Genomic DNA, 40873 nt, shown 5'->3' on the forward strand with positions numbered 1-40873 from the left:
CCGTCCCGCCACGTCGCTTCCAGCGGGTGGCCAACACGCTGCGCGAACGCTTCAACTGGTCGTAACTCCAACAGTTTGGTTTGTGCAGTTCACACTGTTATTCTTTCGGGGTTGTTCGCATCCGGCGCTCAATAGGGTGTGCGGTGCTACGCGGACAGGACCTTGGGTTCGCGTTTGATACCCAAAGCACTGCACGCAATGCCCTGCCAGATGCCGCGACATGTACATGTTCGATTGAGAAACCAAGAGGTATTTCACGATGGCAAACATCAAGCAGCAGAAGAAGCGCGTTCTCACCAACGAGAAGCGTCGTCAGCGCAACAAGTCCTTCCGTTCCGCTACCCGCACGGAGATCCGTAAGTTCCGTGAGGCTGTGGAGTCCGGCGACAAGGCTGCCGCTGAGGCACAGCTGCGCGTTGCTTCCCGCAAGCTGGATAAGGCTGTGACCAAGGGCGTCTTCCACCGCAACTCTGCGGCGAACAAGAAGTCCAACATGGCTCGCGCCCTGAACAAGATGGACTAATTGCCGTTGTTCACAGGTTGATCCCGCCCAGGTTTATTCGGGGCGGGATTTACTTGTTTCTAACGCCGCGTGCGGCCCGACAAAAGAGGAACTTCCGTGAAAATTAAAAAGCGTGCGGTTGCGGCCGCGCTGACGTTTAGCCTGATGGCATCCCCTGCAATCGCTCCAGAGGCGAAGGCTGCAGACCCGTCCGTTTCGGCGTCCGTGGATGCAGCTGAGCTCGTTTCGGCATTGTCGAAACTCCTTCCGATGAATAACCCGCAGGTCAAGCAGGCGCTTGGCGTGTTGACGTTGATCATCGCCGGTATTTTGGTTGCGGTGCCGATGGCGGAAGCGGGGTCGTCGATACGCAATGGCGCCGTGGGCGACAAGGCTCCGGGCAAGCACACGCGCCGCATCGTGGTGGATGGCACCTCGCGCTCCTACGATGTGGTCCTGCCGTCGAACTACTCCGAGGGCGTTGCTTACCCGGTGATTCTTGGTTTTGGTGGCTGGCAGCACACCGCGAGCCAGACGCGTGACTACCAGAAGTTCGAGACCGCAATCGACAACACGATTGTGATCTACGCGCAGGGTGTTGACAACGCGTGGGCTGGCGCGCCGTATGCCCGCACGTCGCTGAATGAGGACATCGCCTACACGCGCGCCATTATCGACGACGCCGCCACCCAGTACGGCGCCGACCCGAACCGTGTCGTCGCAGCCGGCCTGTCCAACGGCGGCGGATTTGCGGCCGCACTTGCCTGCCACGCCCCCGACACCGTCAAGGCGGTCGCCTCCGTCGCTGGTGCGTTTTACAACCCGACCGTGACCGGCTGTACCTCCGGATCGGTGCCCACGCTAATCATGCACGGCACCAACGACAACGTTGTGGGATACAACGGCGGTATCCGGCACGGTGCGTTCTACGAGTCGGTGGATAGCGTCATGCGCACCATGGCCTCGAAGAACAAGTGCTTGGGCACGACCACCCGTTCGCGCTCCGACAACGTGACCACGTTTGAGGCGCAGGGCTGCGACGCGGCCACGCGCGTGGAGCGCATCGAGGGTGGCATCCACACCTGGTTCACCGACCCGAGCGCAACCGCCCACACGGTGCGCTTCCTCCTGCCCTACCTGTAAACGGCGAGCCGTTTACAGGGCGGTTAGAGCGCCAGCGCCCCGCGCACGATCAAGGTCAGGCCGACGATAACGAAGAACGCGCCTGCACCGATGTCGATGTAGGGGCCGGCGCTCAGGAACTTGCGCCGCACCCGCTGGGTAGAGATCACCTGGACGAAGACGGCGAACAGGACGAAGGAGCTCAGCCACAGCGCAAACGTCACGATGAGGGCGGTGCTCAGGCTGGGGCTGGGCGGCAGCAGTGGGGCGATCATGGCGGACAGCGCGATGACGATCTTGGGGTTGGCGAGGTTCGTTGCTAAGCCACGCATGTATGCAGAGCGCACCGTGCCGAGCCGCTGCTCCGCCTCTTCGAGGGTCATTGGTGGGTTGTGCCGATCCGCGAGACCACCACGAACGTTGCTCGCACCCATCGCGATCAGCACTGCACCACCCACCAGTTGGACGTAGGTCAGCGCGTCTGGGAACGCGTTGAGCAGCGCCGCAGCGCCAAAGACAGTGAGCGCGCACCACATGAGCACGCCAGTTTGGATGCCGATGGCGGTTGCCCACCCGTGGCGGCGCGAGCGCGTCGCTGTGCGGGTAATCAGCACCACGTCGGGACCTGGCGCGGCGGCACCGATGACGTTGAGGCCGATGATGACGGCGAGATCTCCCGGCGCGATCATACAAGCTCCGCGATGCGTCGCACGGCGTTTTCCAGGGCGAACTCGGCGTCGCCGCCTTGGCCTTTCACCTCTGCGTCGAGGTCAGCCACGATGATCACCGCTTCGGACACCGCTCGGCCGGACCAGTGGCGCGCCACCTGCATGGTTTTCTTGGCCACGTACGGGTGCATGCCTACGGTGCGTGCGATCTGGTCGGGGTTGCCGCGCACGCCGTAAAGTTTCGCGATGTCGCCGACTTTGTGGGCGAGCGCTGCGGCGATGGTGGCCGGTTTGACGCCCAGTTGAAGTGCTCGGCGCGTCGATGCGAGTGCACGGTCGGCGCGACCGGCGACCATTTGGTCGGCGATGTCAAAGCCTGCGACCTCCGCGACGCCAACGTAGTATTTGCGCACTGCTGCGACGGTGATTTCCCCGTCGGTGTCGGCGACAAGCTGGCTGACGGCGGAGGCGAGTTCGCGCAGGTCTGAGCCGACGGATTCCAGGAGTGCGGCAACCACATCGGGGGTAGGGCGCACGCCGTGGGAGCGGAACTCTTCGGTGACCCAGGTGCGCCGTTGGCCGTCGTTAAGCGGATTGGCCTCGTGCACATCGGCGAGTTTTTTAAACTTGGGCACCAGCGATTTCTGCCGCCCACCACCGGTGTGCTGGATGATGATCACAATGCCGGGCGCAGGATCCACGCACGCTTTCAGCAGTACCTCGGTGGGTTCTTTGCCTGCGAGTTCTGCGTGTTTGACCAGTACGACGCGGTCTTCGGCGAACAGTGACGGGCTGGTTGCCATGGCGATTTCGCCTTCGGTGACGTCGCCTGCACGCAGGGTGGTCACTTCGATGCCGTCGCCAGCGTCGGCGATGATCTTTTTTGTGGCACGCTCGGCGAGGAATTCGTCTTCGCCTAAGACAAGGTGCACGGGGTTGAGCATGACGACCATCTTAAAACTCTCGCCGCGGCAGCACTTGGGTGCCATCCGGGTAGATGGCAACGTTGCCGTCGCGGTTGGGAAAGATCACGGGGATGCCCTGGTCAGTGACCACGGGTCTTCGGTGGGGGCGGCCCTTTTCAAGCACGACAACAAGCTGCGTGCCCGGCGGAATGGGCAGGGCATCTTCTTGCTTTTCGACGACATGAGCACGCAACCTGCCCACATCCACCGGCGTGCCCGCCGGCGCCTGCGACAGGACCACACCAAACCCGCACACAAGCGCCGCCGCCAGAGTGGTCTTCGGGTATCCGGCAAACAGGCCCGCGAGGAACCATCCGTAGACAACCACGACGACGATGGGTTCCGTCTCTACCGTGGCACCGGGAAAACGTGCACCGTTTTCTGCGACCACACGCACCCAATAGGCCATGGGTTCCACCACCCACAGCACAGGTGCAGCCAACCCGCCGTGGATGAGGCTGAGCAACACCGCCGCAAGGCCGAGGACGGTCACCGGGCCGGTCACCGGTGCGACGATGACGTTTGCCACCACAGAGACTAGAGAAACCCGGCCTGCCATCATGGCGACAATCGGCATCGTCGCTACGTCGGCGGCAACCGCAACGCCAAGTGCACGCACGAGAATGTCGGGCCAGCCCGTGGCAGCAAGGACGCGGTACAACAGCGGAAACAGCGCGACGATGCCCGCGGTCGCCGCTACCGAGAGCGCGAACCCGTAATGCACCGCCAGGTCTGAATCCACCAGCACTAGGCCGATCACCGATAAACACAGCGCGTGGATCGGCTCGGACTGGCGTGAAGCCAACACCGCAGTCAACCCCACCAACCCAGACACGGAAGCGCGCAGCACGCTCGGCTCGGGTCCGACCAGCGAGGCGTAGAGCAACAGCGCCGCAGCCGACGCCACGATACGGCCCCGCAGCCCCAAGCCCACTGCCGCTGCGGCAATCGCTGCGAACGTGGTCACGATTGCCACGTTCGCACCAGAGACTGCTGACAGGTGCGAGAGGCCAGTGTCGATGTAATCCTGTTGTTCCTGGCTGGTTTGCAACGAGACGTCCCCGAGCACCATGCCCGGGATCAGCCCTTGGGCGGACTCCCCCACGGTGGCCTGGACAACGCCGGCAAACGTTTCCCGGGTGTGCTGTGCAAACGCAGCCAACCCCTGCGGTGGGGCGACCACCTCAACTGACCCGTTGACCGCAATCGGGTTGATCCCAGCCATCTCCGATTCCTTCACCACGCCGCGCACAACCACCTGGGCGCCGGACACGGCAGTGTCCGGCACTTCATCGACAAACACGGGCGTCAGCGTCGGGTTGCCATCTACCTGCACGCGGACGATGAACCCGCCGGTGCTCGTCTGCTTCGGCGCGCCCGATACCCGGCCCACGAACTGACCCGCGGGCTCCCACGCCCGCGCAATGCGCAGTCGCACCCCGGTGGTCACGACGGCGGCCGCACCCATCCCCGCAATGAACACCGCCTGCCCGTAGGCGCGCAGCACCACAGCACCGATAACGGCCACCAGCACCACAACCACCGCGATGCCCACTCCGAGGGTGATCGCCACCGCAGCCGCTGCCCACACCACCAGCGCCGCCGGGACAAGCCTGATCTCCCCCACTTACCCCACGCCCCGTCTATAAGCCGACCTGGTCGCGCATTGCCGCAAGTTTCGCCGGTCCAATTCCTTTCACGTCAGTCAACGCATCTACCGACGCAAACGGCCCGTTTGCCTCACGGTGCGCCACGATCGCGGCTGCGGTTGACGGGCCGACTCCGGTAATCGTCGTCAATTCCTGCACCGATGCGGAGTTGATCGACACCACCCCACCCGCCGAAGCGCCAGCAGCGCCAGCACCGCCACCGGAATCCGTAGCGGCCGGTGGGGCGTGTTGGGAGCGGACGTGGATCTGTTGGCCGTCGACAAGCAATTGCGCATGATTGATCGAGATCAAGTCCGCATCCGGCAAAGGCCGGGCCGTCTGCAGCGCATCCGCGACCCGTGCACCCTGGTTCAACGTGATCAGACCCGGGTTTTCCACCTCACCAACAACAGAGACCACCACGGTGCCTGTGACCTCGGTGGGAGAGGCGACCTGCTCCCACGCAACGCCCTCATCATCCACGGGGCCGGATCGGGTCACCGCCCATCCGCCGACGGCGAGCAGCACTGCACCGGCGGCGGCCGCAGCTTGTTTCACAGGGATGCGCACCCGCGGCTCCGGGTAGCGCACCGTCAGGAGGTCTTCTTCCCCGGTGGGCCGGGTGAGCTCCTTGAGTCGTTCAGTGGCGTTCACACCAAAAACGCTATAAACCCCCGGCGCACTCGCCAAGGGGTCAGAAAAAATCTGTGGATAATCCGCCATCTACGGGCGACGAAAACAACAGTTATCCACAATTACGAGATGAGAACACCACCGACAGGCCGATTGCCCCTTCGCCGGTATGCATCGCGATCACCTTCACCAGCGGCTCGACCATGACCCGTGAGCCTTCCGGAAGTGTTTCGCGCAGCAGATCCGCGAGTTGCTCGGCGGCGTCCGGCACGTCCGCGTGCTGCACTGCGGCGAAAACGGGCTCGCCGCACGCGCGCTCTTCTACCAACTCGGTGAGTTTGGCAAACGCCTTCGACTGTGTGCGAGTCTTGCCCGCGAGTTCGAGCTTGCCTTCCCGAATGTGCAGGATCGGCTTGTTTGCCAGCAGCGCAGCCGAGAGCATCGCAGTGCCGGCAGGCAGGCGGCCGGACTTGCGCAAATCGTCGAGTTGGTGCAGGTACAACCACGTTTCGGAGCGCGCAATGGTGGACTTCGCCATCGCTTCGCACTCGTCTAACGTGCCGCCTTCCGCCGCAACAGTCGCGGCTGCCATCGCTGCGGCACCGATCGCCATGCCCGCAGAGTGCGTCTCCACGACACGGACCGTGCCTGGGAACACCGCAGACGCGGCCACCGCAGCCGACCAGGTGGACGAGAACGTCTTAGCAAGGTGGAGGGCGATCACGCCGTCGTCGCCACCACGCTCGAGCTGGCGGGCATAACAGGCGGCGAGTTCCAGCGACGACAACCCAGACGAGGACTCCCCTTCTGCGCCCTCGACACGGTGCAGGTCAACGACGCAGATATCGAGTTCCTCCACGACCTCCTGCGGCAACCCCGCGGAGGAATCCACCACGACGCGAACACCCATTAGTTACGGCCTCGGTTCCAGGCTTCGATGTACCACTGGGTCTTGGTGTCGTCGTCAATGCGCGGCATTGCCACCAACCGCGACGTGTTCGCGTTACCGAGCCCCTTGAACAGCGGATACTGGGACACCTCCAAACCGAGCAGCGTCGCGGTCAGCGCGGCGATGGTGCCTCCGTGCGCCACGAGCAGGACAGCAGCATTGTCCCATTCATCATGGTCACGCATGAGTTCCATGACCACTTCGCGGGAACGTTGCGCAACGTCGATGCGGCTTTCGCCCTCTGGCGGCGCCCAGGTGGGGTCGGTGCGCCACAACGCACGAGCCCCGTCGTGGGCGGTGTCCACTTCCTCGTGCGTCTTGCCTTGCCACTGGCCAAGGTGGGTTTCGCGCAGACGCTTATCGACGACTACCTCAAGGCCCAAATCTGCCGCCACCACATCAGCCGTATCCTTCGCACGGATGAGGTCAGACGACACGATCTTGTTAATACCCAAGTGCCGCAGGTCCTCTGCCGCAGCGTGCGCCTGGGCGCGTCCGCGCTCGGACAGTTCAGTATCCAGCTGGCCCTGCATGCGGCGAGTTGCGTTATAGAGCGTCTCGCCGTGACGCAGCAAAATCAGTCGGCGCTGCATGGGTCTTAGTACTCGTCGTCCGCGGCTTCGGGTCCCTCACCTGCCAGAGGAAGGTCCTCGATGGTCTGGGCTTTGCGCAGGTCAGCTTCGTCGCCAAACGCTGCGGGACGCTCGTAAGGCTCGAGCCCTTCGACCTCAATGGCCGGGCAGTCTGCGTACAGGCGGTCCAGGCCGTAGAACTCGCGCTCGGCTTCGCGCTGGATATGGACCACGAAGTTGCCGTAGTCAAGCAACACCCAGCGGTTTTCGCGGTTGCCCTCACGGCGCTTCGGTTCAACACCCAGGTCGGTCAGGTCGCCTTCGACCTCTTCAACAATGGCGGCAACCTGGCGTTCGTTATCTGCAGAGACGATGACGAACACGTCGGTGATCGCCATGACGTTAGACACGTCGATAACAGCGATATTGGTGCCGAGCTTCTCGTCGGCGGCCTTCGCGGCTACCTTGGCGCGGTCAATGGAGATCTGCGGGGCAGTCAAGTGGCAATCCTTATTCAGGTCATGGACAAATCAACTGGGCCATTGTCCCACGTATGACCGCAACATTTCCAGTTCAGGGGTCGCGCCTAGGGTGCGTAGAGCGAATTCTTCGCGATGTACTGCACCACACCGTCCGGCACCAGGTACCAAACCGGGCGCCCATTGGAGGCGCGCTCGCGGCAATCGGTCGAAGAAATCGCCATGGCGGGAATCTCCACGAGGTGCACGCGTTCCTGGATATCCGCAGGCAGCATGTCTTCGCGCAACTCGTAGCCGGGGCGCGTCACGCCGACAAATTCGGCGAGTTCAAACATTTCTTCCCAGTCGTGCCAGGACATGATCGACGCCAACGCGTCCGCGCCCGTGATAAAGAACAGGGCCTCGTCCGGGAATTGTTTTCGTAGGTCCCGCAGGGTGTCAATCGTGTAGGTGGGTCCCCCACGGTCGATATCCACCCTTGAAACGGAGAAGCGCGGGTTGGACGCGGTGGCCACCACGGTCATCAGATAGCGGTCTTCCGCCGGACTGATGTGCCGGTCGGCCTTCTGCCACGGCTGGCCGGTGGGTACGAAGATGACCTCGTCGAGGTTGAAGCGATCCGCCACCTCACTCGCGGCAACGAGGTGGCCGTGGTGGATCGGGTCGAACGTGCCACCCATCACCCCGATGCGCCGGGCGTTGTCCAGCGATGCCGCGTAGTGCTCAGCCATTGGGTGTTTACCTCAGTCCTGGCAGTGGCTGGATGTTAATCGACTCAATAAACAGCAAAGACATGCCGATGACGCCTGCGACCAGCGCGCCGAGAATACCCAGCACCGTGCCGATGATCACCGGACGATTCGACTCGTCAGCCCACTTTGCCTTGTTGGAGCTGCCCGGCTGGGACACGGTCTCCGTGACACAGATCTGCTCGCCCTTGCTGTTGGTCACCGGGACGGGGTTGCCGCCCTCCTCATCAACTTTCCACTGGCACGTTTCCTTGACGGTTTTCGTTTCCTCGGTCTTGCGCACAAACTCTGCGGCCGAGGCAACAGTAGGCGTCGCGCCAGCCAACAACGCGGCAGCGACAGTAGCGGAAATGATGCGGTTCATTAGCGGTAGCGTACCTGATCAACAAATCGGCCGAAAGCATCCGAGACTTGGTTGTCCCAGCGCGATGGCCAACGGAAGTAACGCGCGTGGTTGCCACCAGTTGGCTGGGATGCCTGCAGCGTCTGAATGGACAGGTCACACACGGAGTCCTGCGGCAAGCAGTAGTTCACGCGGTTCGGGGTCGCCCCTGCGGTCTTGGTGTTAAACGGCAAGAAGCCAAGCATGCCTCCGGCACCACCTGCTGGCACGCCGACGGTGGACCAATCCCCCGCCGCCGTGTTCGGGTTGCCAAAGTAGACCACACCCGCCAACTGGCCACGGCGTGCCAGTTCGCGCTCGTGCTCAAGCAGAATCATCGCGCCTTGCGAGTAGCCGGACAGGATGTACTTCGGGCGGCAACCACTGCGATGCTCGTAGTCATTGACCATCTGCATCACACCGGTGCGTCCGATCTGGACCGAATCCACGAACTCTGTGGCTACTCGCCTTGCCATCATCCACACCGGGTTGGCGTACTGCAGCGCAAGAGCCAGTGCCTGCAGGATGGTGCTTGGTACGGCAACCGACGGTACGTCGTATTCGGGGAACGTCGCCGGGTAGTAGCGCGGCTCCAGGCCGATGACCTCGACGTCCTTCATCAGCGAGTTACCGCCGTGGGTGGCTGCGTAGCGACGCTCCGCATGCTGCAGGAACGCACGAATCGTCTCACCCTCCCAACCGTTGGAGGTCCACGGCGCAGCCCACGAATACTTCGTGCGGTAAATCTGCGTGTTCTGGCCCGAGCCGCGGGCAGCGATGACGGCGACCGCCGGACAGCGCGTCTGCGCGTCTGCTTCGGGGGTCGGTGCGACGGGGCTCAACGTTGCGGTCACAGCCGTCGCAATAGCCGTGGCAAACAGCGCAAACTTGGCGCGAATGGAGGTCCGGGATTTTAGCACGCCGATAGACTAGCGCACCTGGCCATTACCTTCCAGAATCCACTTCGTGGTGGTCAGCTCCGGTAACGCCATGGGTCCGCGTGCGTGAAGCTTCTGTGTAGAGATGCCGATCTCTGCACCCATGCCGTATTGCTCCCCATCCGTGAATGCGGTCGAGGCGTTGAGGACGACGGCGGCGGAGTCGACGGCGGCAGCAAATCGTCGCAAAGCATCTGCGTCTTGGGCTGCGATCGCATCCGTGTGGCCGCTGGAGTAACGCGCGATGTGCGTGGTCGCACCATCGACGCCGTCAACGATGGCGCTTGCGATGTCCATGCTGAGGTATTCCTCGGCGAAGTCCTCCTCCGTTGCGGGTTCTACGGTGGCACCGAACGCAGCATGCTTATCGACGTCACCATGCACCACCACACCAGCCTCCTGCAGCGTCGCGATGATGGTGTGTTTGTCGGTCTCGGACAGGTGGGCGTCGATAAGCACCGTCTCTGTCGCGTTGCACACGCTGACCCGGCGCGTCTTGCCGTTGAGCAGCATCGCGATCGCCTTGTCCAGATCTGCGGACGCGTCGATGTAGAAGTGACAGTTGCCGGTGCCGGTCTCAATGGTGGGCACGGTCGCGCCGGTCACCACCGCGTTGATCAAACGTGCGCTGCCGCGCGGGATGACCACGTCCACCAGCCCGCGGGCGGTGATGAGATCCTGGACAGAATCATGGCTCTCGCACGGCAGGAGCTGCACCGCCTCACGCGGCAGGTCGTTGCCTGCGAGGACGTCCTGCAGCACTGCGACGAGCGCCTCGTTGGAGTGGCGTGCCGTCTTGGAGCCACGAAGCAGGGCCACGTTGCCCGACTTCAGCGCCAGACCGAACGCATCGACGGTGACGTTCGGGCGTGCCTCGTAAACCATGCCCATCACGCCGAGCGGGACGCGCACCTTCTTCATCTGAATCCCGTTGGGCAGCGTACGTCCGGTAAGCACCTCGCCCACCGGATCCTGCAGGCCCGCAACCTGGCGCAGCCCTCCGGCGATGCCGTCGATGCGTTCCTCGTCGAGCGCCAGCCGGTCCAACACCGACTCCGCCAGCCCGTTCGCGCGACCCTCTTCGATGTCGCGCGCGTTGGCTTGAAGGATTTCACCTGCGCGCTCGGCCAGTGCCTCCGCTGCCGCCAACAGCACCGCATCCTTCGCCGGTGTCGGCAGCACCGCAATCGTCGGGGCAACATCCTTGGCACGCTGTGCTTTCTGCAGTACCTCGTCGCGCTCGGCTTGGCGTTGCTGATCAGTCTGTTGGGCAGTCATGCGGCAATCGTAGCGTTAATGCAACTGCCAAGGTCTTGACACCGATAGTGGGCTGGCGCACCATTTTTTCATGTCCGACAAGCACACGCCCGAGCCTGAAAACGTAAAACGATCAGAAGCCTTAGCGCGACTTACCAAACTTCCCCGGGTGGACACCGGGCAAGAATCCGTCGCAGACGCGGTGCGCGCAGAGCGGGACTCTGCTGCACTGACGTAGTGGTGATCTAGTACCCCGCCTCGACGTCAACCTCGGTCGACATCTTCTCCCCCGCTTCGAAGAGGTCCCAGTTCTTCAACGCCAGCGCCCCGATGCGGCGTTCCATGTACCGCGGGATATTCGCGGTGTGCGGCGTGATCACACAGTTATCCAGGTCCCACAGCTTGTGGTCCGCCGGCAGCGGCTCCGGCTCCGTCACGTCAAGACCAGCGCCACGGAGCTTGCCGTTGACCAGTGCGTCGGTGAGCGCCTCCGTATCAATCAGCGGACCGCGCCCAACATTGACGACGACCGCCGTGTCCTTCATCTGCTCAATCCGATCAGTGTTCACCATGTGGCGGGTCTCCTCCGTCAACGGGGTAAGCAGGACAAAGTAATCGTGATCGGCCCAGACCTCGTCGGCATCCTTCATGGCAACGGTCCGGTCCGCACCGTCCACCGGGTTGCCCGAGCGGTTCACGGCGGTGATCTCCATACCGAACGGCTCCAAGAAGCGGATCAGGGTTTTACCGATACCACCAGCACCAATCAGGGCGAGCTTCTTGTTATCGAAGAGGTACTCCTTCTCTTTGAACAGCTGTGTGTTGTTCCACTCGCGGTCCACGGCCTTCATACGGTGCTCCACGGCAAGCAGGAGGGCGAGGGTGGATTCGGCCACGGTGTCGTCGTAAAGCCCACCCGCATTAGCAAAGCGCACACCGTTGGCCGCATGTTCAGCCAGGATGCCAGCCTCCAGCAAACCCTCGATGCCGGCGTACTGGATCTGCACGACCTTCACGCTGTCGGGCAGCTCATCCGGGAAATCCTTCGGACCGCCGCCGAACAGCACGAGGTCAGGGTTGTCCTCGAGAGCGACATACTCATGGCCCTGTGCCTCCAGCGCGGCGATGGGCTCGTCTTTGGGCTTTGACAAATACGTGAACTTCATGCCTGCCCAGAGTACGGAAGAACCCGACCCCCGGCACCGACATTGGAACTATTCGAGTGTCCACGATCGCACAGGCGCCACCCCTGTAAGGAAGTTAACAGTGCCCGTCAAGAATTCCTCAAGAAAACTCATGTGATCACACCTATAGGACCTGTAGTGTTTCCCCGACACCTGTAGAAGAAAGTGCATTGCCTATGACAACTCCCCTCTCACCCGAGCTCGTGATCTACATGATGGAAAACGGCTACCGCCAGGTAGAAATCGCCCGTGAGTACAACGTTTCCCGCCAGTACATTCATCAACTGGCAAAACAAGCCGGCTACACCTCTCCAATCACCACCGTCCAAGAGAACCTGCCCTGGGACGTCGATCCCACCCTCACCAAAAACGCCACCTTCGTCGCATTCCGTCTCATCGGACACGAAATGGTCGCGCCCGGGAAACTGACGAACGAGTCCCGCGAACGAGCCAACGGACTCATCAAGCGCCTGCTCCAATTCGACGTGGTTATCGACTACGACCCGTCCTACCCACCTGTCGTAGGCCTAACGAGCCTTCCGGGATTCGCATACCTGCCACGCACAGCTAGCGACGAGAACTTCCTAATGAAGATCAAACCCGAAACCCGAATCACCCCGCTGGGCCAGAAGATCTGGCGTATGCCCACCGAACTGTTCCGCTAACGCCTACAGCCTGGACTACAACCTGGACGCGTAGTTGCTCAGGTAGTCCGCGTGGACGACTGGGCGGCGCTGGTGTTCGGGCAACTCATCAGAGTGGTGCCCCAGCATCCCGGCGAGTTCGGCGGCGTCGTACGCCACTTCCCCGCGGCCGATAGCTTCTGAATCCGGCCCGAGGATCTCCACGATGTCGCCCGCGTGGAACTCGCCTTCGATCCCGGTGATCCCCACCGCCAACAGGCTTGTGCCGCCACGGGTCACGGCCTCGACCGCGCCTTCGTCCAGGCGCAGCACACCTTCCGCGTCTGCTGCATAGAGCGCCCAGAACTTCCATGCCGACAGTTTCCGGCCCGGGCGTGTGTGGAACACGGTGCCCACCTGTCCGTGGTCGAGCGCGGCGTCGATGTTCTCCGTTGCAGTGAGCAGCACCGGCACGCCGCCACGTGCAGCCAGGCGAGCCGCCGACACCTTCGCGGCCATGCCACCAGTGCCGAAAACGCCACCGTCGCCGGCTTGGACGGCTTCGAGGTCCTTGCCGGTTCGGACTTCGTCGACACGCACTGCCCCGGGCTCGGCCGGATTGCGGTCGTAGAGCGCATCCACATCAGAGAGCAGCACCAGCGCGTCCGCGGCGATCAGCGTAGCGACGATCGCCGACAATCGATCATTATCACCAAACCGCATCTCGGAGGTGGCCACCGTGTCGTTTTCGTTGACGATCGGCACCGCCCCCATCTGACGCAGCCGCTCCAGGGTGCGCTGCGCGTTGCGGGCCCGCTCACGCGAACCGGCATCGGACTGGGTGAGCAGCACCTGGCCGGTGGCGCGGCCGTAGCGCGCAAACGAGGCACCCCACACCTGCGCGAGGTGAATCTGGCCGACCGAGGCTGCGGCCTGCTTTGTCGCCAAATCACGCGGGCGCTTCTTCAGCCCAAGCGGGACCATGCCGGCGGCGATCGCACCCGAGGACACCACGACCACATCCGTGCCACGAGCGATGCGTCCTTCGATGGCGTCGACGATGCGGTCGATTTTTGCTGGGGATACCTGCCCGGTGTCGTCGACAAGCGAACTGGTGCCTAGCTTCACCACAATGCGACGTGCGGACGCGATCTGGCTGCGAAGACCCGACATCCCTATCCCTGCCAGCGCTCGCGATCGGCCTCTTCGCCGGTGCCGTAGTCGTACTCGTCGATCAGGCCACGACGAGCCTGCGATGCACGCTTGCGCTCCGCCGAGGACACACGGTCGGTGCCACCAAGACGCGCGTCCTGGCCACGGCCGGCAAGGGTCGGGTCGCCACCGATCGATGGCTCCCAGTCGAAGGAGATCTCACCAATCGTGACCGTATCGCCCTCTTCCGCGCCGAGCTTGCGCAGCATTTCCTCCACGCCAGCTTTGTTCAGACGGTCAGAGAGGTAGCCGATGGCCTCGTCGTTTTCAAAGTCGGTCTGGCGGATCCAACGCTCAGCCTTCTCACCGGTAACCAGCCAACCCTCCGGGTACATCGGGTCGCGGGTGACCTCGATGCCGCCACGGTTGGAACGACCCACGGCGCGCGGACGGATCACCTCAGCCTCAGCGGTGCGCTCTGGCTTCGGGCGAGCCTTGCGGGCCTTCTTGACGATCTCCCACATCGCCCACTTCAGCTCATCAAGACCTTCGCGGGTGGCGGTGGAAATCATGTAGATCGGCCAGCCGAACTTCTCCTCGATGTCGTCCTTGAGGAACTCCGCGAGCTCCTTAGCCTCCGGCACGTCCATCTTGTTCAGCACCACAATGCGGGGACGCTCGCGCAGATCGCCCAGGCCGGTGTCCATATCCAACGCCTCGGCGTAGGTATCCAATTCGTGCTCCAGCGCCTCGATGTCGGAGATCGGGTCGCGCCCCGGCTCCATCGTGGCCACATCCACGATGTGGGCCAACACGGCGGTGCGCTCGATGTGACGCAGGAAGTCCAGACCAAGCCCCTTGCCCTGGCTTGCCCCCGGGATCAGCCCGGGCACATCGGCGATGGTGAACGTGTCATGGCCAACGTTGACCACACCCAGGTTCGGCGCGAGCGTGGTAAAGGGGTAGTCCGCAATTTTCGGCTTTGCCGCGGAGAGCACTGCAATTAACGACGACTTCCCCGCCGACGGGAAACCCACCAGGCCCACATCAGCCATGGACTTCAGTTCCAGGATCAGGTCCAGCGCTTGGCCCGGTTCACCCTTGAGCGCGAAGCCCGGTGCCTTGCGCTTGGCGGTAGCCAGCGCAGCATTGCCCAGCCCACCGAAACCGCCTTCTGCAGCGATGAAGCGGGTGCCAGGCACGGTGAGGTCTGCGAGCACCTCGCCCTCTTCGCTGCGCACAACGGTGCCGACCGGCACCTCGAGCACGAGATCCTCGCCGCGTGCACCGTTGCGCCAATCACCCGCGCCGTTGCCACCACGCTTCGCCTTCACATGCGGGCGGTATTGGAAATCCAGCAGGGTGTGGACCTGTGTGGAAACCTCAAGGATGATGTCGCCACCGTGGCCGCCGTTGCCACCGTCCGGACCGCCGAGGGGTTTGAACTTTTCGCGGTGGACGGACACACAGCCGTGGCCACCATCGCCGGCTTGGAGGTGCAGGGTGGCACGGTCAACGAATTGAGCCATGGTTGTTTTCCGCCTTTCTGTAACACGGACGATGATATGCAAAAAGCGCCGCAAGCCCGAATGCACGGGACCTGCGACGCCAAAGCGTTACACGCACTTATGCGGTTGCGGTGCCTTCCTCAACAACGCCTGCTGCCTCAGCCTGCTCGAGGACCTCGGAAGCAACACCCTGGCCGTCAGCCGGGATGATGTTGACGATGCGACGCTTGCGCTTGATGCCGAACTGCACGGAGCCGGAGGCCAGTGCGAACAGCGTGTCGTCGCCGCCACGGCCGACGTTGTCGCCCGGGTGGAACTTGGTGCCGCGCTGGCGGACGATGATCTCGCCGGCCTTGACCTGCTGGCCACCGAAGCGCTTCACGCCGAGGCGCTTCGACTCAGAGTCACGACCGTTCGAGGAGCTGGATGCACCCTTCTTGGTTGCCATAGTTCAATCTCTCCTAGTTGGTTACTTGATGCCAGTGATCTTGACGGTGGTCAGCGGCTGGCGGTGACCCTGACGGACCTTGTAGCCGGTCTTGTTCTTGTACTTCAGAATCTTGACCTTCTTGCCCTTGCCCTGCTCAACGATCTCCGCAGAGACCTTTGCCTTGGACAGAGCGTCGGCACCGGAGGTGACGTTTGCGCCATCAACGAGAAGGACCGGGGTGAGTTCGACCTTGTCGCCTGCTTCACCCTCAAGCTTCTCGACCTTGACGAGGTCGCCTTCGGCAACCTTGTACTGCTTGCCGCCGGTCTTGACGATCGCGTACATAGAGGGTTACCCCTTATCTCTACTCGCCCAACCCCGGCATGCAACGAGGTCGGAATGGAACAACTTAAGCGTTTTAGGGCCTAACGTGGCCAGCCGTGCCCGCATGCAAAGGCAACGAGGCGGCACGCCCCAAAACAGCGACTGCCAAAGACTACACCGCCCCTACGCGTTACTCCAAACCGCGCCCGCCACCACGTCGGGTAGCACGGCGGCGGCCACGTCGTGCAGCAGGCGCTTGTCGACGAGTCTCCTTCTTCACCGGCTTGTCCTCCGGATCCGCTGCGACGTGCTGACGCACCGGCGCAGAGGTTGCCGACTTGCGGACAACACGACGGCGACCACGACGGTTCGTCTTCGTCGTCACCTGCACGGTTGCCCCTGCTTCTGCGCTCCTCGATTTACGAGACGCACTGCGCTTCGGGGTCTTTTCTTCCTGCTGTACCTGCTGTTCCTGCTGCGCTTGCGACTCCTGCTCGAAGTCTTCCCGGCGCGGCCTGTGATCGGATCGGGAGTTGCCGCGCGTGCGACGCTTGCGGCGCGGCGAGGCCTCGAACTCCTCAACCGCTTCCTCGTACGTCTGGGTCGGCTTCTCTGGCTGCGCCGGCTTGTCGGACCGCTCGCCGCGCTCCAGGGTGGTGGCGCTGTCACGCTGCCCATCACGCTGCTCAGTGCGCTGCTCACCACGCTTCGGGGCGTCGGAGCGGCCGCGGCCACGGCTGCCGCCACGGCGCCCGCGACGGCGGGTCTGGCGCGGCTTCTCTTCGCCAGCCGACTCTTCAGTCGGCTCCTCAGCGGAGCCGTTTGCAGATTTGTCAGAGGAGAAGATGGAGTCGAGCAGTTCGTCCATGTGGTCGTCGTCAAGCGGCTGCTTCTGCTGCGGCTTGCGCTGAGGCTGCTTCGACTCGCGCGACTTGCGAGCAGGGCGCTCGGGCTTCCTCTCCTCGGCCTCGACGGGGTCCTCGGTGAGCACAACACCGCGGCCGTCACAGCACTCGCACGGCTTGGAGAACGTCTCCAGCAGGCCGGTGCCCAGGCGTTTGCGAGTCAACTGCACCAGGCCCAGCGAGGTCACCTCAGAGACCTGGTGGCGCGTGCGGTCGCGGCCCAGCGCCTCGTTGAGACGGCGCAGCACGAGGTCCTGGTTTTCCGGCAGGATCATGTCGATGAAGTCGATGATGATCATGCCGCCAATGTCACGCAGGCGAATCTGACGCACGATCTCCTCAGCCGCCTCGAGGTTGTTCGAGGTGACCGTCTCCTCCAGCGAGCCACCGGAGCCGGTGAACTTGCCGGTGTTGACGTCGATCACCGTCATCGCCTCAGTGCGGTCAATGACCAACGTGCCGCCCGACGGCAGCCACACGGTGCGCGACAGTGCCTTGGAGATCTGTTCGTCGACGCGGTATTCCTCGAACGCATCCTTGCCGTCGTGTGCGTTGCGGTCGAACTTCTCCAACCGGTCCAGCAGATCCGGCGCAACCGACTGCACGTACGCGTGCACGGTGTTCCAGGGCTTCCGGCCATCCACGATCAGGGAGGTGAAGTCCTCATTGAACAGGTCGCGCACAACCTTGACCAGCAGGTTCGGCTCTTCGTAGAGGGTCACCGGCTTGGCACCCTTGGAGTTTTTCTCCTCCTCGGCACGTTTTTGGATCGAGGTCCACTGGTTGTGGAGACGGTTCACGTCCGCAGCAATCGCTTCCTCGCTGACGCCCTCTGCGGCGGTGCGGATGATGGCACCGCCCTTGCCCGGCACCACGTCCGCAAGGATCTGCTTGAGGCGCTTGCGCTCCGGGGTAGGCAACTTGCGGGAGATACCTGCGCTGCGCCCACCCGGGACGTAGACGAGGTAGCGGCCCGCGAGCGAAATCTGGGTACTCAACCGTGCACCCTTGTGCCCGATCGGATCCTTAGTCACCTGCACCAGGACTTGGTCGCCGGACTTCAGCGCATGCTCGATGCGGCGCGAACGCCCACCGAGGCCGGCAGACTTCCAATCCACCTCGCTGGCGTAGAGCACACCGTTGCGGCCCTGCCCGATGTCGATGAAGGCAGCTTCCATACTCGGCAGCACGTTTTGCACACGTCCCAGGTAGATGTTGCCAATCATCGAGGCCTGCGCATCGGAGGTGACAAAGTGCTCGACGAGCATGCCGTCTTCAAGCACACCAACCTGCGTGATCCGCCCCTGCCCGTCGTGGCGCTCCCGTTCACGCACGACCATGTGGCGCTCGACCGATTCGCGGCGCGCCAAGAACTCCGCCTGGCTCACAATGCGGGAGCGCTTGCGGTGTTCCTCGCGGCGCTCCGAGCGACGACGGCGCTGCGCCTCCAGACGAGACGACCCCTTGATCGCCACAGGCTCGTCGATCTCGCTGTGCGTATCGACGACACCCTCACCCGAATCCTCTACCCGGTCATCTTCGAGTGGCTCGTCTACCTGCTGCTTCTGCGGGGCGGTGTCCTCGGCCGGCTTCGCCTTGCGGGTGGCGCGGCGGCGTTCCGAACGCGTCGGTGCCTTAAACAGCGGCGCGTGAGTAGCGGGGATGCGATCCTCTTCCGGATCTTCCTGCGGCGCCGGGGTGATCTCGGGCTCGATGTCGGTGAGCGGTTCCTCAGCCGGTTCCTCCGCTGGTTCTTCGGCAGGCTCCTCGGCCGGTTCTTCGGCAGTCTGCAGTTCCGCCTCGACCTTTTCTTCGATCTGGTGGATCTCGTTTTCCACGTCCTTGCGCACGCGGTTACGGATCTTCTCATCCGCCTCTTTATCGCGCTCAGGGTCGGATGTGGTGCTGGCACCTGCCGCCAAGGCGTCGAGAAGCATGTCTGCTTCCGCCTTCGTCAGCGTGGACTGCGCAACCTTCACCAGACCTAAGTCTGCGAGTGCGACAACCAAGTCCTTCGATGGGACATCAAGCATTTTCGCCAGGTTGAACACCCTGGTCTTTTCCGACAGCGCCGAGCGGTCAAAATCGGCGAAACGGTTTGATTTATTTTTAGCCAAAGCGGCACGCTCCAGTGTTCCTGCCGTGGCCAACCGTCATGTCCGGGCGCCGGCAAGACTACCGAGCAGCCGCGCGGAACATCGTGTGCCACGGGTATGCAAAAGTTTCTCAGCTCCGAGTCATCCTTGCTCGTCGCCTGAGACTCATTCTTGCACAACTTTCGTGCCACAGATACGCGACGCTACTGCTCGGCGACACGCAGGAGATCAATCACCGCAGAAACCGGGGCGTCGCGGTGGTTTTCGGTCACCGCAGCACCGACGGCTACCTGGACAACACGGGTGGAGTTCAGACCGTCCACACCATGCTGTTCCATCATTTTGGTCACCATGCCCTTGAGCTCCTCAAGACCAGCGGAGGAAAACGCCTGCACTTCGCCCGGCTCGCGTTCGGAATCAACGAAAGCATAGACCGTCTGGCGTACGCGCTCTGCTTGTGCGCACGAGATGACATTGACAACCGCTTCAGCGAACTGCACAGGGTCCTTCAGGTCGACGCTGCCCCCCATGATCTCGTGGAACACCTTACGGCGGGACTCAAAAAGCTGATCCAGGCATGTGACCACGAGCTTTTCGCGCGTGGAATAGTAGTAACCGATCGACCCGACCGGCACTTTTGCTTCGGCGGCCACCTGCCGGTGGGTCACGCCGCGGAGCCCCTCGTTGAGCAGCAATTCAGTTGCTGCGTGAAGAATTGCTGCGCGCTTTTCAATCGCGCGCGCCTGCTCGGACCGTGATGACGTTGCCATCTACCCTCCATCGCATCGTGTAGACATGCGATTTCTTTAAATCCAATAAAAGCCGTAGAAAATCATAGAGTTTCGCTTCGTAGAAACGAAAACGGCACCTGCGCCCCTCACACGGGGCACGGTGCCGGGAAGCGGACTTACCGCTTAGAGGTTCGGGAACCAGATAGCGATCTCGCGCTCAGCGGACTCCGGAGAGTCAGAGCCGTGCACGACGTTCTCACCAACGGTCAGGGCGAAGTCGCCGCGAATGGTGCCAGGGGTTGCCTTGGACACCGGGTCAGTGCCGCCAGCGAGCTGACGCCACGCCTCGATGGCGCGCTCGCCCTCGACGATGCCAGCCACCAGCGGAGCGGAGGTGATGAAGTCGACCAGATCGCCGAAGAACGGCTTGTCCTTGTGCTCTGCGTAGTGCTTCTCAGCGGTCTCGCGGTCAGCGGTGCGCAGGTCGAGCTCGACGAGCTTCAGGCCCTTGCGCTCGATGCGGGAAATGATTTCGCCGACGTGGCCGTTTGCCACGCCGTCCGGCTTGATCAGGATCAGAGTACGTTCAGTCATGGCTCGCAATCTTACCCAACCCGACACGTGTTGCACGTCTTGGCTATGCCGTAGTCTTGCCCCCATGTGTCACCGCAGCCCACTTCCGGATATTGATCTACCGGGGACAACCCTGTTCGCGTCTGTCTTTGCGGCGGGTGAAGAGGCGCTGCCGGATACCCCCGCAATTACGGAGATCGACACTGGCCGCACAGTCACGTACCCGCAGTTGCGTGCGTTGGCGCTCGGCACTGCGGCCTCGCTCGCCGCGCGCGGCGTGGGCCCGGGCAGCGTCGTCGAGCTGCGCATGCCGAACTCCATCAACTTCGCCGCGGGCCTCCTCGGCGTATCCGCGACTGGCGCACGTGTGTGCGTCATTGGGCATTCGCTTATCGACGACGAAGCGAACCACCTCGCAACCCTCGCCCACACCACTGACCGCGTCACCGCCGAGGACATCCGCCCCGGCGAGTTCGACCCCGTCGGAAGCGCTGACGACGTTGCGGTGATTCCGTTTTCCTCCGGCACCACAGGCCTGCCGAAAGGCGTGGAGTTAACCCACGTCGCGATCACCGCCAACGCCGCCCAGTTCAACGCAGCACTGGCTGCAAGCGGCATCGGCCGGGGCGGTGGTGTGATCGCCCCCCTGCCGTTTTCACACATCTATGGGCTCAACACACTGCTGTTGTCGTCGCTGACCGCACGCCGACACGTCACCACCGCGGCCCGCTTCAACCTTGCTGAGTTCACCGCTGCCCACCGCGGCCGCGCAATCGATGTGTCCTACATCGCTCCCCCGCTTGCACTCGCGTTGTCCAACCACCCCACCCCTGAAGATTTCGCCACCACCCGTTTTTTGGTGTGCGGCGCGGCATCGCTGGATACGAACCTGGCGCGCAAAGTCGAGCGCCACATCGGCGTTGAAATCCTCCAAGGCTACGGCACGACCGAATCCGCACCCGTGACCCACGTCGGCATCTCCGGCAAGTCAGACCCAGGCACGATCGGGTTCGCCATCCCCAACACCGAGTTCCGCCTCAGCGAGGACAACGAACTCCTTGTGCGCGGGCCCCAACTCATGCGTGGCTACTTGGACAACCCGGCTGCCACCGCAAACGCCATCCGGGACGGTTGGCTGCACACCGGCGACATCGCCCGGATCAACGAGGATGAAACGGTCACCATCATCGACCGCGCCAAGGACGTGTTCAAGTACCACGGGTTCCAAATCGCCCCCGCAGAACTCGAAGCGCTCCTGCTTACCCACCCCGATATCGACGACGTCGCCGTGACAGGCCACCGCCGAACGGTGGACGGGGTGGTTGAGGAGGTGCCACGGGCGTTCGTCGTCACGCAACAAGCGCTGAGCGACAACGCCATCATGGCTTGGGTTGCGCAGCGCGTCACCCCCTACAAAAAAGTGCGCATGGTCACTTTCGTCGACGCCATCCCCCGAAGCGCAGCAGGCAAAATCCTACGGCGCGAACTTACGTCCCCAGGTGCTGAGTAACCAGGTAACCGTGGCGCATACGCTGAATCATCTCCGAGCGCATTTGAATGATGAAGTACCACACGATGCCGAAGATCACGCCCACAGCGGTCACCGACCAGTGGATGAAAAAGCCAAAAATTAGTGGAACCTGCAACGCCAGGTCGATCCACAGGGCGCCGGGCTTGCGCTGAAACGCAGCCATCACCACGTGCGCCAGACCAACAACGGTGATGTAGACCCAGTTAAACGTGGTCCAGTGCTCGCCCTCATCTACCTTGAGGATCACCGTGAGGATGAGCAAGATCGTGATCGCTTCCATGATCAACGTGCCGGACAGAACACCGGTAAGCCCAGCCATCGGATCCTTCACCGGAGCGTGACCGGGCCCAAGTGGGCCCATTTCCTGCTGCGTCTGCTTTCTCGCCATGGTAGTAATCGTAGCCAGACCTAGCTGGCATCCATAACCTGCGCCCGGCGCGGCGCCGCCGCAAGGTAGACAATGAACGGCAGCGCGAGAACGAACAACCCCACGGTGCCAATCGTCGCCCGAGGACCTTCCGGGATGACCTGCAGCACGGTAAACAGCCATGCGAGCGCCGACAAAATGTACACGTTCAAGGTTTTGCGCAGCAGGTGGTTGACGTCGCGGTCCACCTTCACCGACTCGTTAATACTCGGAACACCAAGTTGTCCGCGCAGTTTCGATGGAATACCAATGACCGCATCGAGTGGCTCGATGACGCTGATGTGAGAGTTCTGGCGGAAACGGGTGTCGTCGACAATCGCCATCGCACGCGCCGCAATCGTGCGGTCGCCGTAGCGCAGCCGCACTATATCCGAATCCTCGATGCCCAACGACTGCATCGAATCCGCGGTGAGTCGCACTACTGCGCGGGACTCGTCGATGTCGTTCGGTCGAGCGACCCGCATCACGTAGGTTCGCGAACCGAGGAGCTTCCTCGCGGTCCAGTACCAGGACCTGCGCAGCGGGTTCTTGCGCGCGGTGGAACGTTCGTTGTCCCCGAACACCGATGTACCTTCGCCTTCGATCATCGGCACGACCATGATGTCGAAGAATTTCGCCGCACGAAGGGCCCTATTGAGTTGGATGCGGTCTGGGTACGCGATGTCGTCGATACGCTCGCGCGGCCAAACACCCCTGTCCTTGTAGTGGGTGTCAATGAGCGTGTGGTGCTCTGGCGGGATAGCGTCGCGATGCGCCTTTGTGATGTCCATCGGCGGGTGCAGACGCAACAGGATGCGCTGATAACGAGAAATCTTGATGGTGCCGTCGGAGTATTCGCCTTCTGGGAACGTCTCGATCTCGTCGCGGGTGACAACGAACGAGCACCTGGTAAACGGGCATACCACCCGGTAGTGCTCCGCTTCCGGCAGCCGGGCGCGAACGGACTCGCTGATCACGATCGAACTATCGCCCGCCTTGTCCGCGCGCTGTTTCACGTTGGTGGAAAACACCTCCGCGTGCACAGGCTGAACCGACGCGACACCGTCAGGCACGGCACGGAGGATGCGTGCGGTTGCAGATGCCTCCTCGCCCGCACCACCCTTGATCAACTGCACCGCGGTAGTGCCGTCCAAGAGCGCCGGGTGGAAATCGCTGAGCCCCTCCCAGCCCGGCCAATCCCGGCCGATGACCAGTGAGTTCACCGGGTAGGTTGCCACACTGGCTTTCTTCCCGTTGAGTCGCACCTCACGGGCCGGCAGGTACATCTCGGTCATAGCTGCTCCAGATATTCAACGACTGCTGCTGCGACATCGATTCCGGTGGTTTCCGTCAGCGACGCAAACTGCGCGTTCGAGTTCACCTCGCCGACCAGGGGGTCTTGCGCATCAAGGAAGTCCACCGACCCAATATCCAGCCCGAGCGCTGCCATCGCGGCGCGCGCAACGTCGACGTATTCGGCCGGGGGATCCCAGGCTTCCGCACGCCCACCACCTGTGATGTTGGCGCGGAAATCTCCACCTTGGCCAAAGCGCCGCATCGCTGCGACGGGTGTGTCGCCCACCATGTAGATCCGCGCGTCGCGGCCGTGCGAGCCGGCAACATACTCCTCCACAATCACCGGTGAGGGGTACGCCTCACGCAGCACGTCGATGAGCTCGTCGCGGCTATTTACAAGAAACACCCCGCTGCCCCACGACCCAACGGCATGTTTCGCCACCGCCGGAAACCCCAGGGCATATTCGACGGCGGCGAGAAACTCGCTGTTCGCCCATTCCTCCGCCTCGAGGTTGCGGTACACCAGCGGCGCGGTGATCGTTTTCGGGTGCGCGATCCCCGCCCGAGTCAGCGCCGCATGCGTGTACGCCTTGTTGTCGCACAGCGCAATGCTTTGCGACGAATTCACGCACCTGACCCCGAACGCCTCCAACTGCGCAACCGCGGCGACATCCTTATCCATGATGAAGGCCACCTCGGGAAGGTCCTCCAAATGAGTAACTGCGTAGTCGGTGGTCACACGCTCAATCTGGCCGTGTGATGCCCCGATGATCTGGTCGAACTGCCACTCAAACTTGTCCCAGTGCAGCCATCGGTTGGTCACCAGCCAGGTCGGTTTCACGCCAATTCCTCCGCAAAGCGCTGCACGATGCGCGTCAACGCAGCGAGCATGTGTTCGCGCGGCCCCTCGTCGAGCGCAGCACTGTTCATCTCCACCTGCACGTACGGAATGTTGGTACGCAGCGCGACGTCGGAGGACACGCGGTGAAGTCCCATTGCGGGAAAGATTTCGTCGACAAGCACGGGCACCCCGCACGCGTTGAACTCGGCGACCACAATGTCGCGCACCCGCCAATCGTCGTGGATGTTGCGCCCGCGACCGGTTCCCAGGATTACCTGATCGGGCCGGTCCGGGTTCATCTGGTGCAAGTCGATGCCCGCAACGATCCCACGCTGCTCGACCTCGCGCACCGCGACGTCCCGGAACGGACTGTGCTCGTCCGAGTTCGGATCCGCCTTATCCGCGTCGGTCTTGATCAACGCTGTCGCGCCTACGTGCTCGTGGAGTTGCTCCGCGAGCCAACGGGTCGCGGGCTCCGCAAGCTTGATCTTGCCGTCGCGCTGCTGCTCCACGGCGTGTGGCGCCGTAACAATCACCGGCGCCGTGCCAGGCAACAGCAGGTGCGCGGTCACTGCACACCCCGCGACGAACGGAGGTAGGTGCGCGCCTGACCTGCGGTGGCAACGGAGCCGGTGATGAGCACACCGACGCCTTCGGGGCCTTCCTCCTCGGCCAACTCGATGGCGAGTTCGATCGCCGAGGGCAGGTTGTCGTCGACACGCACACGCTCATCGCCGAAGACCTCGTAGGCGATCTCCGCCAACTCGTAAGCGTCCATCGCGCGCGGGTCGGTGTTCTGGGTGATCACCACATCCGCGAGCACCGGCTCGAGCGCTGCCAGCATCGCGCGAGCATCCTTGTCCGCGAAGATGGACACCACGCCGATAACGGACTGGTAGTTGAAGTCGCGCTGCATCGCTTCGGCGAGCGTGGCCGCACCGTGGGGGTTGTGGGCGGCGTCGATGAGCACCACCGGATCACCCAGCACACGCTCCACGCGCGCAGGCACCTTCACCTCCGCGAAGCCCTGGCGCACCGAATCCATATCCAACGGGTGCTCGCGGGACACGCCGAAGAAACTCTCCACCGCAGCCAGCGCCACCGAAGCGTTCTCTGCCTGGTGTGCGCCGGAAAGCGGCAAGAAAATGTCGTCGTAGACTCCGCCAAGGCCCTGCAGCGACAGTTGCTGGCCGCCGACGGCGACGGAGGAGTCGTCGATAGTAAAGTCGCGCCCCTGTCGCGCCACCGCAGCGCCGGTTTCCACCGCGCGCTCCAGGATGACCTGCATCGCCTCCGGCTCCTGCTCAGCAACGATGGCGATGTTTTCCGCCGGTCCGTAGCCGTCGCGCTCACGCGCCTTGATGATGCCGGCCTTGTGCGCGGCGATCTCCTCAATCGTCTCGCCGAGGAAACGCTGGTGGTCGATACCGATCGGGGTGATGACGGACACGTCCGCCTCCACCACGTTCGTCGCATCCCAGGTGCCGCCCATGCCGACCTCGACGATCGCAACATCCACGGGTGCGTCCGCGAACGCCGCGTACGCAATGCCGACGAGCAGCTCGAAACGGCTCATCTCCGCCTCGCCGCACTCGCGGAAGTGCGCGTCCACCATGTCCACGTACGGCTCAATGTCGCGCCAGACATCCACAAAACGGGTCTGGGAAATTTCCTCCCCGTCGATGAGGATGCACTCGGTGACACGCTCCAACTCCGGCGAGGTGAACAACCCCGTGCGACGGTTCAGCGCGCGAAGGATCGACTCCGCCATACGCGCCGTCGACGTCTTGCCGTTCGTGCCCGCAACGTGAATAACGTTGAAGGACTGCTGGGGCGTACCCAAAAGATCCATCAGCATCGCAATGCGGTCCAGCGACGGGTTCGGGTCATTCGCCGCCGCACGCGCATCCAACTGGGCGACCACCTTGTCAAAGTCCGGGTGGTCGCCCTCCGGAGCCAGGGTTGGTGCAGGCTCGTCGGTATCGGCGTCGGAGCCGTCCGCGCCACTTTCGGCCGACATGTCGGCCAGGTTGAGCGTGATGCCGTGATCGGTCATCTCCAGGTGGCCGAAGTCGGTGTCACGGCCGGATTCGAGGTCGGCGATGTCGATGCCCTCGAGGGCGTCGTCGCCAAGCTGTGCTCGAAGTGCCTCGTACGCTGCCCGCGCTTCCGGGTCGAACGACTTATCCGCCATTACTTCAGCGCCTCAAGACGAGCCGTGACGCGCTCAAACTCTTCCTGTGCGACCTTCTGACGCGCCTTGATCTTCTCGACGACCTGCGCCGGCGCATTAGCCAAGAACTGCTCATTGGCGAGCTGCCCGCCAGTGGTGTCGAGCTCCTTCTGCGCCGCCGCAAGCTCCTTTTCCAGGCGCTTGCGCTCCGCAGCGACATCGACGGTGTCGGAAGTATCCAACGCGACGTCCAGGTTGACCTTGCTCAGGCGCATCTCAATGCTTGCCGAGGCCTCAAAGTCATCCTCCGGCGCCGTCACCTTCGCAATCTGGCGCACCATTGCCTCCTGGCCAACCAGATCAGCCGAAGCGAAGTCCAGGCGAGCCGGCACCTTCTGCGACGGCTTCACACCCTGATCAGAGCGGAAGCGACGCAGCTCGGTGATGAGCTTGATCGAATCTTCGATGCGACGGCGAGCGTCCTCATCGGTCGCGGCACCACCGTTGGTGTCCTCTGCGGTCGGCCACGGCGCGAGCGTCACCGTTTCGCCGCCGGTCAGTGCCTTCCACAGCACCTCGGTGATAAACGGCATCGTCGGGTGCAGCAGGCGCAGCACAACATCGATCACACGGCCGAGGACCACCTTGGTGTTCTCACCCTGCTCGCTCTCGCCGTCCCGCGGGATCTGGGTCTTGGCGATCTCCAGGTACCAGTCGCACAGCTCATCCCACGCGAAGTGGTAAAGCGCCTCGTTAGCCTTGGCAAACTGGTAATCGTCCAGGTAGGCGTCCACCTTGGCGCGGACTTCCTCGGCGCGATCCAGGATCCAACGGTCAGCGTCGGTTAGCACCTCGCGTGCAGGCAACGCGTCCACGCGCGCGCCGTTCATGAGCGCGAACTTGGTGGCGTTAAACAGCTTGGTGGCAAAGTTGCGGGCGGCGGTGGCGTGGTCGTCGCCAATCGGCAGGTCCACACCCGGGTTCGCACCACGAGCCAGGGCGAAGCGCAGCGCATCTGCACCGTACTGCTCCACCCAATCCATCGGGTCGATGCCGTTGCCCAAGGACTTCGACATCTTGCGGCCCTTCTCGTCGCGCACCAGGCCGTGCAGGTACAGGTGCTCGAACGGGATCTGCGGGCGGCCATCCTTACCCTCCCCCAGGATCTCCGGGGTGGTCGAGCCTGCAAAGGTGCCGAACATCATCATGCGGGCAACCCAGAAGAACAAGATGTCGTAGGCGGTGACCAGCACGGTAGTTGGGAAGAACTTCTCCAGATCCGGGGTCTTGTCCGGCCAACCCATCGTGGAAAACGGCCACAGTGCCGACGAGAACCAGGTATCCAAAACGTCTGGATCCTGCTCGTAGCCTGCCGGCGGCTCTTCGTCCGGGCCGACGCAAACCACGTCACGCTCGCCGTTGTCGTCCTCCGGGCCGTACCAGATCGGGATGCGGTGGCCCCACCACAACTGGCGCGAAATGGTCCAGTCGTGCATGTTGTCCACCCAGTCGAAGTAGCGCTTCTCCATCGACTCCGGGTGGATCTTAGTGTCGCCTTCGCGCACGGCGTCGCCGGACATCTTGGCCAGCTCATCGACCTTGACAAACCACTGCAGGGACAGACGCGGCTCGATCGGCTCGCCGGAGCGTTCCGAGTGGCCCACAGAGTGGACGTACGGGCGCACTTCCTTGACAATGCGGCCCTGCTCAGCCAGCGCCTCACGCACGGCGACGCGGGCTTCTTCGCGGCTCATGCCGTCAAACTTGGTGCCGGTATCGGCGATGCGGCCCTTTTCGTCCATGATGATCGGCATCTCAAGGTCGTGGCGCAGACCCATCTCGTAGTCGTTCGGGTCGTGCGCCGGGGTGATCTTCACCGCACCGGTGCCGAGTTCCATGTCCACGTAGTCGTCGGCGATGACCTTGACCTGCATGCCTTCGCGCAGCGGGTGTTCGAAGACCTCGCCGATGAGGTGGGAGTAGCGCTCGTCGTCAGGGTGAACGGCGATGGCGACGTCGCCCAGCATCGTCTCCACACGCGTCGTGGCAACGATCAGGTGCGGTTGGTCGTCGTCAAGCGAGCCGTAGCGAATGGAGACGAACTCGCCCTCGACATCCTTGTACACGACCTCAATGTCGGACACGGCGGTCTCCAGCACCGGCGACCAGTTGACCAGGCGGTAATCGCGGTAGACCAGGCCGCGGTCGTAGAGCTGCTTAAAGATGGTCTGGACGGCGCGCGACAGGCCCTCGTCCAGCGTGAAGCGCTCGCGGGACCAGTCGACGGAATCGCCGATCGCACGCATCTGCGAGGTGATCGTGCCGCCGTACTGCTCCTTCCACTCCCACACCCGGTCAATGAACTCTTCGCGGCCGTAGTCGTAGCGGTCCTTGCCTTCTTCGGCCTTGAGCTTCGCCTCGACCTTGGTCTGGGTGGCGATGCCTGCGTGGTCCATGCCCGGCAGCCACAGCACCTCGTAGCCTTGCATGCGCTTGCGGCGCACCAGGGAATCCATCAGCGTGTGGTCGAGCGCATGGCCCATGTGCAGCTGACCCGTCACGTTTGGCGGCGGCAGCACGATGGAGTACGCAGGCTTGTCAGAGTGGGCGTCGGCAGTGAAATAGCCTGCCTTGACCCAGCCTTCGTAGAGGTCGCGTTCGTGGTCGCTGGGCTCCCACGACTTCGGCAGCGCGTCAGTGCGGTTCAGATTTTTGTCAGTCACGCGACCTATCTTAACGAGCTACCTAGAACAGCTTGTCGGCGATCGCCGCCTCGTCCTTCAAGGCGGTGATGTTGGCGTCGATACGAGCCCGCTGATCGTCGCTGAGCTCCAGCTTTTCGACGACCTCCCACGCACCGTTTTCACCCGTCACCGGGAAGCCGAACACAAGCCCTTCGTCCACGCCGTACTGGCCCGTCGACGGCAACGCAGCCGTCGTCCACTTGCCAGCCGTGCCCTGTACCCAGTCGCGCATGTGATCCACCGACGCCGACGCTGCAGACGCCGCCGAGGACTTACCGCGCACCTCGATAATCTCCGCGCCACGCTTGGCCACGCGCGGGATGAACTCGTCGGTGTACCAGGTGCGATCCACCTCAACCGGGTTGCCGTCCACCGTGGCGTACGTGATGTCCGGGAACTGCGTATCCGAGTGGTTACCCCACACCGTCAGGCGCTCAATGGCGCTCGAGGCCACCCCGAGCTGCTGCGAGAGCATCGACAGCGCACGGTTGTGGTCAAGGCGCATCAGCGCGTTGAAGCGATCCGCTGGCACATCCGGCGCCGCCTTGTTGGCGATGTAAGCGTTCGTGTTCGCCGGGTTGCCGACCACCAGCACGCGGACGTCATCCGCAGCACCATTGTTGATCGCCTGGCCCTGGCCGATGAAAATCTTGCCGTTTGCAGCCAGCATGTCCGCGCGCGACTCGCCCTTACCGCGCGGCTTCGCCCCCACCAGGAACGCCGCCTGCGCACCGTCGAATGCCTTGTTTGCGTCGTCGGTCACCGTGATCTTGTTCAGAAGCGGCAGTGCCGAGTCGTTGAGCTCCATTGCCGTGCCCTCAGCCGCACGCACTGCCTCCGGGATCTCCAGCAGCGTCAGGTTCACCGGACGATCGGGGCCGAAGACGTCGCCTGCTGCCACGCGCCACAGCAACGAGTACGCAATGTTGCCTGCTGCGCCGGTAACAACGACGTTTGCGGGGGTCTGGGACATGATGAGGCCTCCTCTTTCTGTTTCTGTTTCCCCTTCAACCTACCCCCACAGGGGGCAACATTGGCCGGTACTGCGCCACTGATCTGCCAAGTGGTGCACGATGAGAGGAAGCAAAGAAGCGTATCGACGACCCCACCACACCGAACCACACCGAACCACACCGAAAGGGAGCCCACGGACATGGCCGACACCGCCGCACCCGAGACTGCCACCTCCCCTTCCCCCGGTGCTGTCGTCGATGCCGCGATTGTCGCGTTTGCCCACAACGGTTACGACGACGTCAAACTCAACGCGCTTGCACGCACCACGGGCATGAGCAAGCGCATGATCCACTACCACTTTGGTAACAAGCGCGGCTTGTACCTCGCAGCGCTCAAGGTGGCAAGTGCTCGCATCACCCCGCCTCAGGACATCGCCACCCGCTCCTACGCCGCCCCCGTCGAGGGGATGCGCCGCTACATCGACGCCCTCTACCACGCGTTTTTGGACCACCCCGACGGTGTGCGCCTCGTCCTGCGTGAAAACCTCGACCCCGTCGCCGCCGAAGAAGACGCCGCAGCGCTTGTCAGCGAGAACGAAGTACTCCTCCACGTTGAACGTCTGTTGCTCGCAGGCCAAGACGCGGGAGCATTCCGCCCCGGTATCTCCGCTGTCGATCTGCTCACGCTGGTCGCATCGCTGTGTTTCTTCCGCGTGGGCAACAGCCTGACCGCACTGAGCGTCAGCGACGTGGACTTTGCAAGCCGCCGCAACGTCGACGGCATGCGCCGCATGGTCATCGACACCGTGCTGACGTTCCTCACGTCCAACATCCCCTACTCCGGCTACGAGTCCTACCTCGAACCCACCCCCACTGCGGAAGAAGAAACCGCCGACGTCTACAGCGACGACGGCGGCCTAATCTAAGCAGAACTGCGTTACGCGGAGCGCTGCTTTTCTTCTTCAATGAACTTCGGTTCGCCCTCCCCGCGAGCGGCTGCCTCATCCAGCACAACCTCAGCGATGCCGTCACGATCCGGCAACTCGTACATCACCGGAACGAGCAGTTCCTCCATAATCGCACGCAGGCCACGCGCACCGGTCTTGCGCTCCGCCGCCTTGTCCGCGATCACACCAAGTGCCTCGTCGGTCACCGTCAGTTCCGCGCCGTCCATCGCGAACAGGCGCTTGTACTGCTTGACCAACGAGTTCTTCGGCTCCGTAAGCACGCGCTTCATCGAGTCGCGATCCAGATCATCGACGTGCGCGATGATCGGCAAACGGCCAATGAACTCGGGGATCAGGCCGAACTTCACCAGATCGCCCGGCTGCACCTGCGCCATCATGTTCGCCTCGTCGCGCTCCGACTTCGAGTCGATCTCCGCCCCGAAGCCGATGCCCTTCTTGCCCACGCGCTCCGCGATCACCTTGTCCAGGCCAGCGAACGCGCCGGCCACGATGAACAGGATGTTCGACGTGTCCACCTGGATGAACTCCTGGTTCGGGTGCTTACGTCCACCCTGTGGTGGCACGGACGCAACCGTGCCCTCCAGGATCTTCAGCAGCGCCTGCTGCACACCCTCACCCGAAACGTCGCGGGTAATCGACGGGTTTTCGGACTTGCGGGAAATCTTGTCCACCTCGTCGACGTAAATGATGCCGTGCTGCGCACGATTCACATCGAAGTCTGCCGCCTGCAGCAACTTCAGCAGAATGTTCTCCACGTCCTCGCCGACATAGCCAGCCTCGGTCAGGCTGGTGGCATCCGCGATCGCAAACGGCACATTCAACATGCGCGCCAGCGTCTGCGCGAGATAGGTCTTGCCAGAACCCGTCGGGCCAAGCAGCAAGATGTTGGACTTGGAAATCTCCACTTCCTCGTCCTTCGCACGGGCCGAAAGGTTCGACTCCTCCGCCTTAATGCGCTTGTAGTGGTTGTACACAGCCACAGCAAGCGTGCGCTTGGCCGCATCCTGGCCGATCACATACTCGTCCAGAAACGCAGTGATCTCCGAAGGGCGCGGCAAACGCTCTCCTGATTCCTCCTGGCGTTCTGCGCCGGCGAGCTCCTCTTCGATGATCTCGTTGCACAGCTCGATGCATTCGTCGCAAATGTAGACGCCTCCGCCCGCAATCAGTTTGCGGACCTGCTGCTGGCTTTTGCCGCAGAAAGAGCACTTCAGAAGGCTAGCGCTGTCATGCGTAGTGGCCATATGCGCGTATCTACTCCCGTTCCCTCGCCGAAATCTTCCCCAAGTCTAGTGGGTGCTGAACCCCACACCCTACAACGCACGACGACACATCCCTGTTCCCGTCCCACGCACCCAAAACGCGGTGGGACTAAACTAAGCGCATTGTCCTCGGAACGATCAGCTAGCCTAGACACATTCTTTGATGTGTCTGAAAGGAAATCCGTACCCGTGAAACGCAGCCGCGCACTTGCCACCATCGCCGCAGCGCTCATCGCCGTCCCGGCGCTTTCCGCCTGCGGCGGCTCGGACGACGAGGCACGCATTGCTGAACCGGTGCTGGATTTCCCCCAAACCAGCACAACAGCCACCCCAACCCCGACGACCACCACCTCCGAGGAGGACGACGAGACCACAACCTCCTCGTCCACAACCACGAAGAGCTCCTCGAGCTCCTCGTCGAAGACGTCCACCACGACGAAGTCGTCCACCAAGTCCAGCAGCAGTCGCCGCAGCTCGAGCGGATCCGGCAACTCCGGCGGTTCCGCACGTGAGCCAGAGGTCGCTCCCGCACCGGACGAGCCGGGTGCAGCCTGCGCATGGCCCGCACAAGGCTCGCAGGGCGCCAGCGACGAATACAGCACCTTCTGCGACCGTGAATGGGCCCGCACCGTCACACCAGACGGTCAGGACTACTACTGGGTCGCACGGGGCAACGGTTGGGCGTCTGTAGACCCGCAAAACACCGCAGACGGCGTGTGCTGGTCGCGCAGCGACTTCGAGGGCGCACCAGAAGCCATCCGTAACGCAGTGAAGTTCTGCGACGACGCAGCGCCGACCTCCGCCGACGTCGTGGAAACCCCAACCGAACAGTAGGTGGTTGTGGTGCGACGCCGGTGAGGGTGTCGTCGTAAAGCTAAAAAGCGCCCTTGCGGGCGCCTTTCTTTTTAGCCGTTGAGCTTGCGGTAGTCGAAGACCTGGTCGATGATCCCGTACTCCACGGCTTCCTCAGCGGTGAGGATCTTGTCGCGGTCGGTATCAATACGAACCTGCTCTGGCGTACGGCCCGTGTGGTGCGACAGCGTGTTCTCCATGAGACGACGCATACGGTCGATCTCAGCCGCCTGGATCTCCAGGTCCGAAACCTGCCCCTGCGTGCCCTGGGTGGCCGGCTGGTGGATCAGCACACGCGAGTTCGGCAACGCCGCACGCTTACCCGGCGCACCGGCCGCCAGGATGACCGCGGCGGCCGATGCCGCCTGGCCGAGGCACACCGTCTGCACGTCGGGGCGGACGTACTGCATCGTGTCGTAAATCGCCATCAACGCGGTAAACGAACCACCCGGGGAGTTGATGTACATCGTGATGTCACGGTCCGGATCCTGGGACTCCAGGACCAGCAGCTGGGCCATGATGTCGTTCGCCGACGTGTCATCAACCTGGGTGCCAAGGAACACAATGCGCTCCTCAAACAGCTTGCCGTACGGATCAATCTGCTTCGTGCCGAAGCTGGTCTCCTCCAGGAACTGCGGCAGCACGTAGCGGGAGCTGGGCATTTGGAAAGTCATAGTAAAAGTCTCCTCTTCTCGTTGCTTGCCTTAGTCGCCAATCGCGTGCTCGCCAGCCATGGCGGCATTCTCGATGACGTGGTCCACGATGCCGTATTCCTTGGCCTCCATCGCGGTAAACCAACGGTCACGGTCCGAATCCTTCGTGATCTGTTCGAAGGTCTGGCCGGTGTGCTCTGCGATAAGTTCAGCCATCTCACGCTTCGTCGCGGCAAACTGCTCAGCCTGGATCGCAATATCAGCAGCAGTGCCGCCAACACCTGCGGAAGGCTGGTGCATCATGATGCGTGCGTGCGGCAGCGCGTAACGCTTGCCCTTCGTGCCGCCAGACAGCAGGAACTGGCCCATGGAAGCAGCCAGACCCATGCCGTAGGTAGCGATGTCGCACGGGGAGTACTTCATCGTGTCGTAAATCGCCATACCTGCGGTCACCGAACCGCCCGGCGAGTTGATGTAAAGACTGATGTCGCGCGTCGGATCCTCAGCCGACAGCAGCAGAATCTGGGCGCAAAGCTTGTTGGCAATCTCATCATCCACCTGCTGACCCAGGAAAATAATGCGCTCCCGCAGGAGGCGCTCGTACACCGAGTCTCCCAGGTTCATACCTTGAGTCGGGGAAGTCATAACAGATGCTCCTTCGCTAGTTCGTCGTGTAACGCCACCACCCTACTCGCGCGCGCGAGGGAGTTGAACCTTGTTCGCTACCGGCGTACGGCCAATTCTTATCGACGACCCCACGCCCCCACACAAAAAGCGGCCGGAAGCGAAAGTTCGCTTCCAGCCGCCCAAAAACCCTTGGTTTAGAGGGGGTTACTGCTCCTCAGCAGCCTCGTCCTCTTCCTCGATCTCACCGAAGTAATCGTTCGGGTCAACCTTGTTGCCAGCCTCATCCTTCACCGAGGTGCGAGAGATAGCGGCGGCGAGGGCCTTGCCGCGACGCACGTCGGAGAACAGGTTCGCGATCTGGCCGGACTGCTGCAGCTGAGCCACGAACTGGTTCGGGTCCATGCCGTAGGACTGTGCGGTGAACAGGATGTGGTCGGTGAGCTCCTGCTGGGAAACCTCCGGCTGCTCTTCCTCTGCGACAGCGTCGAGGAACAGCTGGGTGCGCACGGACTCTTCAGCCTGCTTGCGGGACTCCTTGTCAAACTCTTCGCGGGTCGTGCCCTGAGCCTCAAGCAGCTGCGCCAGTGCGTTCTCGTCGTGAGCCATCTGGCCGAGCAGCTGGTGGAGCTGGTTGTGCACCTGCTCGTCGACGATCGACTCCGGCAGCGCGAACTCAACCTGGGCGAGGGCAGCCTTGAGGACCTCATCGCGAATGTCAGCAGCCTGCTTCGCCTTCGCGTTCTCCTCAACCTGCTCGCGGGTGGACTCACGCAGCTCGTCGACGGTGTCGAACTCGGACGCCATCTGGACGAACTCGTCGTCAAGATCCGGAAGCTTGCGCTCCTTGGTCTGCTGGACGTGGACCTTGACGGTCGCCTTCTTGCCCTTGTTCTCGCCGTACTGGATCTCGGTTTCGAACTCGTTGTCCTCGCCGGTCTTCATGCCACGCAGAGCGGTGTCCAGACCCTTCATCAGGTCGTCGGCGCCGACGCGGTAGGTCAGGCCCTCAGCGGAAGCGTCGTCGAGCTTCTCGCCGTCAATGGAAGCCTCAAGGTCGATGACCGCGAAGTCGTCGGTCTTCATCTTGCGCTTGGTGTCCTTGAGCTCACCGAAACGCTCACGCAGGGAGTCGAGCTCGGCGTCAACAGCCTCGTCGTCAACCTTGAGCTCCGGAACAGTGACCTCAATCTTGGAGAAGTCCGGCACCTTGATCTCCGGACGGACGTCGATCTCAGCGGTGAACTCGACAACATCGTTGTCCTCGATCTTGGTGACCTCAATCTCCGGCTGGCCCAGCGGGTTCAGGTCGTTCTCTGCCAGAGCCTGCTCGTAGCGGGTCGGCAGCATGTCGTTGACAACCTGCTCCAGGATCGGACCGCGGCCGAAACGAGCGTCGATCAGCTGGCGCGGAGCCTTGCCGCGACGGAAGCCCGGAATGTTGACCTGCTGGGAGATCGCCTTGTATGCCTGGTCGATCTCCGGGCCAAGCTCGTCGAACGGCACGCTGACGTTGAGCTTAACGCGGGTGTCGCTGAGCTTTTCGACGTTAGTCTTCACGGGTTTCTCCTGTACTTGTTTCAATCAACGAGTTTCAGTGCTTATAAGTGGCGGGCCCGTACAAAACGGGCCCGCCTTTGTCGGGGCGACAGGATTTGAACCTGCGACCCCCTGCTCCCAAAGCAGGTGCGCTACCAAACTGCGCCACGCCCCGTAGGCGGCAAAACCGCCACGGTATGAACCGAATCAGTAACCACTCAAGCGGTTCAGGTTGATCATTGTAGCGGGCGTTTATTCCAGGGTCACATCGGGGTAGAAGAAAACCGGTTCTGCATGCAGAACCGGTGGTCAAACGTGGAGGGAATGACGGGAATCGAACCCGCGTCTTCAGCTTGGAAGGCTGAGGTATTAGCCACTATACGACATTCCCATGCGTAGAAACGCTGCCTTAACGGCTGCTCGGAACTTTAGCGCAGGTTCACCCGTTGAACCAAACAACAACGAATTTTAGGAGGAGCCATGCTCGGTCTGTTGCTCATCGTCTTTGCTATTGGTGCGTTGATCATGCTGCCCACGATGGGTGGTGGCGGTCGTCGTCAAGTGCAATCGCGCCAGCAGGTGCAGATTTCTTTCGACGACGCCTACGCCGACGCCAAGCGATGGACCGACCGCCTCGGCTCGCAGGTGCTGAACCTCTCCGGCAACGATGCCGCCTCCACCCAGGCCATGGCGGACGCCTCCGAGCGGTTCAACGCCGCAAGCGCAGGTCTTGCCGACGCCCGCACGCCGAAACAAGCCATGCTCGCCCGCGAATCCGCGCTCGAGGGCCTGCACTACGTCAATGCAGCGCGCGAGATCATGGGGCTTCCCGCCGGTCCTGCGCTGCCAGAGTTGGAAGGCCAGCGCCAGGCAGGCCGCGTGACTGAACAACGCAGCGTGCGCCAAGAAGACGGCACCGTTGTTACCGCATCGCCCGTAGCCACCGAGGCCACCCCGCACTACTACCCCGGCGGAGCCGTCGCAGGCCGCCCCGTTCCTGCTGGCTGGTATTCCACCGCCTGGTGGGCCCCAGCGATGATGACGGGCATGTGGGCTGCGTCGTCGATGATGTTCTACTCCACCATGTTCGCCGGCATGTCCGGCGCAGCCGCACCCGAAGCGTTTGAGGCTGGCGGTCTCGGCGACGCTGCTGGCGCCGAAGGCATGGGCGACATGGGAGATATGGGTGATATGGGTGACATGGGTGGCGGCGATTTCGGCGGAGACATGGGTGACTTCGGCGGCGGCTTCGACTTCGGGGGATTCGACTTTTAGCCGTGCGCTAGACTGCGCACGATTGCCTACCCCCTACCTATAAGGAGTGGCCGTGCGTATTGCCGTGCTGCTGAAAGAGGTGCCGGACACCTACAGCGACCGCGAAATGAACCTGGAGACCGGTCTGACCGACCGCTCCGGCGACGTTGTTGCCGACGAAGTTGGCGAACGCGCCGTCGAAGCAGCGCTACGCATCGCGGAAGCACTTGACGACGACACCGTGGTCGAAATCCTCAGCGTCGGCCCCGAAACGTCTGCCGACTCGATCCGCCGCGGCATCGCCATGGGCGCCACCGAGGCCTACATCGTTTCCGACGACGCCCTGACCGGCGCCGACGCCACCCTCACCGCCGAGGTGCTTGCAGCGTTGATTCGCAAGAACGGTTACGACCTCGTCGTTACGGGCAACATGTCCTCCGACGGTGGCACCGGCGTCATCGCCCCCATGATCGCCGAACACCTGAACTGGCCCGTACTGACCAACCTGACGGAACTGACCGTCGACGGCACAAACGTCACCGCCACCCAGGCCTCCGACGGGGCGGTCGTCGAACTGCGCGCCGACCTCCCAGCCGTCGTCGCTGTTGCCGACGAGTTCGCCGACCCCCGCTACCCCAACTTCAAGGGACTCATGGCGGCGAAGAAGAAGGAGCTCAACACACTCACACTCGCCGACCTGGACATCGACGCGGAAGATTTCACCCACCCGCGCGCCATCATGGTCGCCATTGACAAGCGCCCGGCCCGCGAACGCGGCGAAATCATCGACGCCAACTCCACCGCCGCCGCGAAACTCGTCGACTTCCTCGAATCCAAAAACCTCATTTAAGGAGCACCCATGACTGAAATTCTCGTTGTCCCGGACCGCTCCCACGACGGCAGCCTCGACCCCCACGCCGCCGAACTCATCGGCGCGGCCTCCGAAATCGGCACCCCCATCGTTCTTATCGACGACCGCACCCACGCCGACGCCCTCAGCACCCTCGGCGCGGCCACGGTGCTGGTTTCCGACGCCCCACTTGTCGACGCCACCACCACCGCCCTCACCACCCTCAACCCCGCCGCCGTGTTGTTTTCCCACACCGTGCGCGGGCGCGAAACCGCCGGCCGTGTAGCCGTGCGCGCAGGCAAGGCGCTGTTGACCGACGCGGTGGCGGTTCGTCGAGACGCAGAAGGCATCGTCACCGACCACCAGAACTTCGGCGGCGCCTACACCGCGACTGCCGCTGCCACCCACTCCGCACCGATCATCACCGTGCGCCCCGGTGCTGTGGAAACCCGCGCCGCTGCCGTCGCAACGCCTGAGGTGCGCGACCTCAACGTCGAAACCTCCGGCGCACGCACCGCCGAGGTCGTCTCCGTCACGCCGGTCGAGCGCACCTCCACCCGCCCCGACCTGCTCACCGCAGACAAGGTCGTTGCCGGTGGCGTCTCGCTCGGCGACGCCGACATGTTCGAAGAACTCGTCGGCGGGCTTGCGGATGCCCTCGGCGCCGCCGTCGGCGCCACCCGCTCCGCCGTCGACGAAGACCAAGTCGCCTACGAAGCCCAAATCGGCCAAACCGGCGTACTGGTCAGCCCGAAGCTCTACATCGGCATCGGCATCTCCGGCGCTGTCCAACACCTGGTGGGCATGCAAACCGCCGACACCATCGTCGCCATCAACAATGACGAGGATGCCCCCATCTTCGACATCGCTGACTTCGGCATCATCGGCGACCTCTTCGACGTCGTCCCACAGATCATCTCCGAGATCGAGGCTCGTAAGTAATGCCCCAACTCCGACGCGGCCTGCCCCGTGTTCCCGGCGGCGAACCATGGCCCCCGCTAATCGACGACCCCACCACCCCGACCACCTGCGCACCCGCTGAGCCTGTCGCGGCGCCTGCCACTGTGTCTGCTTCCTCGCCGACCACCGGTTTGCGCCAGGGCCTACCTCGTACCCCGGGTGGTGAACCCTGGCCACCGGCCACCGCCGTCGCTGCCTTCGCAGGCGCTGCGGGCGCTGCTGCGGCTCCGTCCACAGCGACACCGAGCGAGCCTGACGCTGCTGCGACTAGCACGGCTGACGCAGCTGATCAGGCCACAGCTCCAGCTGCAACCCCCGCAAACACCGTCGAAGTTCCCCTGCGCCGTGGTCTCCCCCGCGTCACAGGTGGCGAAGCCTGGCCACCCGCCGGCACCGTCCACGTGCCCGCACCAGCCGAGCCCGAAGCCGCACCAGCTCCAGCACCGACGGCTGCACCAGCGGCCGCAACAACCGCCGACGCCACGCCAACGCCCGAGCCCGATTCGGCTCCGGCAGCAGCGGCAGCCCCAACGCCCGCAGCGCCTGCGCCGGTGGAGGTGCCGGCGGGGCGTGGGGTCGTCGATAAGCGATGGCTCATTCCAGCCCTCGTACTGGTCATCGCAGCATTCGTCGGCGCACGCTGGTTCATCGGCACCGACACCGGCGCCGACTTCGTCGCACGTTACGACGGAATGCAGCCACTACCCGACAACGCCCCCGTCGGCTTCCCCGCCTGGCTCAACTGGGCCCACTTCTTCAACATGTTCCTGATGGCGCTCATCGTCAAGACTGGTCTCGACGTGCGCAGAGAGAAGCGGCCGGCGGGCTACTGGACGTCGAAACGCAACGGCAAAAAGATTTCCTTGACCCAATGGCTGCACCAAACCCTTGACATCGCATGGGTCGCACTCGGCGTAGTGTTCTACATCCTACTGTTTGCCACCGGCCAATGGGTCCGCATCGTGCCAACCAGCATCGACGTCATCCCCAACGCCATCTCCGCAGGCCTGCAATACCTCGCACTCGACTGGCCTAACGAACACGGCTGGGTCCACTACAACGCGCTGCAAGAACTCGCGTACTTCACCACCGTATTCATCGCCTCCCCACTCGCGATCGCATCCGGCTTCCGCATGAGCTCCATGTGGCCGAAAACGTGGAACGGGGTGCCCGTCGCGTGGGCACGCGCCGTGCACTTCCCCACCATGATCTACTTCCTCATCTTCATGGTCATCCACGTTTTCCTCGTTGCGACGACCGGCCTGCGCGCCAACCTCAACGCCATGTTCGCCGCCCAAGACTCCACCTCCTGGACCGGCACCTTGGTATTCCTCGGCGCCGTAGCCGTCACCGCGCTCGGATGGTTCCTCGCCCGCGGATCCTTCGCCGCACCGCTCGCGAAACTGACAGGCAAAGTGACCAAACGCTAAAAGTCAAGACCCAGCCCAATCTGTGGATAACTTTCCGGCATGAGTCGGTGGGTTATCCACAGATTTTTTGTTGGGCCTTGTCGGTTGTTTGGAGGTTGCTTAGCGTTTATGTCATGGCATTTGTAGACCTTCTCGGCTTCCGGCTT

Annotated in this window: 41 protein-coding genes and 2 tRNA genes (1 of these 43 only partly in view); 11 read left to right on the forward strand and 32 right to left on the reverse strand. The window is 63.0% G+C overall.

The genetic code is table 11. From position 1 onward, the window contains the following. From HMPREF2734_RS04600 to HMPREF2734_RS04610, 3 genes are all read left to right on the forward strand, one after another. Window positions 1-65, forward strand: the final stretch of a protein-coding gene (locus HMPREF2734_RS04600) for a type II toxin-antitoxin system PemK/MazF family toxin (protein ID WP_070453629.1). Its footprint begins 430 nt before the window's first position; only the last 65 of its 495 coding nucleotides appear in the window; the start codon falls outside the window, past its left edge; it ends in the stop codon at window positions 63-65. Between the two features lie 194 nt (window positions 66-259). Next, window positions 260-523, forward strand: coding sequence for a 30S ribosomal protein S20 (gene rpsT / locus HMPREF2734_RS04605; RefSeq protein ID WP_070421324.1), 264 nt, complete (start codon window positions 260-262; stop codon window positions 521-523). A gap of 96 nt (window positions 524-619) precedes the next feature. Further along, window positions 620-1645: a CE1 family esterase gene (locus HMPREF2734_RS04610; RefSeq protein WP_092100488.1), complete on the forward strand. Its 1026-nt coding sequence runs from the start codon at window positions 620-622 to the stop codon at window positions 1643-1645. A 23-nt stretch (window positions 1646-1668) separates the two neighbouring features. Here the strand turns inward: HMPREF2734_RS04610 and HMPREF2734_RS04615 are convergent, their stop codons facing one another. The 12 genes from HMPREF2734_RS04615 to HMPREF2734_RS04670 form a co-directional block, all read right to left on the reverse strand. Further along, window positions 1669-2313 carry a LysE family translocator gene (locus HMPREF2734_RS04615; RefSeq protein WP_070421323.1) on the reverse strand — a complete coding sequence of 215 codons (645 nt, stop codon included), beginning with the start codon at window positions 2311-2313 and terminating at the stop codon, window positions 1669-1671. Then, a complete protein-coding gene (gene holA, locus HMPREF2734_RS04620; RefSeq protein ID WP_070569642.1) occupies window positions 2310-3245 on the reverse strand; it encodes a DNA polymerase III subunit delta in 936 nt (311 codons plus the stop codon). The genes HMPREF2734_RS04615 and holA overlap by 4 nt, the downstream gene beginning before the upstream one ends. Window position 3246: 1 nt before the next feature. Next, window positions 3247-4884: a ComEC/Rec2 family competence protein gene (locus tag HMPREF2734_RS04625; protein ID WP_070569643.1), complete on the reverse strand. Its 1638-nt coding sequence runs from the start codon at window positions 4882-4884 to the stop codon at window positions 3247-3249. A 16-nt stretch (window positions 4885-4900) separates the two neighbouring features. After that, entirely contained in the window at window positions 4901-5560 is a 660-nt protein-coding gene (locus tag HMPREF2734_RS04630) for a ComEA family DNA-binding protein (RefSeq protein ID WP_070484890.1), read from the reverse strand. A gap of 91 nt (window positions 5561-5651) precedes the next feature. Beyond that, complete coding sequence (locus HMPREF2734_RS04635) at window positions 5652-6449, reverse strand: DegV family protein (RefSeq protein WP_070569645.1); 798 nt, start codon at window positions 6447-6449, stop codon at window positions 5652-5654. After that, complete coding sequence (locus tag HMPREF2734_RS04640) at window positions 6449-7081, reverse strand: histidine phosphatase family protein (RefSeq protein WP_070484889.1); 633 nt, start codon at window positions 7079-7081, stop codon at window positions 6449-6451. The genes HMPREF2734_RS04635 and HMPREF2734_RS04640 overlap by 1 nt, the downstream gene beginning before the upstream one ends. A gap of 5 nt (window positions 7082-7086) precedes the next feature. Next, on the reverse strand, window positions 7087-7560 hold the full coding sequence (gene rsfS / locus HMPREF2734_RS04645; RefSeq protein WP_070421317.1) for a ribosome silencing factor: 474 nt from the start codon (window positions 7558-7560) through the stop codon (window positions 7087-7089). 86 nt (window positions 7561-7646) lie between these two features. Beyond that, on the reverse strand, window positions 7647-8270 hold the full coding sequence (gene nadD / locus HMPREF2734_RS04650) for a nicotinate-nucleotide adenylyltransferase (protein WP_070421316.1): 624 nt from the start codon (window positions 8268-8270) through the stop codon (window positions 7647-7649). A gap of 7 nt (window positions 8271-8277) precedes the next feature. Further along, window positions 8278-8652, reverse strand: coding sequence for a hypothetical protein (locus HMPREF2734_RS04655; protein ID WP_070421315.1), 375 nt, complete (start codon window positions 8650-8652; stop codon window positions 8278-8280). Then, the gene (locus HMPREF2734_RS04660) at window positions 8652-9590 is read right to left on the reverse strand and encodes a cutinase family protein (RefSeq protein ID WP_083279295.1); all 939 of its coding nucleotides are present in this window, start codon (window positions 9588-9590) and stop codon (window positions 8652-8654) included. The genes HMPREF2734_RS04655 and HMPREF2734_RS04660 overlap by 1 nt, the downstream gene beginning before the upstream one ends. Before the next feature lie 9 nt (window positions 9591-9599). Further along, entirely contained in the window at window positions 9600-10886 is a 1287-nt protein-coding gene (locus HMPREF2734_RS04665) for a glutamate-5-semialdehyde dehydrogenase (protein WP_070569647.1), read from the reverse strand. Between the two features lie 224 nt (window positions 10887-11110). Continuing rightward, window positions 11111-12031, reverse strand: coding sequence for a D-isomer specific 2-hydroxyacid dehydrogenase family protein (locus HMPREF2734_RS04670; RefSeq protein ID WP_070569649.1), 921 nt, complete (start codon window positions 12029-12031; stop codon window positions 11111-11113). Between the two features lie 194 nt (window positions 12032-12225). On the opposite strand from HMPREF2734_RS04670, the gene HMPREF2734_RS04675 reads away from it, so the two are divergent. After that, entirely contained in the window at window positions 12226-12714 is a 489-nt protein-coding gene (locus HMPREF2734_RS04675; RefSeq protein WP_070569651.1) for a hypothetical protein, read from the forward strand. A gap of 15 nt (window positions 12715-12729) precedes the next feature. Here HMPREF2734_RS04675 and proB read toward each other — a convergent pair whose 3' ends face one another. From proB to ndk, 7 genes are all read right to left on the reverse strand, one after another. Beyond that, complete coding sequence (proB, locus tag HMPREF2734_RS04680) at window positions 12730-13845, reverse strand: glutamate 5-kinase (protein WP_070569653.1); 1116 nt, start codon at window positions 13843-13845, stop codon at window positions 12730-12732. 2 nt (window positions 13846-13847) lie between these two features. Then, window positions 13848-15353 carry a GTPase ObgE gene (gene obgE / locus HMPREF2734_RS04685; protein ID WP_070453657.1) on the reverse strand — a complete coding sequence of 502 codons (1506 nt, stop codon included), beginning with the start codon at window positions 15351-15353 and terminating at the stop codon, window positions 13848-13850. A 97-nt stretch (window positions 15354-15450) separates the two neighbouring features. Next, complete coding sequence (gene rpmA, locus HMPREF2734_RS04690) at window positions 15451-15780, reverse strand: 50S ribosomal protein L27 (RefSeq protein ID WP_070484886.1); 330 nt, start codon at window positions 15778-15780, stop codon at window positions 15451-15453. Between the two features lie 21 nt (window positions 15781-15801). Beyond that, the gene (gene rplU / locus HMPREF2734_RS04695) at window positions 15802-16107 is read right to left on the reverse strand and encodes a 50S ribosomal protein L21 (RefSeq protein WP_070421308.1); all 306 of its coding nucleotides are present in this window, start codon (window positions 16105-16107) and stop codon (window positions 15802-15804) included. A gap of 169 nt (window positions 16108-16276) precedes the next feature. Then, the gene (locus HMPREF2734_RS04700; protein WP_083308084.1) at window positions 16277-19108 is read right to left on the reverse strand and encodes a translation initiation factor IF-2 N-terminal domain-containing protein; all 2832 of its coding nucleotides are present in this window, start codon (window positions 19106-19108) and stop codon (window positions 16277-16279) included. Between the two features lie 182 nt (window positions 19109-19290). Further along, on the reverse strand, window positions 19291-19857 hold the full coding sequence (locus tag HMPREF2734_RS04705; RefSeq protein WP_070421307.1) for a TetR/AcrR family transcriptional regulator: 567 nt from the start codon (window positions 19855-19857) through the stop codon (window positions 19291-19293). A 144-nt stretch (window positions 19858-20001) separates the two neighbouring features. Then, window positions 20002-20412, reverse strand: coding sequence for a nucleoside-diphosphate kinase (gene ndk, locus HMPREF2734_RS04710; RefSeq protein ID WP_070421306.1), 411 nt, complete (start codon window positions 20410-20412; stop codon window positions 20002-20004). A 64-nt stretch (window positions 20413-20476) separates the two neighbouring features. Here ndk and HMPREF2734_RS04715 point away from each other — a divergent pair, with 64 nt between their 5' ends. After that, window positions 20477-21901 (forward strand): AMP-binding protein, encoded by a 1425-nt coding sequence (locus HMPREF2734_RS04715; RefSeq protein ID WP_070569654.1) that lies wholly within the window; start codon window positions 20477-20479, stop codon window positions 21899-21901. On the opposite strand, the gene HMPREF2734_RS04720 is transcribed toward HMPREF2734_RS04715, so the two are convergent. From HMPREF2734_RS04720 to HMPREF2734_RS04750, 7 genes are read right to left on the reverse strand one after another with little or no spacing between them, the layout of a single operon-like run. Continuing rightward, window positions 21879-22310 (reverse strand): DUF4233 domain-containing protein, encoded by a 432-nt coding sequence (locus tag HMPREF2734_RS04720; protein ID WP_070421304.1) that lies wholly within the window; start codon window positions 22308-22310, stop codon window positions 21879-21881. The genes HMPREF2734_RS04715 and HMPREF2734_RS04720 overlap by 23 nt on opposite strands. A 20-nt stretch (window positions 22311-22330) precedes the next feature. Continuing rightward, a complete protein-coding gene (locus HMPREF2734_RS04725) occupies window positions 22331-23623 on the reverse strand; it encodes a hypothetical protein (RefSeq protein WP_070569656.1) in 1293 nt (430 codons plus the stop codon). Then, entirely contained in the window at window positions 23620-24465 is an 846-nt protein-coding gene (locus tag HMPREF2734_RS04730) for an ATP-grasp domain-containing protein (protein WP_070569658.1), read from the reverse strand. Before HMPREF2734_RS04730 ends, HMPREF2734_RS04725 begins: the two co-directional genes overlap by 4 nt. Further along, window positions 24462-25037 carry a hypothetical protein gene (locus HMPREF2734_RS04735; protein ID WP_070569660.1) on the reverse strand — a complete coding sequence of 192 codons (576 nt, stop codon included), beginning with the start codon at window positions 25035-25037 and terminating at the stop codon, window positions 24462-24464. The genes HMPREF2734_RS04730 and HMPREF2734_RS04735 overlap by 4 nt, the downstream gene beginning before the upstream one ends. Beyond that, window positions 25034-26659, reverse strand: coding sequence for a bifunctional folylpolyglutamate synthase/dihydrofolate synthase (locus HMPREF2734_RS04740; protein ID WP_070569661.1), 1626 nt, complete (start codon window positions 26657-26659; stop codon window positions 25034-25036). The genes HMPREF2734_RS04735 and HMPREF2734_RS04740 overlap by 4 nt, the downstream gene beginning before the upstream one ends. Then, complete coding sequence (locus tag HMPREF2734_RS04745; RefSeq protein WP_070569663.1) at window positions 26659-29361, reverse strand: valine--tRNA ligase; 2703 nt, start codon at window positions 29359-29361, stop codon at window positions 26659-26661. The genes HMPREF2734_RS04740 and HMPREF2734_RS04745 overlap by 1 nt, the downstream gene beginning before the upstream one ends. Window positions 29362-29383: 22 nt before the next feature. Continuing rightward, on the reverse strand, window positions 29384-30355 hold the full coding sequence (locus HMPREF2734_RS04750; RefSeq protein WP_070569665.1) for a malate dehydrogenase: 972 nt from the start codon (window positions 30353-30355) through the stop codon (window positions 29384-29386). A 180-nt stretch (window positions 30356-30535) separates the two neighbouring features. On the opposite strand from HMPREF2734_RS04750, the gene HMPREF2734_RS04755 reads away from it, so the two are divergent. Beyond that, window positions 30536-31261 (forward strand): TetR/AcrR family transcriptional regulator, encoded by a 726-nt coding sequence (locus HMPREF2734_RS04755; protein ID WP_070421297.1) that lies wholly within the window; start codon window positions 30536-30538, stop codon window positions 31259-31261. An 11-nt stretch (window positions 31262-31272) separates the two neighbouring features. Here HMPREF2734_RS04755 and clpX read toward each other — a convergent pair whose 3' ends face one another. After that, window positions 31273-32547 carry an ATP-dependent Clp protease ATP-binding subunit ClpX gene (clpX, locus tag HMPREF2734_RS04760; protein WP_070569667.1) on the reverse strand — a complete coding sequence of 425 codons (1275 nt, stop codon included), beginning with the start codon at window positions 32545-32547 and terminating at the stop codon, window positions 31273-31275. A 207-nt stretch (window positions 32548-32754) separates the two neighbouring features. On the opposite strand from clpX, the gene HMPREF2734_RS12005 reads away from it, so the two are divergent. Beyond that, window positions 32755-33399: a hypothetical protein gene (locus HMPREF2734_RS12005; protein ID WP_070569669.1), complete on the forward strand. Its 645-nt coding sequence runs from the start codon at window positions 32755-32757 to the stop codon at window positions 33397-33399. A gap of 71 nt (window positions 33400-33470) precedes the next feature. Here HMPREF2734_RS12005 and HMPREF2734_RS04770 read toward each other — a convergent pair whose 3' ends face one another. The 5 genes from HMPREF2734_RS04770 to HMPREF2734_RS04790 form a co-directional block, all read right to left on the reverse strand. After that, window positions 33471-34091 carry an ATP-dependent Clp protease proteolytic subunit gene (locus HMPREF2734_RS04770; RefSeq protein WP_070421294.1) on the reverse strand — a complete coding sequence of 207 codons (621 nt, stop codon included), beginning with the start codon at window positions 34089-34091 and terminating at the stop codon, window positions 33471-33473. Window positions 34092-34121: 30 nt separating this feature from the next. Then, entirely contained in the window at window positions 34122-34715 is a 594-nt protein-coding gene (locus tag HMPREF2734_RS04775; RefSeq protein WP_070421293.1) for an ATP-dependent Clp protease proteolytic subunit, read from the reverse strand. Window positions 34716-34901: 186 nt separating this feature from the next. Further along, window positions 34902-36254 (reverse strand): trigger factor, encoded by a 1353-nt coding sequence (gene tig / locus HMPREF2734_RS04780; RefSeq protein ID WP_070484876.1) that lies wholly within the window; start codon window positions 36252-36254, stop codon window positions 34902-34904. A gap of 80 nt (window positions 36255-36334) precedes the next feature. Next, window positions 36335-36408, reverse strand: a tRNA-Pro gene (locus HMPREF2734_RS04785). Between the two features lie 141 nt (window positions 36409-36549). Next, window positions 36550-36624 (reverse strand) — tRNA-Gly (locus HMPREF2734_RS04790). 89 nt (window positions 36625-36713) lie between these two features. Between HMPREF2734_RS04790 and HMPREF2734_RS04795 the strand changes: the two genes are divergently transcribed. From HMPREF2734_RS04795 to HMPREF2734_RS04810, 4 genes are read left to right on the forward strand one after another with little or no spacing between them, the layout of a single operon-like run. Beyond that, window positions 36714-37508, forward strand: coding sequence for a hypothetical protein (locus HMPREF2734_RS04795; RefSeq protein WP_070421289.1), 795 nt, complete (start codon window positions 36714-36716; stop codon window positions 37506-37508). A 52-nt stretch (window positions 37509-37560) separates the two neighbouring features. Next, window positions 37561-38337, forward strand: coding sequence for an electron transfer flavoprotein subunit beta/FixA family protein (locus HMPREF2734_RS04800; RefSeq protein WP_070484873.1), 777 nt, complete (start codon window positions 37561-37563; stop codon window positions 38335-38337). Window positions 38338-38346: 9 nt separating this feature from the next. Then, a complete protein-coding gene (locus tag HMPREF2734_RS04805; protein WP_070453697.1) occupies window positions 38347-39279 on the forward strand; it encodes an electron transfer flavoprotein subunit alpha/FixB family protein in 933 nt (310 codons plus the stop codon). Beyond that, the gene (locus HMPREF2734_RS04810; RefSeq protein WP_083308085.1) at window positions 39279-40727 is read left to right on the forward strand and encodes a cytochrome b/b6 domain-containing protein; all 1449 of its coding nucleotides are present in this window, start codon (window positions 39279-39281) and stop codon (window positions 40725-40727) included. Before HMPREF2734_RS04805 ends, HMPREF2734_RS04810 begins: the two co-directional genes overlap by 1 nt. Window positions 40728-40873 lie beyond the last annotated feature (146 nt).

This window comes from Corynebacterium sp. HMSC055D05 (assembly GCF_001810365.1).
Taxonomy (GTDB): Bacteria; Actinomycetota; Actinomycetes; order Mycobacteriales; family Mycobacteriaceae; genus Corynebacterium; species Corynebacterium coyleae.

What these genes read in the sequence shown, in the direction of transcription:
- rpsT (WP_070421324.1), top strand. Translation starts at nt 260, where the DNA reads ATGGCAAACATCAAGCAGCAGAAGAAGCGCGTTCTCACCAACGAGAAG.
- HMPREF2734_RS04615 (WP_070421323.1), bottom strand. Translation starts at nt 2,313, where the DNA reads ATGATCGCGCCGGGAGATCTCGCCGTCATCATCGGCCTCAACGTCATC.
- holA (WP_070569642.1), bottom strand. Translation starts at nt 3,245, where the DNA reads ATGGTCGTCATGCTCAACCCCGTGCACCTTGTCTTAGGCGAAGACGAA.
- HMPREF2734_RS04635 (WP_070569645.1), bottom strand. Translation starts at nt 6,449, where the DNA reads ATGGGTGTTCGCGTCGTGGTGGATTCCTCCGCGGGGTTGCCGCAGGAG.
- HMPREF2734_RS04640 (WP_070484889.1), bottom strand. Translation starts at nt 7,081, where the DNA reads ATGCAGCGCCGACTGATTTTGCTGCGTCACGGCGAGACGCTCTATAAC.
- nadD (WP_070421316.1), bottom strand. Translation starts at nt 8,270, where the DNA reads ATGGCTGAGCACTACGCGGCATCGCTGGACAACGCCCGGCGCATCGGG.
- HMPREF2734_RS04655 (WP_070421315.1), bottom strand. Translation starts at nt 8,652, where the DNA reads ATGAACCGCATCATTTCCGCTACTGTCGCTGCCGCGTTGTTGGCTGGC.
- HMPREF2734_RS04665 (WP_070569647.1), bottom strand. Translation starts at nt 10,886, where the DNA reads ATGACTGCCCAACAGACTGATCAGCAACGCCAAGCCGAGCGCGACGAG.
- HMPREF2734_RS04670 (WP_070569649.1), bottom strand. Translation starts at nt 12,031, where the DNA reads ATGAAGTTCACGTATTTGTCAAAGCCCAAAGACGAGCCCATCGCCGCG.
- HMPREF2734_RS04675 (WP_070569651.1), top strand. Translation starts at nt 12,226, where the DNA reads ATGACAACTCCCCTCTCACCCGAGCTCGTGATCTACATGATGGAAAAC.
- proB (WP_070569653.1), bottom strand. Translation starts at nt 13,845, where the DNA reads ATGTCGGGTCTTCGCAGCCAGATCGCGTCCGCACGTCGCATTGTGGTG.
- obgE (WP_070453657.1), bottom strand. Translation starts at nt 15,353, where the DNA reads ATGGCTCAATTCGTTGACCGTGCCACCCTGCACCTCCAAGCCGGCGAT.
- rpmA (WP_070484886.1), bottom strand. Translation starts at nt 15,780, where the DNA reads ATGGCAACCAAGAAGGGTGCATCCAGCTCCTCGAACGGTCGTGACTCT.
- rplU (WP_070421308.1), bottom strand. Translation starts at nt 16,107, where the DNA reads ATGTACGCGATCGTCAAGACCGGCGGCAAGCAGTACAAGGTTGCCGAA.
- HMPREF2734_RS04705 (WP_070421307.1), bottom strand. Translation starts at nt 19,857, where the DNA reads ATGGCAACGTCATCACGGTCCGAGCAGGCGCGCGCGATTGAAAAGCGC.
- ndk (WP_070421306.1), bottom strand. Translation starts at nt 20,412, where the DNA reads ATGACTGAACGTACTCTGATCCTGATCAAGCCGGACGGCGTGGCAAAC.
- HMPREF2734_RS04715 (WP_070569654.1), top strand. Translation starts at nt 20,477, where the DNA reads ATGTGTCACCGCAGCCCACTTCCGGATATTGATCTACCGGGGACAACC.
- HMPREF2734_RS04720 (WP_070421304.1), bottom strand. Translation starts at nt 22,310, where the DNA reads ATGGCGAGAAAGCAGACGCAGCAGGAAATGGGCCCACTTGGGCCCGGT.
- HMPREF2734_RS04725 (WP_070569656.1), bottom strand. Translation starts at nt 23,623, where the DNA reads ATGACCGAGATGTACCTGCCGGCCCGTGAGGTGCGACTCAACGGGAAG.
- HMPREF2734_RS04740 (WP_070569661.1), bottom strand. Translation starts at nt 26,659, where the DNA reads ATGGCGGATAAGTCGTTCGACCCGGAAGCGCGGGCAGCGTACGAGGCA.
- HMPREF2734_RS04750 (WP_070569665.1), bottom strand. Translation starts at nt 30,355, where the DNA reads ATGTCCCAGACCCCCGCAAACGTCGTTGTTACCGGCGCAGCAGGCAAC.
- HMPREF2734_RS04755 (WP_070421297.1), top strand. Translation starts at nt 30,536, where the DNA reads ATGGCCGACACCGCCGCACCCGAGACTGCCACCTCCCCTTCCCCCGGT.
- clpX (WP_070569667.1), bottom strand. Translation starts at nt 32,547, where the DNA reads ATGGCCACTACGCATGACAGCGCTAGCCTTCTGAAGTGCTCTTTCTGC.
- HMPREF2734_RS04770 (WP_070421294.1), bottom strand. Translation starts at nt 34,091, where the DNA reads ATGACTTTCCAAATGCCCAGCTCCCGCTACGTGCTGCCGCAGTTCCTG.
- HMPREF2734_RS04775 (WP_070421293.1), bottom strand. Translation starts at nt 34,715, where the DNA reads ATGACTTCCCCGACTCAAGGTATGAACCTGGGAGACTCGGTGTACGAG.
- HMPREF2734_RS04795 (WP_070421289.1), top strand. Translation starts at nt 36,714, where the DNA reads ATGCTCGGTCTGTTGCTCATCGTCTTTGCTATTGGTGCGTTGATCATG.
- HMPREF2734_RS04805 (WP_070453697.1), top strand. Translation starts at nt 38,347, where the DNA reads ATGACTGAAATTCTCGTTGTCCCGGACCGCTCCCACGACGGCAGCCTC.
- HMPREF2734_RS04810 (WP_083308085.1), top strand. Translation starts at nt 39,279, where the DNA reads ATGCCCCAACTCCGACGCGGCCTGCCCCGTGTTCCCGGCGGCGAACCA.